Raw genomic sequence first — 56814 nt, 5'->3', positions numbered from 1 at the left:
TGCCTCCCCTGGGCGAGCCCGGGGACCCCAGGCCTTGCGCGGCCGCCAGCGCGGCCAGTATCAGCGTGCGGTTGGTCTGGGATTTGGAGCCCGGAACGGTCACGGTCGCGTGCACCGGTGCCGGTGTGGACGGGGCCTGCCATGCGCTCACCGGTCCATCATCCCGTGTCGGGCGTCTCTGCCAACATGGACCATATGTGTGGACGTTTCGCGGTCACCACCGATCCGGCGCTGCTGGCCGAGAAGATCAAGGCCATCGACGAGGCCACGGGCGCGGGCGACCGCGGGTCGGAGCCCAACTACAACGTGGCTCCGACCACTGCGATCGCAACCGTGGTGACCCGCCACGACGAGCCCGACGACCAGGCCACCCGCCGGGTGCGGCTGATGCGGTGGGGCCTGCTGCCGCCCTGGGTCAAGGCGGGTCCGGACGGCGCGCCGGATACCAAAGGCCCGCTGTTGATCAACGCGCGCGCCGACAAGGTCGCCACCTCGCCGGCCTTCCGGGCCTCGGCCAAGAGCAAGCGCTGCCTGGTGCCGATGGACGGCTACTACGAATGGCGCGCCAATCCTGACGGTGGGACGGCCAAGAAGGCGGGCAAGACACCCTTCTTCATGTACCGCCGGGACGGCGAACCGCTGTTCGCCGCCGGTCTGTGGTCGGTGTGGAAGTCTGACAAGGAGGCCAAGCCGTTGCTGAGTTGCACCATCATCACCACCGACGCCGTCGGCGAGCTGGCCGAGATTCACGACCGGATGCCGTTGATGCTCGGCGAGGGCGACTGGGATGCCTGGTTGGACCCCGATGTGCCACTGGATCCCGATTTGCTGGCCCGCCCGCCGGACGTGCGCGACATCGAGCTGCGCGAAGTGTCGAAATTGGTCAACAACATCCGCAACAACGGGCCTGAGTTGCTGGAGCCGGCCGAGCCGGAACCGGGGCAGATGACGCTGTTGTAGACAATCAGCGTTGCAGCGACTGCCCGAGCAGCCCCACGATCGTGGCCACGGACGCTTCCAGGGTGCGGATGCGCTGATTGGAGTCGTCGGCTGTGGATCTCATCTCGCTGATATTGGACCGGAGCACGTCGGCCAGCAATTGCTGGGTGTCCCCGAAGGCCTTGATCGCATCAATCATCGAGCGGTAGTCGGCCTGCGACCTCTCCACCGCCGCAACGCGCGCACTCAGGTTTGCTACGACGTTGTTGAGCTCTTCTTGCGTGGGCATGGTCGGCATCGTAGGCGTTGCCCGGCGACCTAGCATGCATATGTGACCGGCAAGTACACCCACACCTTCGAAGAGATCCAGGACCGTCCCGTTGCGGTGATCGGCGCGGGCACGTTGGGTCGCCGCATCGCGCTGATGATGGCCAGTCGCGGCGGAACGGTGCGGATCTACGCGCGACGTGCCGAACAGCGCGCCGAGGCCACCCAGTACGTAACGGAGAATCTACCGAAGTTGTTATCCGACAGGGGCTTTGGCGAGTTGGGCCATGCGGTCGGCGCCACGACTTTCGAGGAGGCGCTGCAGGGCGCCTGGCTTGCCGTCGAGTCGGTACCCGAGCGGCTCGACATCAAGATCCCGCTCTGGGGGGAAATCGACCGGGCCGCAGGGCCGGACACCATCTTCGGCACCAACTCGTCGTCGTTCCCGTCACGGCTGATGGCCGACAACATCCGCGACAAAACCCGGCTGTGCAACACGCACTTCAATATGCCGCCGCAGTTCAACGCTCTGGAACTGATGTCAGACGGCCAGACCGACCGTGGTCTGCTCGACACGCTGCGGGCCGTGCTCCCCGAATTCGGAGTGCATCCCTTCGAAGCCCGCAAGGAGTGCACCGGGTTCATCTTCAACCGGGTCTGGGCCGCTATCAAGCGCGAGTGCATCGCCGTCGTCGCCGAAGGGGTGGCGCGTCCCGAAGACGTCGACGGAATTTGGAAGGTCAACTTCGGCTTCCCGGTCGGCCCGTTCCAGATGATGGACCTCGTCGGCCTGGACGTGGTGCTCGACATCGAGAACAACTACGCCCAGGAATTTCCGCATCTGCCAGCCGGAGTACGGGACCTGCTGCAGTCCTATGTCGATGCGGGCAAGCTCGGCGTCAAGACGGGCGAGGGTTTCTTCAGCTACCGGTAGCCGAGGTGGTCGGGCCACGTGACGCAGGGTGATTCGGCTTGCTTGTCGACCTGGTGCCGCCCGCACCGCTGCGGTGCGCCTGGTTGAACCGCGGACAGTCCCCGGCATCCTCCGCTATCGTGGGCCGGACACACGGGGCTCATCGACGGTAGGGAGAAAGTCATTGTCTGCGGTGAATGCTGCCGTGATTGTGTCGCCCGAGGTGGTGGCGGCCACGGCGCAAGACGTAGCTGGTGTTGGCGCGGCGCTCGACCGGGCCTATGCGGCGGCGGCACCGGCGACCACATCGGTGGTGGCCGCGGCCGGGGACGAAGTGTCCGCCGCGATCGCCGAGCTGTTCTCCGGGCACGGGCGGGCCTTCGCAGCCCTCGGCGCGAAGGCTGCGTCGTTCCAGAACCTGTTCGTGCAGGCGCTGGCCAACGCCGGCCAGCAGTACGCGGCCGCCGAGACCGCGATCGTCCGCCACCTGCAGGCGGGCACCGCCGCACTGAACCTCCCGCCGATCTTCGGCCCGCGGCCGGTGCCCTCATCGGTGCCCGTCGATCCAGCCCAGTTCGCCGGCACCTACTACGAGCAGGGCAGCGTCAAACAGTTCTTCTCGCTCGGCCTGGTGAACACCAAGGCGACATACAGCCTCAACCCCGACGGCACGATCCGCGTCCAGAATTCGGGGAACTACTTCTTCGACAACGGCCCGCTGTCGTCGATCGTCGGGTCCGCGGTGCCGCTCAACGCCACCAACACGGCGCTGGACGTCAGCTTCCTGCCGTTCAAACTGCCATTCAGCCTCAGCGCACCGACAGGCAACTACATCATCATCGCGCGCGCGCCCGACTACAGCTGGGTACTGGTCAGCGATCCCACGGGGTTCAGCGGCTACGTCCTGACGCGCGACCAGTTCATTGCGCCCCAGCAGTACCAGCAACTCGCGGGAGATCTGGTCTCCCTCGGGGTTTGGGGACCGATCACGCCGACCCGCCAATTCGCCTGACCCGTCCCGCGGAGGTGGTGGGGGTCCCGGCCACCGTCGTTGAGCGACGAAGCCGGGCGATCGGGTTATCGCCGCAAGACAATCCCGGGGTCTAACGTCGACGTCGTGGACGAAACCGGCACCGGCGCGCAAGTGCAGCGCTACGTCGCCGAGGTCGCCACCCGGCTGCACGAACGGCTGGGTGTGGTGGCATCCGACATACGCCGCTTTCTCGACAATCAGATTTCCGACCTGCGGCGCGACCCCCGAATCACGGAGATGCTCGGGGCCAGCATCGAAGGCAATGTCGACACGATGTTGCACGCGCTGCGGTACCACATTCCGGTCGAACGTGTCGAGGCGCCCACCGCGGCACTGGAGTACGCGCGCCGCGTGGCACAGTACGGGGCGCCCATCAACGCGCTGGTGCGTGCCTACCGTCTCGGTCAGCGCCGGATCAACGAGCTGATCTTCGCTGAGCTGCGGGCGACGGACATCCCCGAACCGATGCGCGTAGCGGTGATCGAGGCGATGAGTCTCGAGATCTTCGAGTACATCGACTGGATCTCGCAGCAGGTCGTCGTCGTCTACGAGGACGAGCGTGAGCGCTGGCTGGAAAACCAGAGCAGCCTGCGCGGCGTGCGGGTGCGTGAGATTCTGGCCGCGACCAGCAACGTCGACGTCGACGCGGCAACCACGTCGATCCGCTACCCGCTGCGCTGGCATCACCTCGCGGTGATCCTCTGGTACCCGGACCAGCGCGACGACGAAGTCCCACGGCTGCAACGGTTTTTGCGCGATCTGGCCGAATCCGCAGGTGCCGATGCCGTGCCGTTGTTCGTCGCCGCCGACCGCAGCTGTGGGTGGGGCTGGTTGCCCTATCGCGCGGCGACCGAGGGTGCCGTCGAGAAGGTACGCCGGTTCGCCTCGTGCCGTTCGGACCCGCCGAGCGTGGCGATCGGGACTGTGGCGGGCGGTATCGACGGGTTCCGCCGCTCCCACCGCGCGGCCGAGCAGACACGTGGCGTCGCCGTCATCCGGGACTGCCTGTCGCCCAACGTCGTTGCGGCCAGCGACCCCGGCCTGTCGGTGGTGGCCCGGCTCAGCGGCGATGTCGCCGGCACCCGGGATTGGGTGGGCGGAGTGCTCGGAGGGCTGGCCACCGACGACGACAACGACGAGCGGCTGCGCGAAACACTACGGGTGTTCCTGTCCTGCGGCTCCAGCTACAAGGCCGCCGCTGAGCAACTCAACATGCACTTCAACACGGTGAAGTACCGAGTCGGCCGCGCCGTCGACCGGCGCGGTCGCGATATCGAGACCGACCGGCTCGAAGTCGAGCTGGCGTTGCTCGCCTGCCACTGGTACGGCGCCGCGGTGCTGCAGCCGAAGTAGGCCCGATCAGGAACCGGGCTCGGTAAGGGCATGTACCAGTGTGATGACGGCCGGCACCAGCACCGGAAGAAGCATCATTACAAGTAATCCGAGAATGGTCACGTAAGCCATGGGGTCGCCCGTTTCTTCAACTCAATTGATGCGCTGAACATTTGACAGCGCCACGCTGCGCCGGCACTGAAATTACGGCGCCCCCGCCGCCGGCGGGATGTCTCCAGACAATGAACCTAAGGCGTGTTTTTGTCTCCGGGAGACAAAGGATCTGTATATGGTCACCGCCACCATGGAAACCACTTCGACCACCATCTGGAGCAGACAGTGACCGCCCTGAGCGCCAACCTCATCGCCTCGAAAGACCGCCACCCCGACCGCATTGCGCTGCGCTGCGACGACGTGGCGCTGACCTACGCCGAACTGGACGCCGCCGCATCCAGGGTGGCGACACTGCTGGAGCGGGCCGGAATCCAGCCCGGCGACCGGGTGGGTGTCATGCTGCCCAACACACCCGCATTCGCTATGGCGTTGTACGGCATCTTCTATCGCGGGGCCGTCGCGGTGCCGATGAATCCGTTGCTGAAATCCCGCGAGGTGACCTACTACCTGTCCAACAGCGGCGCCACGGCGCTGTTCGCCACACCGCTGTTCGCCGAGGAGGCGACCGCCGGCGCCGACGAGGCGGGCGCCCAGTGCTGGTTGGTCGATGATGCCGCGCTGGCCGAGTTGACCGCAGACCTGCCCGCGCGGGAGGCCCCGGCCGAACGCGCCGACGACGACGTCGCGGTCATTCTGCACACGTCGGGAACCACCGGAAAACCCAAGGGCGCCATGCTGACTCACGGCAACCTGCGCCGCAACGTCGAGGTCAGCGTGCGCACGCTGCTGCAGATCGGGCCGGATGACGTGGTGATGGGCTGCCTGCCGCTGTTCCATGTGTTCGGCCTGACCTGCGGCCTCAATGGGTCCATCCTCGCCGGTGCGACGCTGACGCTCATCCCGCGATTCGAGCCGCGCAAGGCGCTCGAGGTGATCGAGCGGGACGCCGTCACGCTGTTCCAGGGTGTGCCGACGATGTATTCGGCGCTGCTCGGCGCCGCCGACGAGTCCGTAAAACAGTCCACCCGGACGTTACGAGTGTGCGCATCGGGTGGTGCGTCGTTGCCGGTGCAGGTGCTCGCCGACTTCGAGGAGACCTTCGGATGCGTGATCCTGGAAGGCTACGGACTGTCGGAGACCTCGCCCGTGGCGTCCTTCAATCACCCGGACCGACCACGCAAGCCCGGATCGATCGGCACCCCGGTCGAGGGCGTCGAGATGCGGGTGGTGGACCCCAGCGGCGCCGAGGTGGCTCAAGGTGAGCCCGGCGAGATCCAGATCCGCGGGCACAACGTGATGAAGGGTTACTGGAACATGCCCGACGCCACCGAAGCCGCTATCTCGCCGGACGGATGGTTCTCCACCGGGGACGTCGGACGCGTCGACGACGACGGCTACTTCTACATCGTCGACCGCACCAAGGACATGATCATCCGCGGCGGCTACAACGTGTACCCGCGCGAGATCGAGGAAGTGCTCTACGAGCACCCGGCCGTGGCCGAGGCCGCCGTCATCGGCGTGCCCCACGATGAACTCGGCGAGGACGTCGGCGCTGCCGTCGCGCTGAAGAAGAACGCGACCGTCGACGCCGACGAACTCCGCGAGTATGTCAAGGCCCGCGTGGCCGCCTACAAATATCCGCGTCGCATCTGGCTGGTCGACGCCCTTCCCAAGGGTCCGACCGGCAAGGTGCTCAAGCGCGAAATCACCGTTCCGACAACCGAAAGCACGTGACATGGCAACCCCGACCAGACCCGACGAACTCGCCGCACCGTTGGACCTGCTGCTGACCAGTGCGACCCGGCCGCTCTTGCACCGGATGATGCCCGACTCCACGTGGAGCCGGTTGGGCGCGAATCTGGCCAAGCAGCCCGGCGCGGTCGCCGGGCGCGCGGGCGCGTTGACCCGCGAGCTCGGCACTATCGTCGCGGGCCGCTCACACCGCGCCCCGGCGCGGGCTGACAAGCGCTTCACCGATCCGGCATGGCAACAGAATCCGGTACTGCACCGGGTCATGCAGGCGTACCTCGCGGCCGCCGAGACGGCCGAGGGACTCATCGCCGACGCCGGTCTGGACTGGCGTGACGCCGAGAAGATGCAGTTCGTCGTCGACAATGTGGTGGAGGGCCTGGCGCCCAGCAACAACCCGCTGATCAGCCCGCTGGGCTGGAAGGCGCTGATCGACACCGGCGGGCTCAGCGCGGTGCGCGGCGCCAAAGCCTTTGCCCGTGACATGCTGTCGCAGCCGCGGGTGCCGGCCATGGTCGAGCCGGACGCCTTCGCGGTGGGGGAGAATATCGCCGTCACCACAGGAGCCGTGGTGGCCCGGACGTCGATGTTCGAGCTGATTCAGTACGCCCCGCAGACCGCGAAGGTGCGAGCCATCCCGTTGCTGCTGGTGCCGCCGGTGATCAACAAGTACTACGTGATGGACATCGCGCCGGGGCGCAGCATGATCGAGTACTTCGTGCAGCAGGGCCAGCAGGTCTTCGTCATCTCGTGGCGCAATCCGCAAGCGCGCCATCGGGATTGGGGATTCGACGCGTACGGTGGAGCGATCGTGGCGGCGCTGGACGCGGTGCGGAAGATCGCCGGAAGCGACAACGCGCACCTGTTCGCCACCTGCTCGGGCGGCATTCTCGCCGCCATGACGGCGGCCCACCTGGCCGAGATCGGCGAGGCCGATCGCATCGCCGGCCTGGCGTTGGCGGTTACCGTGCTGGATGAGACTCGGGCCGGCTTCGCCGCCGCGGCGATGAGTGAGCGGGCGGCGCAGGCCGCGATCCGGGCCTCGGACAAGAAGGGTTACCTCGACGGGCGCGCCATGGCGGAGATGTTCGCCTGGTTGCGGCCCACCGACCTGGTATGGCGGTATGTGGTGAACAACTACGTGCAGGGCCGCAAACCGGCCCCATTCGATGTGCTGTTCTGGAACGCCGACACCACCCGGATGACCGCGGCCCTGCATCGCGACATGGTGCTGATGGGGATGCGCAACGCGTTGGTCGAACCGGGCGGCGTGAGCATGCTGGGCACTCCGGTGGATCTGGCGAAGGTCACCAATGACGCCTACGTCGTCGGCGGGGTCGCCGATCACATCTCGCCCTGGCAGGCCACCTACCGCAGCGCCCGCCTGTTGGGCGGCAAGGACAACCGCTACGTGCTGTCCACCAGCGGTCACATCGCGGCACTGGTCAACCCGCCCGGCAATCCGAAGGCGTCGTTCCGGACCGGACCGGTCGATGTGGACGATCCGCAACAGTGGCTGGACTCCGCTCACAAGTCGGCCGGCTCGTGGTGGCCGGACTACGTGGGCTGGCTTGCCGAGCGCAGCGGCCCGGAAGTTGACGCACCCAAAGCACTTGGTGGAGAGGGATTTCCGCCGCTAGGGCCGGCGCCGGGGACTTATGTGATGCAGCAGTGAGCCACTACGTCGCGGCGTGCGGTCAACGGATCCGGGTCGAAGTGCGGCCCGGAACCGGGGTGCCGCTGGTGCTGTGCAACGGCATCGGCGCCAGCCTGGAAGTGCTGGACCCGTTCGTGGAGCAGTTGCGATGTCCGGTGATCAGATTCGACGTGCCGGGCACCGGGGGATCACCGAGATCGCCGCTGCCCTATGGGTTTCCCTACCTCGCGTGGGTACTCGGCCGGGTGCTGACCAAGCTAGGCATCGGCGCGGTGGACGTCCTGGGCCTGTCCTGGGGCGGGGCACTGGCCCAGCAGTTCGCCTTCCAGAATCCCCGCCGCTGCCGGCGACTGGTCCTGGTGGCCACCGGCACCGGTGCGGTGATGGTGCCGGCCCATCCGCGGGTACTGGCGAAAATGCTGACACCACGCCGCTTTTCCGATCCCGGATACGCGGCGTCCATAGCCGGCGAACTCTACGGAGGTACGGTCCGGGCGCACGGTGAGGACGTGGCGCGACTGTTCGTGCGGCAGTTACATGCCGGGTCGAAGGTGGGTTATCTGCACCAGCTGCTCGCGGGTTCGGTGTGGACCAGCGTGTTCGCGCTGCGCGCGGTGCGCCAGGAGACGTTGATCGTGGCCGGCACGGACGATCCGATCATCCCGGTGGTCAACGCCCACATCCTCAACACGCTGCTGCCCCATTCGCGTCTGCATTTGCACGACGGCGGGCACATCGACCTGGTGCACAACGCGGCCGAGTTGGCGCCGGTCATCGAGGAATTCCTAAGCTCGCGCAACCAAGTCCCAGGTGATCGCATCCGTTAACCGGATCAGATCCTGCGGGGCCACCATCACGTCCCAGTGCCGCCTGCCCGCGCTGCACAACACCTGATCCCATTGCAACGCCGAGGTGTCCACCGCCGTCCGCAACCGCTTGCGCTGACCGAACGGGGAGATCCCACCCACCACGTAGCCGGTGGAGCGCTCGGCTGCCACGGGTTCGGCCATCGCGGCCCTGGGTACACCGAAAGCAGCCGCGGCCGCCTTCAGGGACAGCTTCGACGGCACCGGCACGACGGCCACCGCCAACTCCCGGGGCAGCGCGACGATCAGCGTCTTGAAGACCTGCCCGGGTGCGATGCCGGTACCGTCGGACAGGTCGGTCACCGCGTCGAATTGCCGAAGCTCGTGCGCTACACCGGCTTTCACCAACGCCGCGATGCCAGGGGTCGGTGCGGCGGCCACGTCAGGGCTGGACGTACCCCGGCGGGTTGACGCCGTCCACCCAGAAGTCGACGCCGAGCTTCCCGCCGGGTACGCAGTCATAGACCGACAGGTCGGTGACGCCGGACTCCAGCAGGACGTCCTCGCACAGCGCCATGTTGCCGGTGTATTCCCGCGACGGCTTGTTCAGTATGACGTAGGCGGCGTCGGAGTACACCTCGGGCTTGCGGGCCCGCGCCATCGCCTCGTCGCCGCCGAGCAGGTTCTGCACCGCGGCGGTGGCAACCAGGGTGCGCGGCCACAGGGTGTTCGACGCGATGCCCTCTTCGCGCATCTCCTCCGCAATACCCAAGGCGCACAACGTCATACCGAACTTGGCCATCATGTACGCAGTCGGCTTCAGCCACTCCTTGCCCAGCAGCACCGGGGGCGACAGCGTCAGGATGTGCGGGTTCTCCCGGCCCTTGAGATGCGGGATGCAGGCCTGTGACACGGCGTAGGTGCCGCGCACCTGGATGCCGTTCATCAGGTCGAAGCGCTTCATCGGCACATCGAGGATCGATCCCAGGTTGATGGCCGAGGCGTTGTTGACGCAGATGTCGATGCCGCCGAACTGCTCGACGGTCTTGGCAACGGCGGACTCGACCGACTCGGGGTCCCGGACGTCACCGACGATCGGCAGGGCCTGGCCGCCCGCTTCCTCCAACTCCTTGGCGGCGGTGTACACGGTGCCGGGCAGCTTCGGGTGCGGCTCGGCGGTCTTGGCGATCAGGGCGATGTTGGCGCCGTCTTGAGCGGCACGTTTGGCGATCGCCAGGCCGATACCGCGGCTGGCGCCGGAGATGAACATGGTCTTGCCGTTAAGGGACATGGCCGTCACATTAACGCCATGTTCCATCGGCCCCGACCGCGGGATCGGGGCCCGGAAATAGCTCACCCGAAATTGCCGTTGTGAGAGGCGGTGACTGCACGGCCCGGGGGTGGCCTTTAGATTGAAGGAGGGAGTTCGGTGTCAACTGCGACGAGCCTGTTGGGTGCGGAGCGGTTGGATCGCTTCCTTGCGATTCCGGCGGCGTCGATTGCGCGCTCCGGTGACGCCGCAATCGAAGGGACCGTGTTAATCAAGATGGCCGACATCGACGGCATGGCCGTACCCGAGGTTGAGCCGCCCGGGCACGCCGAAACCGACGCGGAGCTGACCGCTCGCTTCGAGCGCGACGCGATTCCGCTGCTCGACCAGCTCTACGGCGGCGCGCTGCGCATGACCCGTAACCCTGCCGACGCCGAGGACCTGTTGCAGGAGACGATGGTGAAGGCGTACGCGGGCTTCCGTTCGTTCCGCGCGGGCACCAACTTGAAGGCGTGGCTCTACCGAATCCTGACCAACACCTACATCAACAGCTACCGCAAGAAGCAGCGGCAGCCGTCGGAGTATCCGACCGAGGAGATCACCGACTGGCAGCTGGCGGCCAATGCCGAGCACACCTCCACCGGATTGCGGTCGGCCGAGGTCGAGGCGCTGGAGGCGCTGCCGGATACCGAGATCAAAGAGGCGCTGCAGGCGCTGCCGGAAGAATTCCGGATGGCCGTTTACTACGCGGACGTCGAAGGTTTTCCGTATAAAGAGATCGCCGAGATCATGGGGACGCCGATCGGCACCGTGATGTCCCGGCTGCACAGAGGCCGACGTCAGCTGCGAGAGCTGCTGGCCGACGTGGCCAAGGAACGTGGTTTCAACCGCGGTGAGCAGGCACACGAGGAGGTGTCGTCATGAGTGAGTCCTGCGGCCGGCCCAGCGAACACGACGACCACGGTGCCTTCGGTTGTGCCGAAGTGATTGCCGAGGTGTGGACGCTGCTCGATGGTGAATGCACCCCGGAGAAGAAGGAAAGCCTGCGCCGCCATCTCGAGGCTTGTCCCGGCTGTTTCCAGCACTACGGCATCGAGGAGCGGATCAAGGCGTTGATCGCCACCAAATGCAGTGGTGAGAAGGCGCCCGACAGCCTGCGGGAGCGTCTGCGGCTGGAGATCCGGCGGACCACCATCGTCCGCGGAGAATTTCAGTCCTGAGAATTAAGCGTTGGGTCGCTTGCCGTGGTTGGCCTTGCTGTGCTTCCGGTCACGCTTCTTGCGGCCACGCTTGGCCATATCGAACCCCGTTCCGTCTGAAATCGCCGATGCTGGGCGGCTCAGGAGCCGCCGGATTGCGGTCCAGTGTCTCATGCGACCGGCGACGCGCCTTCATCAGCCCGCGCGCCGCCACCCCGGGCGGCCTTATGGTTCGATATACGCAGAATCGGGCCGATACGAGTGGGGTGATGATGTCCGAGGAGGTTCGCGCCGAGATCGTGGCCAGCGTGCTCGAAGTCGTGGTCAACGAAGGCGACCAAATCGGCCAGGGCGACGTCGTGGTGCTGCTGGAATCCATGAAGATGGAGATTCCGGTTCTGGCCGAGGTCGCCGGAACCATCAGCCAGGTCAGTGTGGCCGTCGGGGACGTCATTCAGGCCGGCGACCTCATCGCCGTGATCAGCTAGCCCGTTAGGCGTCCCCTACCTGCATGTCGACTCTCGGTAATCTGCTCGCCGAGCACACCGTGCTGCCCGGCAACGCCGTCGACCACCTGCATGCGGTGGTGGGGGAGTGGCAGCTGCTGGCCGACCTGTCGTTCGCCGACTATCTGATGTGGGTGCGCCGCGACGACGGGATGCTGGTGTGCGTGGCCCAGTGCCGGCCCAACACCGCGCCTACGGTCCTGCAGACCGACGCGGTAGGCAGCGTCGTCTCGGCCGACCGGCTGCCGCTGGTAGCCGACACCTTCACCTGCAGCGTCGCGATCCAGGAAAGTGAAGCCTACGAACAACATTCGTGGCAGCTGCCGGGCCCCAACATCGCGGCGTCCCCGGTCCGCTATGGCGGGCAGGTGGTGTCGGTGCTCACCCAGCATCAGACGGAGCTGGCCGCGCAGCGCATGTCGGGCCACCTGGAAACCGCATACCGCGAGTGTGCCGTCGATCTGCTGCACATGATCGCCGAGGGCACCTTCCCCGACGTCGGCGACGTCGCCATGTCGCGCTCGACCCCGCGCGCCGGTGACGGATTCATCCGGCTCGACGTCGAGGGGGTCGTCGCCTACGCCAGCCCCAATGCGTTGTCGGCCTACCACCGGATGGGGCTGACGAGTGAATTGGAGGGCCACAACCTCATCAAGGTCACCCGGCCGCTCATCTCCGACCCGTTCGAGGCGCAGGAGGTGGCTGAACACGTGCTCAACCTGCTGGCGGGTGGGTCGAGCATGCGCATGGAGGTGGACGCCGGCGGAGCCACCGTGCTGCTGCGGACGCTGCCGTTGGTGGTCCACGGGGAGAACGTCGGTGCCGCGATACTCATCCGCGACGTCACAGAGGTGAAGCGGCGGGACCGCGCGCTGATTTCCAAGGACGCCACCATCCGCGAGATTCACCACCGGGTGAAGAACAACCTGCAGACCGTGGCGGCGTTGCTGCGGCTACAGGCCCGCCGGACCGTCAACGCCGAGGGGCGCGAGGCCCTGATCGAGTCGGTGCGCCGGGTGTCGTCGATCGCGCTGGTCCACGACGCGCTGTCGATGTCGGTGGACGAGCAGGTCAATCTGGACGAGGTGATCGACCGGATCCTGCCGATCATGAACGACGTCGCTTCGGTGGACCGGCCAATCCGGATCAACCGGGTCGGCGACCTGGGTGTGCTGGATTCCGACCGTGCGACGGCCCTGATCATGGTGATCACCGAACTGGTGCAGAACGCGATCGAGCACGCGTTCGATCCGTCGGCCGCCGGCGGGTCGGTGACCATCCGCGCGGAGCGCTCGGCGCGCTGGCTGGACGTGGTTGTACACGACGACGGGCGTGGTCTGCCAGACGGGTTCAGCTTGGAGAAGTCGGACAGCCTGGGGCTGCAGATCGTGCGGACGCTGGTGTCCGCGGAGCTCGACGGGACGTTGGGGATGCGGGAAGGCGCCGATCGCGGCACCGATGTGGTGCTGCGGGTTCCGATCGGCCGAATGGGCAGGCTACTGGTATGAGTGCACAGCAATACGGCCCCGAATTGATCGGGGCCGTAAAGCTGCTTGCTGAGTTGTCAGACTCCGCTGCGGGCCTTCGTCCGGGCGTTGCGACGCTTGAGTGCGCGCCGCTCGTCTTCGCTCATCCCGCCCCAGACGCCCGAGTCCTGGCCAGTATTCAGAGCCCATCCGAGACACTCTGTGGTCACCGGACACCGATTACAGACCAGTTTCGCGTCAGCGATCTGCGCGAGTGCCGGGCCGCTGTTCCCCACCGGGAAGAACAGCTCCGGATCCTCGTCACGGCAGACCGCCCTGTGGCGCCAATCCATTAGTTGCTACTCCTCACTAAGTGCGCAGCAATGCGCACGGGCATTTTCTTCTTGGCTGTTGAGCGTGCGCAAGAAAGGTTTCCGTACCTCTGCATATTTCTGCATGCAACCTTTTGATCGTTTCACAGGCTCAACAGATGTCAATAGTGTTACGCGGGCCCGTGGGGTATCTCACTTCATCGAACTCTTACACAAGCCCTTACTCCGTTGTACTACACTACCGGGCAAATTTCGCCCCACAGTTTTGTCGCGGAGTTGTCACATCTTCGATTTGTGCAGGTCAGGGCCTATTCGGCGGCGGTGCTACCACCGCTAAGGCGCCTGGGACGGAGCGAAACGTCATTGACTCGCGCAGCCCAAGGTACTCGCCGTCGTACTGGCATGCGGCCGGATTGGCCATCGCGGTGACGCGCACCTCGCTCACGTCGTCGTCACGGATGAGCTGCTTGGCGTTCAGCTTGGGCCGCTTGGCGAGCAGCTGACGCAGCAGTCGCACGGTCGGAATGAGCTTCATGCTGGTGAGCGCGAACAGCCCCAGCCCGGACTCGAAGCTACAACCGGGGTTGGTGACCATCGGCCGGTCGTCGCTGTAGGTCCATGGGCTGGTGTTGGAGACCCAGACGAAGTGCACCCCGGAAACCGGCGGGTGATCGGGCCTTTCCAGGATGAGGTTCGGTTCGCGGCGACTGAACCTCACCGACACGGGGGTCGCCACTCGCCAGTAGCGCATCGGCGTGATCTTGTGGCCCTTCCGCCGCTCCTCCTCGACCGCCCGGACCACCTCCGCGTCCACCCCCATGCCGGCGTTGACCAGCGCGTATATCTCGCCGCAGTCGATCAGACTGATGCGGCGCCACTGGTGGTTCAGTTCGTAGGAGTCCAGCAGCGTGATGAGCTGGTTGGTCGCCCCGGACGCGTCGCGCGGTATTCCCAGCGCCCTGGCCAGCACGTTCGCCGAACCACCGGGGATGATGCCCAGCGCCGGAACCGGTCCTGCCGGGGCGGCGCCCGGCCGGCCGAGCATGCCATTGACCACCTGGTTGACGGTTCCGTCCCCGCCGTGGACGACGATCAGGTCAAACCCCTCGGCGACGGCCTTGCGGCCGAGCTCTTCGGCGTGACCGGAATACATGGTGGGTTCGATGGTGAGATCAAGGCGGCTTTGGAGTGCGTGCGCCACCAGTTCGCGGTTGCTCGGCGTGATGGTGGTGGCAATCGGATTCACGATCAACATGGCACGCATGATGCTTGAGCTTATGCGGGCGTCTTCGCGTCGAGATTGCCGCCACGGTCGCGATGCCGCGTTCCGACACAGCCCTCAGCGCGATCTCGGGACGGCCGGCACCGCCTGACTACGCTGGCGCTGTGACCGCTCGCGCCCCGTCCACCGTCCGTCGTGCCGGCTTCATCGTCGCAGCCCAGGGAGCCGCGGGGCTGGTGGTATCGGTGATCCTGGTGGTCCGTAGCCTGGCGGGAGCCGACCAGCACGTCGTCAACGGATTGGGCACGGCGGCCTGGTTCGCGGTGATCGGGGCCGGGGTGCTCGCGGGTGGCCTCGCCCTGGTCAAGGGCAGGCGCTGGGGCCGTGGACTGGCGGTCTTCACGCAGCTACTGCTGCTGCCGGTGGCCTGGTATCTGGCGGTCGGCTCACACCGGCCGGAGTTCGGCACCCCCGTTGCGCTGGTGGCGCTGATCACGCTGGGCCTGCTGTTCAGTGGCTCGGCGGTGCGGTGGGCGGCCGGACGCGATCAGCCGGGCCCGGCCAGCGCGGCCAGCTCCGCGCCGGACACCCGGTAGGTGGTCCACTGCGACTGCGGTCGCCCGCCCACGCCGTCGTAGAGAGCGATCGCGTCGGTGTTCCAGTTGAGCACCGCCCACGACAGGCGGCTGTAGCCGTTGCGCACACATTCCTGGGCGAGTGCCGCCAGCAACCCGCGGGCCAGGCCGCGGCGGCGAAAAGGCGGCCGCACGTAGAGGTCCTCCAGGTAGATTCCGGCCACCCCGTCCCAGGTCGAGAAGTTCAGGAACCACAGCGCCATCGCGGCGATCCGGCCGTCACATTCGGCGACGTGTCCGTGCACGGTCGGCGAATCGCCGAAAAGTGCTGCGGCCATTTGTTTTTCGGTGACAGAGCACTCGTCGGCGGCCCGCTCGAACTCGGCGAGTTCATGAATCATGGCGGTGATGTCGGCGATGTCGTCCCGGGTGGCGCGGCGAATGGTTTCGGTCACTGCTGCACTCCCAGCGCATTCAGCATCGTCGCGAATTTCGTTGTGGTTTCCGCGACTTCGTCATCAGGATCGGATTCGGCAACGATGCCGCCGCCGGCGCGGGCGAGCGCCGTCCGGCGGTCGGCCGACAACTCGGCGCACCGGATCGACACTACCCAGTAGCCGTCACCGCGCGCATCGCACCAGCCCACGGCGCCGGCGTAGAAGCCGCGGTCACCCTCCAAGTCGGCGATCAGGGCGATCGCCTGCTCGGTCGGCACCCCGCCGACCGCCGGCGTCGGGTGCAGCACCAGCGCCAGATCGATTGCGCTCGTTGCTTTATCGCGCAGGCGGCCGACGATCGGGGTGCACAGGTGCCACACCGCCGCGGTGCGGCTCAGCTGCGGTTCGGGCGCGATCGTCAGCTCGTCGCACAGTGGTTCCAGCGCCGCACGCATGGAGTCGATCACGAGTCGATGCTCATGGCGGTTCTTGTCCGACCCGGCCAGCGCGGCACCATTGGCGGCGTCGATGTCGGGGTCGGCCGAACGGGGCGCCGAGCCGGCGAACGGCCTGCACATGACCTGTTCACCGGATCGCGCGACGAGCAATTCCGGGCTGGCGCCCACCAGCGCCGTTCCCGCGTGGTCGGTGCCGGCAGCGCTCAGGTCGGTCAGGAAGCCGTAGGCGGTCGGGTCGGCGTCGACCAACCGTCGCAGCACCATTCGTCCGTCCAGCGGGCCGTCGGCGGACAACCGCAACGCGCGCGCCAAAACCACCTTGCGTAACGGATTGTCCGGTGCGGCGAGTTGACCACGGGCCCTCCGCACGCGGTCACCATGCTCGCCGGCGGGCGGGACGGCGGCGTCGATGCGTACCCGCGGCAGCGGGCCGGTCGGCCAGTCGGGCAGGGCATCGACGTGCCGGACGGTTTCCGGGGTCAGCAGCGCGGCTGGTCGGCTCACGTCGAAGGGCAACGCGCCCAACACTATTGGGGCCTCACCTGAACGCAGGGCGGCCAGCGCCGACGGGATGTCGGGGTAGCTGTCGCGGGCCCGGGCGGCGAGCAGGGTCCCCCGCGGCCCGCTGAGGGCAAAAGCCGGTTCAGCGTTCACGCCGCTGCGATCGGCCGGGGATGCAGCTCAATCCGAGTTGGCCGAGCTGCCGGATGCCGTGCTCGAACCCGCAGATCGCGATGGTCGCGGTGGGCATCCCGAAGCGGCTGCCCTCAGTCAGCCCGAACTGCGCCCACCGGGTGATCACCGCACGGGAGAAGTGGCCGTGGCTGACGAAGAGCACGTCGCGCGACTCCATATTCTCCAATGCCATGGCTATGGCCCGGTCGGCGCGCTCGCTGACCTGTCTGACACTTTCCCCGCCGGGACATCCGTGCGTCCACACCAGCCAGTCGGGATCCGATTCGCGGATTTGCGGGGTGGTAAGGCCCTCGTAGTCGCCGTAATCCCATTCCGCGATCAGCGGCGTGACCTGGTCGATGATGAGTCCGGCCAAGTCGGCGGTCACCAGGCTTCGGCGTCGCGGGCTGCAGATCACGAAGGGATGGTCGAGGTCGAGCTCTCCGAGCACCACCCCGGCGTACTCGGCCTGCTCGCGGCCCGCCTCGGTCAACTCGATGTCGGTGCGGCCGGTATGCCGTCCCGTTTTCGACCACTCGGTCTCCCCGTGGCGCAGCAGTAGCAGCCGGTGCCCGGACGAAGGATGGTGTACGCCCATGCCCGCGATTCTGCCCGAGACACGCCAGAGCCCTGCCGGGAGCGCCACCCGAACCGCGCGGCGAGTTACGTGTCAGGATGGGCTTTGTGACTGACATGCGCGTACTGGCGGTGGCCAACCAGAAGGGCGGTGTGGCCAAGACGACGACGGTCGCTTCGCTCGGTGCGGCGATGGTCGACGAAGGACGACGGGTGCTGCTGGTGGACCTCGACCCCCAAGGGTGCCTGACTTTCTCGCTGGGCCAGGATCCCGACAAGCTACCCGTCTCGGTACACGAGGTGCTGCTCGGTGATGTCGAACCGAGTGCTGCCCTGGTGTCGACGTCCGAGGGAATGACGTTGCTGCCGGCCAACATCGACCTCGCGGGCGCGGAGGCGATGTTGCTGATGCGGGCCGGGCGCGAGTACGCGCTCAAGCGGGCGCTGGCCAAGCTGGCCGACGATTTCGACGTGGTGATCATCGACTGCCCGCCTTCGCTGGGGGTGCTGACCCTCAACGGCCTCACCGCCGCGGACGAGGTGATCGTGCCGTTGCAGTGCGAGACGCTGGCCCATCGGGGTGTGGGTCAGTTCTTGCGGACGGTCGCTGACGTGCAGCAGATCACCAATCCGAATCTGCGGTTGCTGGGCGCCCTGCCGACGCTCTACGACTCCCGCACCACGCATACCCGTGACGTGCTGCTCGACGTCGCCGACCGCTACGAGCTGCCCGTCCTGGCACCGCCGATCCCGCGTACCGTGCGATTCGCCGAGGCCAGTGCGTCGGGCTCGTCGGTGCTCGCCGGTCGCAAGAACAAGGGGGCGGTTGCCTACCGTGACCTGGCCAAGGCGCTGCTCAAGCACTGGAAGACGGGCAAGGCGCTGCCCACGTTCGCGGTGGAGTACTAGCTCGCGCGGGTAATTCAGCCGAGCGCAACCACGGTGTCGCCGCGCTGCTCGATCACCCGCGAACCGGAGATCGCCGGTATCACCGGTGTACTGCTCGGCTGCCGCTGCACCGGGATGTAGCGGTCGGCCTCGCCGTTGACCGGGTCGTACACCCCGATCGCGCCGGTGACCGGAACCAGCAGCTGACCGGCCATCATGACGCCCGGCCCCAGCGGCGCAGCGGTCTCACCGGCTGCGATCGTGTAGCGCGCCGTCAGAGTGCTCGCGTCGAAAACCAGCAGCGCGTCCCCGGTCCACCAGGTGATGAGGTTTCCGCTCTGGGAGACCACCGCCGACGCCGACGGCGGCGCGGCCAGTAGGGTGCTCGACACCGTGGTACCGGTTTCGTCGACCACGTCAACGCGCGGCTGTGTGCCCGGCCCGCCCGGCAGGTAGACCGCGGTGCGGTTCTGCGAGACCGCCAGCACGCGGGCACCGGTCTCCGGACGCACCCCGGACTCCTGCACCACTTGCTGCTGGGGCTCGTCGTCCTCTTTGCCGGGGCGTAACAGCACCAGCTTCAGGTCGGCCTGGTTCGCGCACGCCTCGAGCACCGCCACCGCCGATGAGCTGGCTGCGGCCGACTCCAGGCGGCAGCCGGAATGCAGACCCCGGTTGACCGGCTTCACCCGGGCATCCGTTTCGCCGTAGAACATCATCCGGACCATGTCCGAACGCCACATCTCCAGGCGGGTTTCACCGGCCGACAACACGGTGGTCCCGTCGGAGGACAGCCGCACCTTCGGATCGGCGTAGCTGCTGCGGGCCGGGCCGCGGCGCCCGGTGGATCCGTCGATGGTGCTGACCTGCCCGCAGCCCCGGTCGTCTTGGTAGACCGCGACGGCGTAGTGGTACACCCAGGTCAGCCCGCACAGGTCGGTGTCGCGGGAGTAGCTCCACTGCGTCTGGCCCGTCTCCGGGTCGCGACCTTGCACCTCGCGCCCGTCGCCCGTCGCCACCGTGCCGGCCACCACCACCGGCACCCGGGTGCCCGGGCTGGGGGCGGTCCAGAGCTGACGCAGGGTCGCGGGGACCGCCCGAGCCTGGGTGGGGGTGGGTGCGGCTTTTGCGGCGGGCCGGCTGATCGTGGCCCGGGCGTCGCTGGTCCACCAGATGAGCGACGCGGCGACCGCGACGACGACCGCGATTGCTGCGGCGGCCGCTATGTCGGTCTTGGTGCGGCGCTCCGGTCGGACCACGTAAGTGAATACGCCGTCAGTTGGCTACCGCGGCGGCATCCGCCGGCTTGCGACGACGCCGCCGACGCCGAGTGGTGCCGGCCGGTGCGCCGGTGCCGGCGGCGCTTGGCGCGGCGTTCTCGTCGGCCGCCTCGGCGGTGGCAGCGGTGTTGTTCTCGGGATGTCCGGTGGCGGGTTTCCCGCCCCGGGTGCGCTTGCGCCGGTCGGGGCGGCGAGCCGGCCGTTCTGAACCGCCGCTGGTCGCCTCCCGACGCGTGACGGGCGCCTTGGGTGGTGTGCCGACGGTGCCGCCGACCTCGGTCGGGATGGACAACTCGGAGTACAGGTGCGGCGAGTTGGAGTAGGTCTCCGAGGGATCGGGAGAGTCCAGGCCCAGCGCCTTGTCGATCATGGCCCAGCGTTCCAGCTCGTCCCAGTCGACCAGCGTTACCGCGACGCCGGTGCGGCCGGCGCGGCCGGTGCGCCCGATGCGGTGGACGTACATCTTCTCGTCCTCGGGGCATTGATAGTTGATTACGTGGGTGACGTCGTCGATGTCGATGCCGCGCGCTGCCACGTCGGTGGCGACCAGCACGTTGATCTCGCCGGAGCGGAACGCCTTGAGTGCCTTCTCGCGCGCCACCTGGCCGAGGTCGCCGTGCACCGCGCCGACCGCGAAACCGCGTTCCTGCAGCTCGTCGGCGACCTTCTGGGCGGTGCGCTTGGTGCGGGTGAAAACCATCGTCGCGCCGCGGTCCTGGGCCTGCAGGATCCGGCTGACCAGTTCGACCTTGTCCAGCGCGTGGGCGCGGTAGACGAACTGCTCGGTGGTGTCGTGGACGGCCAGCGAGTGCGGTGCCTCGGCCCGGATGTGCGTGGGCTGGACCATGAAGGTGCGGGCCAGGGTGATGATCGGGTCCGGCATGGTCGCCGAGAACAGCATCGACTGCCGGTCGGCCGGGATCTGGCGCAGGATGCGTTCGATGTCGGGGAGGAAACCGAGGTCCAGCATCTCGTCGGCTTCGTCGAGCACCAGCACCGACAACCCGCCTAGCTGCAGGTGGCCCTGTTGGCACAGGTCGAGCAGCCGGCCCGGGGTGCCCACCACGACGTCGGCGCCCTTACGCAGCGCTTCGACCTGCGGCTCGTAGGGACGACCGCCGTAGATGGCGATGACCGACAACGGCCGCTGCCCGCCGTCCTCGTCGCCGGCTTTCAGGTACTTGGCTGCGGAGGCCAGGTCACTGGTGACCTGCAGGCACAACTCACGGGTGGGGACCACGATCAGGGCCCGCGGTGCGCCGGTCAGCGGGCGTGTCGCGGTCTCGGAGGTGATGCGCTGCAGCAGCGGCACGCCGAATCCGAACGTCTTGCCCATGCCGGTGCGGGCCTGGCCGATGACGTCTTCGCCGGCGAGCGCGAGCGGGAGGGTGAGTTCCTGGATAGCGAACGGCGTCTCGATGCCCTTTTCGGCCAGTGCGCTGACGATTTCGTCGCGGACTCCGAGACTGGCAAATCCCTTGAGGGGTAGTTCAGTGGCGCTTTTGAGTGCGGTCATACGCGGGAGGTGAGCCTTTCGGTGACAGTAATCGAGGTTGAGTCGGTACTTCTTCTGTGTCGCGGTTCGCGCGCACCGTTTTCCGACTCCGATTACGTCGCCGAGGCCCGCTGCCAGGGCGGGGCGGGCCATTTGCGTGCACGCACATTTCTTTAGGCAGCAGCAGCACAGATTCAGCCACTGCCTACGTCGATGATACCTGGTCGTCCAGCAGGTACCGATCTCCTGTTGAACCTGCCGACTAAAGTGTCACCATGCCTTCGCCCTCCTCCGCCGACTTCAACGACGAGGCGGTCGATTCGCCCAGGCCACAGCTGCCGGCGGATCATCCAGGCGTCACCGAATTGTTCGCGCTGCTCGCATACGGCGAGGTCGCTGCGTTCTACCGGTTGACCGAAGAGGCGCGGATGGCTCCCAATCTGCGCGGCCGTATCTCGATGGCCGGCATTGCCGCCGCCGAGATGGGGCATTACGAACTGCTGCGCGACGCCCTGGAGCAGCGCGGTGTCGATGTGGTGGCGGCGATGTCGAAGTATGTCTCGGCTCTGGAGAACTACCACCGGCTGACCACCCCGAGCACCTGGCTGGAAGCGTTGGTGAAGACCTATGTCGGCGACGCGCTGGCGGCCGATCTCTATCTGGAGATCGCCGACAGGCTGCCCGACGAGGTGGCCGACGTGGTTCGTGCCGCGTTAGCCGAGACGGGGCACTCCCAGTTCGTCGTCGCCGAGGTGCGGGCGGCGGTGACGTCGAGCGGCAAGCAGCGCAGCCGGTTGGCGTTGTGGTCGCGTCGTCTGCTCGGCGAGGCGATCACCCAGGCGCAGTTCCTGCTGGCCGACCACGACGAACTGGTCGACCTGGTGGTCGCCGGGACGGGCGGTCTGGGCCAGCTGGGTGCCTTCTTCGATCGCCTGCAGCACACGCACGACAGCCGGATGCGTGAGCTGGGTCTGGGCTAGCGAGTGCAGGTCGCCAGCGCGGAGTTGTTGGTCGACGCCTTTACCAGCTGACCCTGCGCGTTGACGATCGAGCAGTTCAGCTGGCCGTAGATGCTGGTCGCGATCACCGACTCGGTCTGCACCCCCGGATTGAGCACGACGACCTTCGTCCACGGCAATGCGACGTTGAATTCGGTCACCGGAAAGCCCCGGGCGTCGGTATAGGCGATGTTGACCAGGTCGAACAGCGCTTTGCTGCCGGTCACGCTGTAGATGACGGTGCGTGGGTTGAGCGCGGCACCTGGGGGAGCGGCCGTCGGCGCCGGCGCCGTGGGCAACAGGGTGGGCGCTGTCGCCGTCTTGGTCGGCGCAGCGCCCGGGGTCAGGGTTGTCACCGTCTCCGGCGGCAGGGCGCCGCTGGAGGCCGGCGGGGCACTCGGGGTGGGTGCCATGCTGGGGGGCGCGCTGCTACGGGTCGTCGTCGTCGCGGTGCGCGGGACGGGAACCCCGACGGTGGCCTTGGTGGTGGCGCTGTCGCCGCTGTTGATGATCACCGCGGTAGCGACGGCGCCGATCGCCATCACCGCACCGACGAACAACGCAACCGGACGCCAACGGTGGTCGGCAGGCCACGCCCATTCTTCGGATTCCTCGTCGGGCTCGTCCCAGCTGTCGGTCTCGGGTTCGTCGTCGAAGTCGTCCGGGTACGCGTCTGCGCAGGCTTTATCGCCCGGGAACTCCTCGAGGTCTCGGACGAAGTCGTAGAGGGTGTCGCGGATGTTACTGATGGTGCTGATGTTAATGAAGCCGTCTGCCCGGAGCGGGGCGCGGCCGGTGCTTACATCGAATCGTGATGGGTTTGTTCACTTACCGCGAACTCCCGGTATGGGGGCGGGGCGCTGTGCCCGTCCGGCCCGTCCACTAGCCTGCTGCTGAGACGCCTGCGACGACAAAGCCAACGGAAGGGGCCCCCGTGGAGGTCAAGATCGGTATCACGGACAGTCCGCGCGAGCTGGTGTTCTCCAGTGCGCAGACGCCCGATGAGGTCGAGGAACTCGTCGGTGCGGCACTCCGCGACGACGCGGGTCTGTTGGGCCTGAACGACGAACGCGGCCGCCGCTTCCTGATCAACCCCGCCAAGATCGCCTATGTGGAGATCGGGGTGGCCGACGCCCGCCGGGTGGGTTTCGGAGTCGGCGCGGAGGCGCTCTCCAAAGCCAAGGGCTAAGAGCGGGCGAGGGGCACGTGCGACAAGCCGCCCCAGGCGAATTGCACGGTGCCTTCAACGGCGTCGGACTTCGAGATCGGACGGTCGGAGTCCAGCCAGTACCGCGCACAGTCCACGCTCATGCCGACCAGTCCCACCGCGATCATCCGGGCGCGATGCGGGTCCAGGCCCGAGTCTTCGGCGATGAGCGCGAAGATCGCATCGATGCACGACTCGGTGGCCGCCCGCACCTGCGCGGCGACCTCGGGCTCGGTGACGTAGTCGTTCTCGAAGATCAGCCGGTAGCCCTGGCTGTCGTGCTCGATGAAGTCGAAGAAGGCCTGAACGGCCGAGTGCAACCGGCGCCGGTTGTCGGTGGTCCGGCCCAGGGCCTGCTGGACCCCGCAGACCAGGTTCTCCACATGCCGGTTCAGGACCGCCAGATAGAGTTCCAGCTTGCTCGAAAAATGTTGGTACAAAACCGGTTTGCTCACTCCTGCGCGGTCGGCGATCTCATCCATTCCGGCCGCGTGGTACCCGCTCTCCACAAAGACGTCGCTGGCGACCACCAGCAGTTGGCCGCGCCGCTCGTCCCGGGGCAACCTGTTACCCCGTCGGTTGGAGACCGGAGCGCCTTCAATCGGCCGAACCCCATCGGCCGACCTGACGGCACGTCGCTGCACCGTCCTGGTTAGATCGCTCATCGGTCCTCAATCTGATCGCTTTGGTGCGACCATCTCGTCATCCCCCGCGGCCGCACATGTGTCTGCAATGACCTTACTACCTGCGGGCTACCTGGGGTGTTAGGTCGATGTGAAGCGGGCCGGCGGTTTTTTTCGGGCGCGCCAGGGCTGGTTGCCAGGAGTAGCTGTGCCATTCTGGGAAAATGACGTCCCAGTGGCCGCCCCGCGGTACCGGTCGCACGCCCGTGCTGCGTGACGACTCGCGTGAGCCGCTGCGCGCCCAGCGTGACCCCCTCGGCCAGAGCGCCGGGCGGGTTCGCTCGGACCGGGACCGGCCGCGCCAATGGCGCAAGCAAACGTGGCTCGGCAGGTTTGTGTCCACCTACGGCTGGCGGGCGTATGCGCTTCCGTTGCTCACGGTGCTCACCGTGATCGTCGCCTATCAGACCGTGACCGGGACCAGCACGCCGAAGCCGGCGGCCCGCTCGATCCACAAGGAGCCGCCGACCATCGGCGCGGTGGGCACGTCGATCATCGACACGCCGCCGCGGGGCCTGGTCGCCTTCGACGCGAGCCTGCCGGCCGGGACGCTGCCCGACGGCGGGCCGTTCAGCGAAGCGGGCGACAAGACCTACCGCGTCGTCCCGGGGACGACCTCGCAAATAGGTCAGGGCACGGCCAAGGTGTTCCGCTACTCCATCGAGATCGAGAACGGGCTGGACCCGAACATGTATGGCGGCGACAACGCGTTTGCGCAGATGGTCGACATGACGCTGGCCAATCCCAAGGGCTGGACGCACAATCCGCAGTTCGCCTTCATCCGGGTCGACGCAGCCAGCGGGGGTAAACCCGACTTCCGCATCTCGCTGGTGTCGCCGGTGTCGGTACGGGAGGGATGCGGCTATGAGTTCCGGCTCGAGACGTCCTGCTACAACCCGGCATTCGGGCCCGATCGACAGGCGCGGGTCTTCATCAACGAGGCGCGCTGGATCCGCGGGGCCGTTCCGTTCGAGGGTGACATCGGTTCCTACCGGCAGTATGTGATCAACCACGAAGTGGGCCACGCCATCGGGTATGTGAAACACGAACCGTGTGATCAGCAGGGAGCTTTGGCGCCGGTGATGATGCAGCAGACGTTTTCCACGGCCAACGACGACGGGGCCAAGTTCGACCCCGACCAGGTGAAGGCGGACGGCAAGACGTGCCGGTTCAATCCCTGGCCCTATCCCATCGCCTGATTGTCGGCCTTCGCCGGCGTGCTGATCGCCTAACCTCACTGATGTGACGTCACCGTTGCCACCGCTTGTAGAGCCCGCCGCCACGCTGAGCCGTGCGGAGGTCGCCCGCTACAGTCGCCACCTGATCATCCCGGACCTCGGCGTCGACGGGCAGAAGCGGCTGAAGAACGCCCGCGTGCTGGTGATCGGCGCCGGCGGCCTGGGATCTCCGACTTTGCTGTATCTGGCGGCAGCGGGTGTAGGCACCATCGGGATCGTCGACTTCGACGTCGTCGACGAGTCCAACCTGCAGCGCCAGATCATCCACGGCACGGCTGATGTCGGACGCGCCAAGGCACAGTCGGCGCGCGACTCGATCGTCACGATCAATCCGTTGATCGAGGTCAGGCTGCACGAGTTCAGGCTTGCGGTCGACAACGCGGTCGAACTGTTCAACCAGTACGACCTGATCCTGGACGGCACCGACAACTTCGCCACCCGGTACCTGGTCAACGATGCCGCGGTGCTGGCGGGCAAGCCGTACGTGTGGGGTTCCATCTACCGCTTCGAGGGCCAGGCCTCGGTGTTCTGGGAAGACGCCCCCGACGGGCTGGGGCTCAACTACCGGGATCTCTACCCGGAGCCGCCGCCGCCGGGCATGGTGCCGTCCTGCGCCGAAGGTGGCGTGCTCGGGATCATCTGCGCCTCGATCGCGTCGGTGATGGCCACCGAAGCGATCAAGCTGATCGCCGGGATCGGGGAGACCCTGCTCGGCCGGTTGCTGATCTACGACGCGCTGGAGATGAGCTACCGCACCATCAGAATCCGCAAGGACCCGTCGACGCCGAAGATCACCGAACTCATTGACTACGAACAGTTCTGCGGCGTGGTCTCCGAGAACGCCGCCGCCGCGGCGAGCGGTTCCACCATCACGCCGGCAGAACTGCGCGCCATGATGGATGCCGGCAAGAAGCTGGCGCTGATCGATGTGCGCGAGCAGGTGGAGTGGGACATTGTGCACATCGATGGCGCCCAATTGGTGCCGAAGGGGCTGATCATGTCCGGTGAAGGCCTGGCGCTGCTGCCGCAGGACCGCACCGCGGTGCTGTACTGCAAGAGCGGGGTGCGCTCTGCGGAGGCGTTGGCCGCGTTGAAGCAGGCCGGTTTCTCCGACGCCCTCCACTTGCAGGGCGGCATTCTGGCTTGGGCCAAACAGATGCAGCCCGACATGGTCGTGTACTGACCAAGTCGTGTACTGACTAAGACGCGCTTCGTCGCCCGCTGTTCGCCCATTGTCGGTCTCCTCAGCGCGCCCGTTCCGGACGCGCTTCGTCGCCCGCTGCTCGCCCATTGTCGGTCTCCTCAGCGCGCCCGTTCCGGACGCGCTTCGTCGCCCGCTGTTCGCCCATTGTCGGTCTCCTCAGCGCGCCCGTTCCGGACGCGCTTCGTCGCCCGACTAGGCTGACGGCTGTGACTGTCGAGCCGCCGCCCGAGCATGTTCTAGCGGCCTTCGGTCTGACCGGTGTCCAGCCGGCGCCACTGGGAGCCGCCTGGGAAGGCGGCTGGCGATGCGGCGAAGTCGTGCTGTCGATGGTGGCCGACAACGCCCGCGCCACCTGGTCGGCCCGGGTCCGTGAGACCTTGTTCGTCGACGGGGTGCGGCTGGCCCGGCCGGTCCGTTCCACCGACGGCCGCTACGTGGTGTCGGGATGGCGCGCCGACACATTCGTCGCCGGCACCCCTGAGGCGCGCCATGACGAGGTGGTCTCGGCCGCGGTGCGGCTGCACGAGGCCACCGGCAAGTTGGAGCGCCCCCGATTCCTCACCCAGGGGCCCACCGCGCCGTGGGCAGACGTCGACATATTCATCGCCGCGGATCGTGCCGCCTGGGAGGAGCGGCCGCTGCAGTCGGTCCCGCCCGGCGCGCGGACGGCCCCGCCGTCGGCCGATGCCCAGCGATCCGTGGAGTTGCTCGAACAACTCGCGACGCTGCGCAAGCCGACCCGCAGCCCCAATCAACTGGTGCACGGGGACCTTTACGGCACAGTGCTTTTCGCCGGCACTGCGCCCCCGGGGATCACCGACATCACCCCGTACTGGCGGCCCGCATCGTGGGCGGCCGGGGTGGTGGTCGTCGATGCGCTGTCATGGGGTGAGGCCGACGACGGTCTGATCGAACGATGGAGCGCGTTGCCGGAATGGTCACAAATGTTGTTGCGCGCATTGATGTTTCGTCTTGCGGTGCATGCGCTTCACCCGCGGTCGACCGCTGAGGCCTTCCCGGGCCTGGCTCGTACCGCGGCCATGGTCCGGATGATTCTCTAGTCCCCGAACTCGTGGCGGAGCGCGTGCAGCGCGATCCGCCCGTCGACAGACAGCACCCCTTCTGCGCGCAACAGCTCGAGCTGTCGGGTGCTCAGATGCGCGGCTGGCCGCCCGGAGGCGGTGATCACCCGATGCCAGGGCAGATCCGCGGAATCGGTGCGCATGATCCAGCCTACGATCCGGGCACTGGAAAGCTCTGCCGCAGCAGCGATGTCACCGTAGGTGGCCACTCTGCCGGGCGGGATGGCCGCGACCAGCGACCGCACCCGCTCGATCTGTTCGTCGGTCACCGCTGCCATGGTCAGCGGGGGTCGATCCGCTTGCGGACCAGTGCGGCCACGTCGTCGGGCCTGGCGTGCGGCACCATGTGATCGCATTCGTAATCCAGCAGCTCGAAATCGTCTCCCAGCCGCTCGCGCAGTCCGGCGATCAACCCGTCACCGACATACTGCGGCGAGGTCCACATCGCCCGCACCAGCGTCGTCGGCACCCGGGCCGCCGGCAGCACGGTCTCGCGCGCCAACTCACTCCAGTAGGACATCATCGCCGGCAGGCTGATCCGCCAGCCGTATCGCCCGTTGGGCAGGTGCACGAGGTGCTCCTCGACATCGGCGTCGAGCACGGCCGGATCCACATCCGCCCACACCCCGCCGCCCTTCTCCTGACGGGCCTCGGCGCGGTCGGTGTAGTCGGGCGAGGCGAACATCGCCTCGGCGATCTCGGCCATCCACCTACCGTCCAGGCCGATCGCGGGATCGAGCAACAACAACGACGCCACCAGGTCAGGCCGGGCCGCCGCCAGATGCAATGCCAGCGCGCCGCCGAACGAGTGCCCCACCACCAGCGCAGGCCGCTCTGCTGCTGCCTCGAGGACGGCGGCGAGCGCGGTGACGTTGGCGTCGATGGTCCAGGGTGCCGCCCACGTCGAGCGGCCGTGCCCGATCAGATCGGGTGCGGCGACCGCGATTTCGGGCACGTAGTCCGCAAAGTGCCGCCAGCGGCGCCCGTGGCCGGTCAATCCGTGCAACGCCAACATCTGGATCGGGCCGGGCGGGCCGTAGCGGTGCACATGAAGGGTCACGTTTCGATGATGCCAGGCCTTATCAGGCCTGGTCGCGGCAAGTTGTCGGACCCCGGTGATTGCATGCCGCTATGCCGATGCACTGTAGTTCCGAGCCGCGCGAGGCGACGCGGCCCGGGTTGCGCGGGCAGGTAACTGTGCTGGGCGGCCCCGGGACCGGTAAGAGCAGCTTGCTGGTCGAGGCTGCGACCGCCCACATCGCAGCAGGTGTCGAGCCGGAAAGTGTTCTGCTGCTGACAGGCTCGGGCCGCATCGGAACCAGGGAGCGCAGCGCGCTGACGACTGCGTTGCTGGGGGCGAGTCAATCGGCGGCCGTACGCGAACCCATGGTGCGCACGCTGCACAGCTATGCCTACGCGGTGCTGCGACGAGCCGCGGAGAGGGCCGGCGGCCCTATGCCGCGGCTGCTCACCGGCGCCGAACAGGACGCCATCATCCGCGAACTGCTGGCCGGGGACGCCGAAGACGGCAACCGGTGGCCCGAGCACCTGTTGCCCGCGCTGCGCACCGCAGGATTCGCCAACGAACTGCGAAACCTGCTGGCGCGCTGCGCAGAACGCGGCGTCGACCCCCGGCAGCTGGAGCGGCTGGGACGCCGCTGCGGCCGCCCGGAGTGGACGGCGGCCGGCCAGTTCGCCCGGCAGTACGAACAGGTGATGCTGTTGCGCGCGGCGGTCGGCACGGCGGCGCCGCAGGCGACGGCGCCCGCGCTGGCCGCAGCCGAACTGGTCGGCGCGGCGCTGGAGACCTTCGCGGTCGATCCCGAGTTGCTGGCCGCCGAACGCGCCCGTATCCGGTTGCTGCTGGTCGACGACGCACAGCAACTGGATCCGCAAGCGGCGCAACTGGTCCGGGTGCTGGCGGCCGGCACTGACACCGCCCTGATCGCCGGTGACCCCAATCAGGCGGTCTTCGGGTTCCGGGGTGGCGAGCCGGCCGGGCTGCTCGGTGTCGACGGCCCCTCGGTGACGTTGACCACGTCGCATCGTTGCGGTCCCGCCGTCGCCCGCGCGGTCAGTGGTATCGCGGCGCGACTGCCCGGTGCCGCCGCCGGCCGGAGTATCGAAGGCGCGGTCGGTCCAGCGGGCGCCGTCAGGGTGCGCCTGGCTGCCTCGGCTCATGCCGAGGCGGCGCTGATCGCCGACGCGCTGCGGCGCGCGCACCTGGTCGACGGCGTGCCGTGGTCGCAGATGGCGGTGATTGTCCGGTCGGTGCCACGGGCCGGCGCTCGCCTACCGCGCGCCCTGGCCGCCGCGGGAGTCCCGGTCGCGATACCCGCGACCGGCGGGTCGCTGTCCGAAGAACCCGCGGCCCGCGCCCTGCTCACCGTCCTGGCGGCGGCCGCCGACGGATTGGACGGCGATCGGGCGTTGGCGCTACTGTCCGGGCCGATCGGCCGCGTCGACCCGGTCTCACTGCGACAATTGCGCAGGACGCTGCAGCGGGGTCGGTCCGGCGCCTTCGGGGATCTGCTGGTTCAGACACTCGGTTCAGACGAGCCGTTGTCCGGTCCACCGGCCGCTGCGCTTCGACGGGTGCGTGCCGTGCTGGCGGCCGCCGCCCGGTGTCAGCGGGACGGTCTGGACCCGCGGTACACGCTGTGGGCGGCGTGGCACCGCACCGGCCTGCAGCGTCGCTGGCTGGCCGCCGTCGAGCGGGGAGGTCCGGCCGCTGCTCAGGCGACGCGGGATCTGGAAGTGGTGACGGCGTTGTTTGACGTCACCGACGCCTATGTCGCGCGCACCTCGGGCGCATCGCTGCGCGGACTGCTCGAGCATGTCGAGGCGCTGCAACTGCCGCCCGTCAACCGCGACTCGGGCTCGGAAGCCGAACAGGTGCAGGTACTGAGCGCGCACGCGGCCCTGGGGCACGAATGGGATCTGGTGGTCATCGCCGGGCTGCAGGATGGGTTGTGGCCCAACACGATCCCACGCGGCGGCATCCTGGCCACGCAGCGGCTGCTCGACGAGATCGACGGCATCGCGGCTGACGCGTCGGTCCGGGCGCCACTGCTGGCCGAGGAGCGCCGGTTGCTGGTCGCCGCGATTGGCCGGGCGCGGCGCGATTTGTTGGTGACCGCGGTCGACAGCGATACCGGTGGCAGCGCCGGGGAGCCGGCGCTGCCGTCGCCGTTTGTTTTCGAGATCGCGCAGTTCGCGGATGAGGAATCCGTTGTGGCGCAACCGGAGTGCTCTCCCCGTGTGCTGTCGGCCGCGGCGGTGGTGGGCCGGCTACGGTCCGCGGTGTGTGCGGCGGACGGTGTGGTCGATGAGGCCGTCCGCTCCTGTGCCGCAACGCAATTGGCCCGGCTGGCCGAGGCCGGGGTGCCCGGTGCCGATCCCGCCTCATGGCACGGGCTGATGCCGGTGAGCACCAGTGCCCCGCTGTGCGGCAGCGACGATGTCGTCACGCTGACCCCCTCCACTCTGCAGACCCTCACCGACTGCCCGTTGCGTTGGCTGGCCGAGCGGCACGGCGGAGCCAACCCGCGCGAGCTGCGCTCGGCCATCGGTTCGGTGCTGCATGCGCTGATCGCCGAACCCGGCAAGACCGAATCCCAGTTGTTGACTGAGCTGGATCGCGTGTGGCAGCACCTGCCGTTCGAGGCCGACTGGCATTCGGCCAACGAACTCGCCCGGCACCGCGGCATGATTCGCGCGTTCGTCGAGTGGCGGGCGCAGACGCGCGCCGAGCTGACCGAGGTCGGCGTCGAAGTCGGCGTCGACGGTGTTCTGCAAACCCCGCGCGGGCAGGTCCGGTTGCGCGGACGGGTCGACCGGCTGGAACGCGATGCCGCCGGCCGGCTGGTGATCGTCGACGTCAAGACCGGGAAGACGCCCGTCAGCAAGGACGACGCCCAACAGCACGCTCAGCTGGCGATGTACCAGCTGGCGGTCGCCGAAGGCATGGTCCCCGCCGGTGACGAGCCGGGCGGCGCGCGGCTGGTGTATCCCGGCAAGACCGGGGCGGCGGGTGTCACCCAGCGCGAGCAGGATCCGCTCACCCCGCAGGCCCGTGAGCATTGGCGGGAACTGGTTCGGCAGGCGGCGGAGGCGACAGCCGGCCCGCAGTTCATCGCCCGGCGTAACGATGGCTGCTCGCACTGCCCGCTGCGGCCGTCCTGCCCCGCTCACGACGGGCCGGCGTCATGAGCCCGCGTTACAGCCCTGCCGAGTTGGCGGCCGCGCTGGGTGTTTTCCCGCCCACCGCCGAGCAAGCGGCGGTAATCGCCGCACCGCCCGGCCCGTTGGTGGTCATCGCCGGTGCGGGGGCGGGGAAGACCGAGACCATGGCAGCGCGCGTGGTGTGGCTGGTCGCCAACGGCTACGCCGAACCCGGGCAGGTGCTCGGCCTGACCTTCACCCGCAAGGCCGCCGGTCAGCTGCTGCGCCGCGTGCGGTCGCGGCTGGCGCGTCTGGCGGGCGCCGGTGGCGGTGCCGCGGCAGGTCCGGGCGAAGGCACACCCACCATCAGCACCTACCACGCGTTCGCCGGATCGCTGCTGCGGGAATACGGGCTGCTGCTGCCCGTGGAACCCGACACCAGACTGCTCACCGAGACGGAGCTGTGGCAGCTGGCATTAGACGTCGTCAACGACTACCCGGGTGCACTGAACACCGACAAGACGCCGGCCGCGGTCACCGCCCTGCTGCTGCGGCTGTGGGGCCAGCTCACCGAACACCTCGTCAGCACCGACGAGCTCCGCGACACCCACGTGGAACTGGAACGGCTGGTGCACGCCTTGCCGGCCGGTCCGTATCAGCGCGACAGGGGGCCGAGCCAATGGCTGCTGCGCATGCTGGGCACTCAGACTCAACGCGCCGAGTTGGTGCCGGTGCTGGACGCTCTCTCCGAACGCATGCGCGCCGCCAAAGTGATGGACTTCGGCATGCAGATGGCGTCCGCGGCGCGACTGGCCGCCACGTTCCCGCAGGTGGGGCAGGACCTGCGCGGCCGTTTCCGGGTGGTCCTGCTCGATGAGTACCAGGACACCGGACATTCACAGCGCGTCGCGTTGTCGTCGCTGTTCGGCGGCGGTGTCGACGATGAGCTGGCGCTGACGGCCGTCGGTGACCCGATCCAGTCGATCTATGGTTGGCGCGGTGCCTCGGCGACCAACCTGCCGCGCTTCACCACTGATTTTCCGCTGTCCGACGGGTCCGCGGCGCCCACCTTGGAGCTGCGGACCAGCTGGCGCAATCCACCCCGGACGCTGCACCTGGCCAACGCCATCTCCGCCGAGGCGCGACGGCGCTCGGTAGTGGTGCGTCCGCTGCGCGCACGCCCGGATGCCCCGCCGGGCACCGTCCGTTGCGCGCTGCTGCCGGACGTGGCCGTCGAGCGCGACTGGATCGCCGATCACCTGCACGAGTGCTACCGCCGGGCGCGGGACAACGGCGTCGCACCGCCCACCGCCGCTGTGCTGGTGCGGCGCAATGCCGACGCCGCTCCCATCGGCGAGGCACTGCGCAGCCGCGGAATTCCCGTCGAGGTCGTCGGCGTGGCCGGCCTGTTGTCCGTACCCGAGGTCGCCGACGTGGTGGCCATGTTGCGCCTGGTCGCCGACCCCACGGCCGGTGCCGCCGCAATGCGCGTGTTGAGCGGACCGCGCTGGCGTCTGGGTGGCCGTGACATCGCCGCGCTGTGGCGACGGGCACAGCAGCTGTCCGGTGCGCCGCAACCAAGCGAACCTTTATCGGCGGAATCGATCGCGATCGCGGCCGGCCCGGACGCCGACACCGCGTGTCTGGCCGACGCCATCTCCGATCCCGGGCCGGCCGGCGGGTATTCGGCGGCCGGTTACCGACGCATCGGGGTCCTTGCTGCCGAACTGGCCGCGCTGCGCAGTCATCTCGGCTATTCCCTGCCCGACCTGGTGGCCGAAGTGCGCCGCGTTCTCGGCGTCGACTGCGAAGTCCGTGCCACCGCCGCCGGGGAATGGTCGGGCACCGAGCACCTCGACGCCTTCGCCGACGAGGTGGCCGGGTACGCCGAGCGCGCCGGCGCAGCGGCCAAGGCGTCGGTGACCGGCCTGCTCGCCTACCTGGACGTCGCCGCGGAGGTGGAGAAGGGGCTGACGCCCGCGCAGCCGGTCGCCGCACGGGACCGGGTTCAGGTGCTCACCGTGCATGCCGCCAAGGGCCTGGAATGGCAGGTGGTGGCGGTGCCGCACCTGTCCGGCGGGATATTCCCGTCGAACGCATCGCGAAGCAGTTGGCTCACCGATGCCGGGGAACTGCCACCGCTGCTGCGCGGCGATCGCGCCACGGCGGGCGCGCTCGGGATCCCGGTCCTGGACACTTCGACCGTCACCAACCGAAAGCAGTTGTCGGACAAGATCTCCGAACATCGTGCCCAGCTCGATCAGCGACGGGTCGATGAGGAACGCCGACTGCTCTACGTCGCCGTCACCCGGGCGCAGGACACGCTGCTGGTGTCCGGACACCATTGGGGGGCCACCGGCATCAAACCGCGCGGGCCCTCGGATTTCCTGTGCGAACTCAAGGACATCATCGAACGGTCCGAGCAGGCCGGGGACCCGTGCGGACTCGTGGAGCAGTGGGCCCCGGCGCCGGCCGGCGGGGAACGAAACCCGTTGCAAGAAGACATCGTCGAAGCGATCTGGCCCACCGATCCGCTGTCGCGGCGCCGTGCCGACGTCGAACGTGGGGCCGCGCTGGTCGTCGCGGCGATGTCGACGGAAATCGCGCCGACCCGCGACACCGAGGGCTGGGTCGCCGACGTCGACGCGTTGCTAGCCGAGCGGGCACGCATGGCCCGTCCCCGTGCGCGCGCGTTGCCGAGCCAGCTCTCGGTGAGCGGCCTGGTGGAGCTGGCGCGCGATCCCGACGCCGCGGCTCAACGGCTGATTCATCGACTGCCGAGCCGACCCGACCCACACGCGCTGTTGGGCAACGCGTTTCACTCCTGGGTGCAGCAGTTCTACGGCGCGGAGTGGTTGTTCGAACTCGGTGACCTGCCCGGCGCCGCCGACTCCGACGTCGGCGACCCGCAGGAGCTGGCCGCCCTGCAGCAGGCGTTCGCCGCATCACCGTGGGCGGCCCGTACGCCGATCGCCGTCGAGGTGCCGTTCGAGATGCTGATCGGGGACACCGCGGTGCGCGGGCGCATCGACGCCGTGTTCGCCGACGCGGACGGCGGCGTCACCGTCGTGGACTGGAAGACCGGTGACCCGCCCCGCGGCCACGAGGCCAAGCGCCACGCCGCTGTGCAACTGGCGGTGTACCGGCTGGCGTGGGCGGCGCTGCAGGGATGCCCGGAATCGTCGGTGCGAACCGCCTTCTACTACGTGCGCAGCCAGACCACCGTCGTGCCCCGGGACCTGCCCGACGCCGGTGCGTTGGGCGTGCTGCTGGCCGACTCCGGTCGCCCCGCCACCGCTTGACCGTGGTTACATGACTCCCGTGGCGAAAGGTAGCTGGCGGCGGCTGCGGCGTCTCGACGAGAGATTGACCGTCCAGCCCAGTTACGCGCTTGTCGGCGTGCTGCGCATCCCCCAGGGTCACGCCAGTCCCGCGCGCATCATCACCCGCCGAATTTCCATCGCCCTGGTGGCGCTGCTGGTCGGCGCCGTCACCGTCTACGTCGACCGTGACGGCTACCACGACGCGCGCGGGGACAGCCTGACGTTCCTGGACTGCCTTTACTACTCGGCGGTGACGTTGTCCACCACCGGCTACGGCGACATCACGCCGGTCTCGGAATTCGCGCGAGCGACAAATGTTCTGATCATTACGCCCCTGCGCATCGCATTCCTGATCTTGCTGGTCGGCACGACGCTCGAGGTCGTCACCGAAACATCGCGGCAGGCACTGAAGATCCAGCGTTGGAGGAAGAAAGTGCGCAACCACACCGTCGTCATCGGCTACGGGACCAAGGGCAAGACGGCGGTGGCCGCCATGCTCAGCGACGAGGTGACCCCCAGCGAGATCGTCGTCGTCGACACCGATCGGTCAGCGCTGGAGCGGGCTGCCTCAGCCGGCCTGGTCACCGTGCACGGCGACGCCACGAAATCGGATGTGCTGCGGCTGGCCGGCGCCCAGCACGCGGCCTCCATCATCGTCGCGGCCAACCGCGACGACACCGCGGTGCTGGTCACGCTGACCGCGCGGGAGATCTCGCCCAAGGCCAAGATCGTCGCATCCATCCGCGAGGCCGAAAATCAGCATCTGCTGCAGCAATCCGGCGCCAACTCGGTGGTGGTGTCCTCCGAGACCGCCGGCCGGCTGCTCGGCCTGGCCACCACGACCCCCAGCGTCGTGCAGATGATCGAGGACCTGCTGACCCCGGATCAGGGTCTGGCCATCGCCGAACGCGAGGTCGAGCAGTCCGAGGTGGGTGGGTCGGCTCGGCACCTGCGCGACATCGTGCTCGGCGTGGTGCGCGGCGGAGAGTTGCTCCGCATCGGTGCCCCGGAGGTGGACGCGATCGAGGCCGGCGACCGGCTGCTCTACGTCCGCCACCTGGCGGACGAACGATAGGGCCGGGCGTGGACTTCCGGCTGCGCGAAATTCCGCTGCTGTCGCGGGTCGGCGCCGATCGGGCCGACCAACTGCGCACCGACATCGATGCGGCCGCGACCGGATGGGCCGACGCCGCATTACTGCGCGTTGATTCCCGCAACCAGGTGCTGGCGGCCGGCGGCAAAGTGGTGCTGGGCCCGGCGGCCGTGCTGGGCGACAAGCCTCCGCCGGATGCGGTGTTTCTGGGGCGTATCGAGGGCGGCCGTCACGTCTGGGCGATCCGGGGCGCATTGCAGCCACCCGAAGACGCAGAAGTCGAGGTGCTGGACCTGCGCCGGCTGGGACGCATCATCGACGACACCAGCAGTCAGCTGGTGTCGTCGGCGCTGGCGTTACTCAACTGGCATGACAGCGCCCGATTCAGCCCGGTGGACGGAACCCCGACTAAACCGGCGCGCGCCGGCTGGGCGCGGGTCGACCCACTCACCGGCCGCGAGGAGTTTCCGCGCATCGACCCCGCGGTGATCTGCCTGGTCCACGACGGGGGCGACCGTGCGGTGCTGGCCCGCCACACGGTGTGGCCGCAGCGAATGTTCTCGCTGCTGGCCGGGTTCGTGGAGGCGGGCGAGTCGTTCGAAGTGTGCGTCGTGCGCGAGATCCGCGAGGAAATCGGCCTGACCGTTCGCGATGTGCGCTACCTCGGCAGTCAGCCCTGGCCGTTTCCGCGCTCGCTGATGGTCGGTTTCCACGCCCTGGCCGATCCGGCGGAACCATTCTCGTTCAACGACGGCGAGATCGCCGAGGCGGCCTGGTTCACGCGCGCGGAGATTCGCGCTGCGCTCGAGGCCGGCGACTGGTCCAGCGCCTCGGAGTCGAAACTGCTGTTGCCCGGCTCGATTTCGATCGCCCGGGTGATCATCGAATCCTGGGCCGCCGCGGACTGAGCGACGCGCTACTTGATGCGGTCGCAGATGTTGTCCAGGATCGTTGCGGCGATCCGCTCCGCCGGTTCGATGCCCAACACGCCGACCGACATCAACACCGACTTCCGGACCCGGTACTGGTGGCTCCAGCCGTTGTCGACGATCCGCAGCGTGGTGGCGTCGGGCTTTTCCAGCCTGAAGGTGTAGGCCGGGTCGCGCAACGCGATGCAGGCGTTCAGGGATGCCTCGAGCTGGTCGAGCGCGGAGCGCGCCGCCTGCGCGTCCGGGTAGATCGCGACGGCCTGGCTGACCGAGTCGACCTTCGACCGGCCGCCCGGGTCGATGTCGTCGGTCACCCCGCTGTAACCGGCGCTGCGGAACTCGGTCCAGCCGCCGGCGAACGTGAGATCGCTGGTACCGGCGGCTCGGCACGGTCCCGGCGCATTGACGTCACCGGCCGGAGGATGCCGCAGGTCCGCGTGCGCCCGTGCGGTGAGTTCCTCGTAATTCGCGATGCGCCGGACGTCTTCGATGCTGACGATCAGCGCGTCAGCTCCGGCGGCGGCGGTGCTGCTGCTCGGCGCGGCAGGGGTGTTCTGCTGGGAGCACCCGGTGAGGGTGGCGACGGCGCAGAACACAACGTAGACCGCCCGCCGGACCAGCGCCGATGCCATGGTCCTCATGGTAAAGGCGAGCGGACCCGGGAGTTGCATCAATCACGCTCCCGTGTCGGTGCCGGAGGTCAGCCGGCGAGCTTCGCCTTGACCTCACTGGCGCTCGGATTGGTCATCGTCGACCCGTCGGCGAACTTCACCGTCGGAACTGTCCGATTGCCCCCGTTCACCGAGCTGACGAAATCCGCGGCAGCAGCGTCGCGTTCGATATCGACCTCGTCGTAGGCGATGCCTTGGGCCTTGAGGGCCGTCTTGAGCCGCAAGCAGTAGCCACACCAGGTGGTGGAGTAGATGGTCAGCGCCGCATTGGTCATGACTGGTTAACGTAGCCGGGCGATGGGGCATTCCGGGCCCGGCCCGCCGAAAAGCGCGACACGCCCGGTTTGTCGGCCGGCACTGCCAAGATGGACGCCATGCCGTTGATGGCTGATCCCTTGATCGCAGGGCTGGACGACGAGCAACGCGAAGCCGTGCTCGCTGCGCGCGGCCCGGTCTGCGTGCTGGCCGGAGCCGGCACCGGCAAGACGCGCACCATCACGCACCGCATCGCCCAGCTCGTCGCGGGCGGCCACGTCGCCGCGGGACAGGTGCTGGCGGTGACCTTCACCCAGCGCGCGGCCGGGGAGATGCGCTCCCGGCTGCGCGCCCTGGAGGCGGCGGCGCCGGGCGGCTCGTCCGTCGGCGGGGTACAGGCGCTCACCTTCCACGCCGCCGCGCACCGCCAGCTGCGCTACTTCTGGCCTCGGGTAGTCGGTAACACTCGCTGGGAACTGCTCGACACCAAGTTCGCCGTGGTGGCCCGTGCCGCCAGCCGGTGCCGGCTCAACGTCAGCACCGATGACGTGCGCGACCTTGCCGGAGAGATCGAGTGGGCGAAAGCCTCCCTGATCACCCCGGAGCGGTACGCGGGCGCGGTGGCAGGCGCGGGGCGGGACACCCCGCTGGACGCGGAGAAGGTAGTGGCTGTTTATACCGCCTACGAGGCCTTGAAAGTCCGCGATGAGGACGTCACCCTGCTCGATTTCGACGACCTGTTGCTGCACACCGCCGCGGCGATCGAGAACGACGCCGCGGTCGCCGCCGAGTTCCGGGACCGCTATCGCTGCTTCGTCGTCGACGAGTATCAGGACGTCACACCGTTGCAGCAGCGGGTGCTCTCGGCCTGGTTGGGCGATCGCGACGACCTGACCGTCGTCGGCGACGCGAATCAGACCATCTACTCGTTCACCGGCGCCTCACCGCGGTTCCTGCTGGACTTCTCGCGGCGGTTCCCCGAGGCCACGGTGGTGCGGCTGGAACGGGACTACCGGTCCACCCCGCAGGTCGTCTCGCTGGCCAACCAGGTCATCGCCGCGGCCCGGGGCCGCGTCGCGGGCAGCAAGTTGCAGTTGATCGGCCAGCGTGAGCCGGGCCCGGCGCCGTCGTTCCGGGAGCATCCCGACGAGCACACCGAGGCCGCCGCGGTCGCGACCGCCATCGCCCAGCTGATCGAATCAGGCACCGCGCCATCCGAAATCGCGATCCTGTACCGGGTCAACGCGCAGTCCGAGGTCTACGAGGAGGCGTTGACCGAGGCCGGCATCGCCTACCAGATCCGCGGCGGGGAGGGGTTTTTCAACCGGCAGGAGATCAAGCAGGCCTTGCTCGCCCTGCAACGCGCGGCGGAACGAGGCGCCGAGGGCCCACTGACGGACGTCGTTCGCGACGTCCTCGAACCACTCGGGCTCACCGCGGAACCGCCGGCGGGTACCAAGGCCCGCGATCGCTGGGAAGCCCTTTCCGCCTTGACCGAACTGGTCGACGACGAAGTGGCGCAGCGTCCCGGGCTGGAGCTGCCGGGGTTGGTGGCCGAGCTGCGCTTGCGGGCCGATGCCCGGCACCCGCCGGTGGTGCAGGGCGTCACCCTGGCTTCCCTGCATGCCGCCAAGGGTCTCGAGTGGGACGCGGTGTTCCTGGTCGGTCTCGCCGACGGCACGCTGCCCATCTCCCACGCCCTTGCGCACGGCCCCGACAGCGAGCCCGTCGAGGAGGAGCGCCGCCTGCTCTACGTCGGGATCACCAGGGCCAGAATGCATTTGGCCCTCAGTTGGGCGCTGGCAAGGTCGCAGGGCGGGCGGCAGAGCCGCAAACCGTCGCGGTTCCTCAACGGCATCGCACCCCAGACCCGTGTCGATGCCACCCCCGGCAAGTCGCGGCGCGGCAAGGGACCGGCCCGCTGCCGGGTCTGCAACAAGGACCTCGCCACGCCGGCGGCCATCATGCTGCGGCGGTGCGAAACCTGCGCCGGTGACGTCGACGAGGAACTGCTGCTGCAGCTCAAAGACTGGCGCCTGCACGCAGCCAAAGAACAGAACGTGCCGGCCTACATCGTCTTCAGCGACAACACCCTGATCGCCATTGCGGAGCTGCGGCCCACCGACGAAGCGTCGCTGATCGCCATTCCCGGGATCGGGGCGCGCAAACTCGAACAGTACGGAGCCGATGTGCTCGAACTCGTCCGTCAAGCCCGCTGAGCCGCATATCCGCAGGTCAGAAAATCGGTTGCCGCCGACGCTGGTACCGTTTAATCTCGAAACCGCATTTTGTCGGCTGCCATGTGCACGGAAGGAGGGTGGCTCGCAATGATCAACATGACCTTGTTCGGCGTACGCGCGGCTACCCGTGTGCCCAGCCTGGGCACCGCGCATGCCGCCGCTACGCCGGCGGCCGCGGGTAAGCACCGCGTCGCCGCCGCGACTGAAGCGTCCGTGAGGCTCAACGTAGAAACGTAAAGCCACATTTCGCCACATGGCCACGGACCGAAGTCGATCCGTGGCCATAGTTGTCTTTCCAGACAACGTCCCTGGTCCGGATCAGCGCAAACGACAGCCAACCGACCAGGAAGCAGGTGAAGAGGACATGTCGGCACCGACAGTCCCCAGACGGACGCAGCCGGCCCTGCCGTGTCATGCCGGTGATCCCGACCTCTGGTTTGCCGAAACCCCGGCGGACCTCGAACGTGCCAAGACGCTGTGCGCCCACTGCCCGGTGCGGCGCCAGTGCCTGGCCGCGGCTCTGGAACGCGAGGAGCCGTGGGGTGTATGGGGCGGCGAGATATTCGAGCGGGGCTCGGTTATCGGCCGCAAGCGTCCGCGCGGGCGTCCCCGCAAGGAAGCCGCCTAGATGCCCGCCTGAATGCCCGGATGCCGTGGTTTATACGACCACGGCATCCGGCTCGGCGAAGCCGGGGATCAGCTGCTCGGACAGGGACTTGATCGGCACGTGCGCATCCAGCTGGCACAGGATCGCAGCCACCGATGCGATCACGCGCATCGGGATTGCCAGCTTCGGTGGCAGGTCCATCTGCCGCGCCGTCTTGATCTGCGCCACCGAGCGGTCGAACTGGCTCACCGTCATCCGCTGCAGCCACTTGCGGGTGTAGTGGAATTCGTCGACTTCGATGGGTTCGACGTACTGGCGCAGCATTTCGTCGATATCGCGGACCGACACCTGCTGGCCCTTCTGGATGAACCCGACCTTCTCCATGGTCGGCAGCAGCAGATCGTAGTTCTTGTCGCGGGCCAACCGAATCGTCATGCCGAGCTCGATCGGGTAGCCCCCGGGCAACGGCGCCACCGCGCCGAAGTCGATCACGCCCATCCGGCCGTCGGGCATCAGCATGAAGTTGCCCGGGTGGGCGTCGCCGTGCAGCATCTCCAGCCGCCGCGGGGCGTCGAAGGTGAGTTCGAGCAGCCGAACGCCGATCAGGTCGCGCTGTTCAGGCGTGCCGTGCCGGATGATCTCGGCCATCGGAATGCCGTCGATCCACTCCTGGATCACCACCTTCGGCGCGCTGGCCACCACATGCGGTACCACGAAGTGCGGGTCGTCCTGGTAGGCCTTGGCGAACTTGCGCTGGTTGTCGGCCTCCAACCGGTAGTCCAGCTCCATCTCGGTGCGCTGGATCAGTTCGTCTACCACACCCTCGACGTCGGCGCCGGGGGAGAGCTGCTTGAACACCCCGACCATGCGCTGCATCGTCTTGAGGTCCGCCCGCAGTGCCTCGTCGGCCCCGGGGTACTGGATCTTGACGGCCACCTCGCGACCGTCGGACCAGATGGCCTTGTGTACCTGGCCGATGCTGGCCGAAGCGACAGGGGTGTCGTCGAACGAACTGAACCGTTGTCGCCACTTGGTACCCAGTTGGGCATCCAGCACGCGATGCACCTTGGCGGCGGGCAGCGGCGGAGCATCCTTCTGCAGCTTGGTCAGCGCTTCGCGGTAGGGCTCGCCGAACTGTTCGGGAATGGCGGCTTCCATCACCGACAGCGCCTGGCCGACCTTCATCGCGCCGCCCTTGAGCTCGCCCAGAACCGTGAACAGCTGGTTGGCCGCCTTCTCCATCAGCTCGGCGTTGACCTCGTCCTTGGACTTTCCGGTGAGTCGCTTACCGAAGCCGAGAGCAGCCCGGCCGGCCATGCCGACCGGCAGGCTGGCGAGCTTTGCATTGCGGGCCGCGCGGCCACGCTTGATCTCTGACACGTATCCATCATCCACGACGGCCAGCGCATCGTCTGCATCGAATCGAGTCGTTGTTCTATCGCGGTCTGTAGTCTCTTCGGGTCGCGCATCCGCGTGACGCATCGACCCCACGTCCGGAGGGTGGACCGCAACAGCCATGGCAGCCAAACAAGCGCAGCACGACGCCGCCGACGCCTTGTACCGCGCGATCATCGAGACGCTGGACAAGCATCGCAACGAACGCACCCTGACCGAGGACGTGCTGGACACCCTCGGCCGGGCGTACGCGTCCATCTCGTCGAATGTTCCGGAGCAGGGCCGTCTCGGATAAGTCGGCTCAACAGCCACACAGCGGATGCCTGGTCCACTGGCGGGCCAGGATGGTGCTGGCCTGCAGGTCGAACTCCAACGTGGCGTTCAGCGCCGCCGGGGGGTCAGGGCGCTGCCCGCGCACTGCCGCGATCACCTGGTTTACCTGGCTCAATGCCAAGGCCGCGGTCGCCAGCATGGTGGCCCGGTCGGCGACCCCGACGGTGTCGCGCAGTTGGGCGGCGATGGCCGGCCACGCCGCGTCGCGGTCGCGACGGTGTAAGTCGGCGCAGCCCAAACAGCTGGTCACCCCGGGCAGAACGAGTGGTCCCACCAGGCCGGTTCCGTCGCGAACCCGCACCGGGAGGTGCGGGACGCCCGCATTGTGCAGGTCACGAACGACGCGCGGATCGGCCACCAGGAAGTCGGTCAACACCACCAGATCCGCCGTGGCGGTGGTCACCATGGCATGTGGCCGGCTGCTGTGCCCGGTCCGGACGCCTGAAGAGCGCAAAGCCTGCACCAGCAGGTCCGACAGCGGCCCCCGGCCGTGCACCCGGATGGATGCCGAGCGCCCGGTGCAACCGCCGTCCCGGCGGGTAGCCACTCCGGCCTCGACCAGCCGGTTGACCAGGTGCGTCAGGTCGCCGTGGCCCAGCTCGCCGGCCTGGTGCTGCAGCTCGGTCAGCGACACCGGCGATCGCATCGATCGCAGCAGGGCGGCCAGCCGCGGTGCGGTGAGCCCGCCCGGCGGGCGGACCAGGACAGCTCGGCGCGGGTGCCAACCCACCTGGACGACCCCGTCTGGCCGCAGCAGTACCGGCATCGCCGGATTGAGCGAGAACAACGGTGCTGCGGCCGCGGCCATGACGTGTCACGGTGCCACGCCCGGCGCGCCGGACGTGATCAGTTATCCACAGCCCCGGGATCGTCCCGGGCGTCGTCCTCGAGTTGGGCTTCCAGGTCCGACAGGGCCTTGTCGATCCCGCTGGTGTCGCCGCCGATCACCCGGTCGATGAATGCCGCAGGGTCGTCGAGGTCGTCGGCGCCGGGCAGCAGGTCCGGGTGCTGCCACACGGCGTCGCGCGCGTCCATCCCCGCAGCCTCCGTCAGCCGCTGCCACAGCGCCGCCGCCTCGCGGAGTTTGCGCGGCCGCAGCTCCAACCCGACCAGCGTCGCGAAAGTCTGCTCGGCGGGCCCACCGCTGGCCCGGCGACGGCGCAGCGTCTCGCTGAGCGCGGCCTCACCGGGCAACCGCTCGCCGAGTGCGGCGGTCACCACTGTCTGAACCCAGCCTTCGATCAGGGCGAGCAGCGTCTCGAGCCGTTCGAGGGCCTGCGTTTGAGCGGGTGTTGCCTTCGGCTCGAACACCCCCTGACTCAACAGCTGCTCCATTGCGGCCGGATCGGCCAGCGAAGCGGGATTGAAGTCCCTGGCCAATTCCTCGATGCCGGTCATGTCGATCTTCATGCCCGCCGCGTAAGCCTCGACGGCCCCCAGCAACTGGCTGGGCAGCCAGGGCACATGGCTGAACAGGCGGTGGTGCGCCGCTTCCCGGGCGCCGAGGAAGGTCATGATCTCGCTGCGGGGCTGCTCGAGACCCGCGGCGAACGCTTCCACCGCATCCGGCATGATCGCGGCGACACCTTTGGGGCCGAGCGGCAGACCGATGTCCGTGGACGTCAGCACCTCTTTGGAAAGCCGGCCCAGCGCCTGGCCGAGCTGCGAACCGAACGCAATGCCGCCCATCTGCGACATCATCTGCAGCAGCGGGCCGGCCATGCTCTTGGCCTCCTCGGGCAACGCCTGCGCCCAGACTGACGAGATCTGCTGAGCCATCGGGTCGCACAGCCGTTTCCAGGTTTGCAGCGTGTTCTCGACCCAATCGGTCGGGCTCCAGCCCACCGCCCTGGTGGTGCCTTCCGGCAGGGCCGTTGCGCCGTTGAGCCAGGTCTCGGCCAGGTGCACCGCGTCCGAGATCGCCGAGTTGGTGGTGGCCGGGATCGGCGCCACGAATCCGATCGAACTCGACGCGACCTGGCGGGCCAGGTCGTAGTTCACCGGTCCGGCGTCCTTGCCCGAGCTCATGGCACTGCCGACACCGCCGAACATCTCACCCAGGCGCGTGAACAGCTGCCCGAGGTTGGCCATGTCGAACTCGGCGCCGAACCCGAAGGGGTTGGCCCCGGAGTCGGGGTCGTTTTTCTCGCGCTTCTCACGCTCGGGGTCGTCTCCGCCGGAGAAGCCGAAAGGCAGGTCAGCCATGAGGTCAACCGTACTCACCGCACTGGCGGAACGCGCGAGGCACGGTCACGCTCTCAGCTGAAAGGACCGCGACGAAGCCGGTTAGGGTAAGCGGCGTGAACAGGCGGATTTTGACCTTGATGGTCGCGCTCGTCCCCATCGTGGTGTTCGGGGTGCTGCTCGCGATGGTGACGGTGCCGTTTGTCTCACTGGGCCCGGGCCCCACCTTCGACACACTCGGTGAGGTGGACGGCAAACAGGTTGTGCAGATCGAGGGCACCCAAACCCACCCCACCACGGGTCATCTCAACATGACCACGGTCTCCCAACGCGACGACCTGAGCCTGGGTGAGGCATTGACGCTGTGGATCTCGGGCCAGGAGCAGCTGGTGCCGCGCGACCTGATCTACCCGCCGGGCAAATCCCGCGACGAGGTCGACAAGGAAAACAACGCCGACTTCAAGACCTCCGAAGACAGCGCTGAGTACGCCGCCCTGGGTTACCTGAAATACCCGGCGGCGGTCACCGTCGCCTCGGTTACCGACGCCGGACCCTCGGCCGGCAAGCTGAAGGCCGGCGACGCCATCGACGCGGTCGACCGCACCCCGGTGGCCAACGTCGAACAGTTCACCGCGTTGCTGAAGAACACCAAGCCAGGCCAGGTCGTGACCATCGACTACCGCCGCAAGAACGAGCCGGCCGGCATCGCACAGATCACCCTGGGTACCAACAAAGACCGGGATTACGGGTTCATGGGCGTCGCGGTCCTGGACGCACCGTGGGCGCCCTTCACCGTCGAATTCAATCTGGCCAACATCGGCGGACCGTCGGCGGGGCTGATGTTCAGTCTCGCCCTCGTGGACAAGCTCACCACCGGCGACCTGGCCGGTTCGACGTTCGTCGCCGGCACCGGCACGATCAACGTCGAGGGCAAGGTGGGTCCCATCGGCGGTATCACCCACAAGATGGCCGCGGCCCGCGCGGCCGGCGCAACGGTGTTCCTGGTACCGGCGAAGAACTGCTACGAGGCGGTGTCCGACATTCCGTCCGGGCTGAAGCTGGTGAAGGTGGAGACGCTCGGTTCGGCGGTGGACGCCCTGCATGCGATCACGTCGGGAGCGGCGACTCCGAGCTGCTAGCCCGGCGACGATGCACCTCGCGGTGTGAGGTGAGGAGGAGCTGGGCAGTCTGGTCTAGTCCGGCCGTTTGCGTACAGTTGTGGCCATCGGGAAAACGAATTAGGGAGCGTAGCCAGTGGGAATGCGGCCCGCCGCAAGGATGCCGAAGCTGACTCGGCGCAGCCGGATTCTGATTCTGATCGCGCTGGGCGTGATCGTGCTGTTGTTGGCCGGTCCGCGCCTGATCGACGCCTACGTCGACTGGCTGTGGTTCGGTGAACTCGGCTACCGCTCGGTGTTCACCACCGTGCTGATCACCCGGCTCGTGGTGTTTCTGATCGCGGCTCTGCTGGTCGGGGGGATCGTTTTCGGCGGGATGGCGCTGGCCTACCGAACCCGCCCGGTGTTCGTCCCGAGCAATGACAACGACCCGGTGGCTCGGTATCGGGCGGTGGTGATGAGCCGGCTGCGGTTGGTGGGCATCGGCGTCCCGACGGCCATCGGCCTGCTGGCCGGCATGGTGGCTCAGAGCTACTGGGTGCGCATCCAGTTGTTCCTGCACGGCGGCGACTTCGGCATCGCCGATCCGCAGTTCGGCAAAGACCTGGGTTTCTACGCCTTCGAGTTGCCGTTCTACCGGCTGGTGCTCAGCTACATGTTCGTCGCGGTGTTCTTGGCCCTGGTGGCGAACCTGGTGTCGCACTATCTGTTCGGCGGGATCCGGTTGTCGGGGCGGGCCGGGGCATTGAGCCGCTCGGCACGTATCCAGCTGATCAGTCTGGTCGGGATGCTGGTGCTACTCAAGGCCGTTGCCTACTGGCTGGACCGCTACGAGCTGTTGTCGCACACCCGCGGTGGCAAGCCGTTCACCGGAGCCGGGTACACCGACATCAACGCGGTGCTGCCGGCCAAGCTGATCCTGATGGCGATCGCGCTGATCTGCGCGGCGGCGGTGTTCTCCGCGATCACGCTTCGGGACTTGCGGATTCCGGCGATCGGTCTGGTGCTACTGCTGCTGTCCTCGCTGATCGTGGGGGCGGGCTGGCCGATGATCGTCGAGCAGATCAGTGTCAAACCCAATGCGGCACAGAAGGAAAGCGAATACATCAGCCGGAGTATCGCCGCGACCCGACAAGCCTACGGACTGACGCCGGACGTGGTGACCTATCGCAACTACACCGGCGACGGTCAGGCGACCGCGCAGCAGGTGGCCTCCGACCGCGCGACCACCGCCAACATCCGGTTGCTCGACCCCACCATCGTCAGCCCGGCGTTCACCCAGTTCCAGCAGGGCAAGAACTTCTACTACTTCCCCGACCAGCTGTCCATCGACCGCTACCAGGACCGCGGCGGCAACCTGCGCGACTACGTGGTCGCCGCCCGGGAGCTCAACCCGGACCGGCTGATCGACAACCAGCGCGACTGGATCAACCGGCACACCGTCTACACACACGGCAACGGTTTCATCGCGTCGCCGGCCAACACGGTGCGCGGCATCGCGAACGATCCCAACCAGAACGGCGGCTATCCCCAGTTCCTGGTCAACGTCGTCGGCGCCAACGGCAGTATCGTCTCCGACGGACCGGCACAACTGGACCAGCCGCGGGTCTACTTCGGACCGGTGATCGCAAACGCCGCCGCCGATTACGCGATCGTCGGCAAGACTGGCGCCGACCGCGAATACGACTACGAGACCAGCGCCGAGACCAAGAACTACACCTACACCGGCGGCGGTGGCGTTGCGATCGGCAGCTGGATCTCCCGCAGCGTGTTCGCCGCGAAGTTCGCCGAGCGGAACTTCTTGTTCTCCAACGTGATCGGCTCCAACAGCAGGATTCTGTTCAATCGCGACCCGGCGCAGCGGGTGGAAGCGGTGGCCCCTTGGCTGACCACGGACAGCGCCGTGTACCCGGCGATCGTGAACAAGCGGATGGTGTGGATCATCGACGGCTACACCACGCTGGACAACTATCCGTACTCCGAGCTCACGTCGTTGTCGTCGGCGACGGCGGACTCGACCGAGGTGGCGTTCAACCGGCTGGCGCCGGACAAGCGGGTCTCCTATATCCGCAATTCGGTGAAGGCCACCGTGGACGCCTACGACGGCACCGTGACGCTGTATCAGCAGGACGAGAACGATCCGGTGCTCAAGGCATGGATGCGGGTGTTCCCGGGCACGGTGAAGCCCAAGGGCGACATCAGCCCCGAACTCGCCGAGCACCTGCGCTATCCCGAGGACCTGTTCAAGGTGCAGCGCATGCTGCTGGCCAAGTATCACGTGAACGACCCGGTGACGTTCTTCTCCACCTCGGACTTCTGGGACGTTCCGCTGGACCCGAACCCGACCGCCAGCAGCTACCAACCGCCGTATTACATCGTCGCGAAAAACATTGCCAAGAACGATAATTCGGCCTCCTACCAACTGACCAGCGCGATGAACAGATTCAAGCGCGACTACCTGGCCGCCTATATCAGTGCCAGTTCGGACCCCGCGACCTACGGCAAGATCACGGTGCTGACCATTCCCGGTCAGGTCAACGGGCCGAAGCTGGCCAATAACGCGATCACCACCGATCCGGCGGTGTCCCAGGATCTCGGGGTGATCGGGCGGGACAACCAGAACCGGATCCGCTGGGGAAATCTGCTCACTCTTCCGGTGGGCCAGGGCGGCTTGCTGTACGTCGAGCCCGTCTACGCCTCGCCGGGGGCCAGCGACGCGGCATCGTCGTATCCGCGGTTGATCCGGGTGGCGATGATGTACAACGACAAGATCGGGTACGGGCCCACGGTCGGTGATGCGCTGACGGCGCTGTTCGGACCCGGCGCCGGTGCGGCCGCGACCGGCATTCAGCCCACCGACGCCGGGGTGCCGGCCGCGCCGCCGGCCACTCCGCCGCAGCCCGCGGCCGGGCCCGGGACGCCGCCTCCCACGGCGGCGGTGCCGGCACCTCCTGAGGCTTCCGCTGCTCTCTCGCCGGCCAAAGCCGCTGCGCTGCAAGAGATTCAAGCGGCCATAGGCGCCGCCAGGGATGCGCAGAAGAAGGGTGACTTCGCCGGCTACGGCTCGGCGCTGCAGCGGCTGGACGAAGCGATCACCAAGTTCAACAACACCAGGTAGCTTCGCGGGCTCACTGCCCCTTGACGTTCATGACCTGCCGCAGCGAGGTCACCACCTCGACAAGAGGTTCGGCATCGACCATGACCTGGTCGATGTCCTTGTAGGCCTGCGGGATCTCGTCGATCCACTCCCTGCCGTGGCGGTACTCGATCCCCAGCATCGCCTGGGCAAGGTCCTGTTCGGTGAACAGCTCCTTGGCCTTCGTCCTGCTGAACCGGCGGCCGGCCCCGTGCGGTGCCGACCACAGGCCGTCGGCGTTGCCCCGCCCCCGCACGATGTAGGAGCGGGTGCCCATCGAGCCGGGGATGATGCCCAGCTTGCCTTCGGTGGCGTCGATTGCGCCCTTGCGGGTGAGCCACACGCTTTCGCCGTCGATCGTGGTCGGCACCGTGTAGTTGTGGTGGGTGTTGATGCGTTCGGTCTCCACCCGCTGCGGCTGCGCACCGATCCACGAGGCGAAAACGTGGATGAACCGGTCCATCATCTCGGCACGGTTGAGGAAGGCGAAGCGCTGCGCCCACTCCAAATCCCTTATGTAACGATCAAATTCGGCCGTTCCTTGCCGCAGGTATGCCAGATCGCGGTTCGGGAGCTTGATCGACGGGTCGGCTGAGCACAGGTCAAGGGCGATCTTGATGTGCCGCTGGGCGATCTTGTTGCCGACGCCGCGGGAACCGCTGTGCAGGAACAGCCAGACGTTGTCTTCGGTGTCCAGACACAGTTCGATGAAGTGGTTGCCGCCGCCGAGAGATCCCAACTGCTGCATCCACTTCGGGCTGTGCGACAGGTCGACGCCGAGCTCCTTCTGCAGCGCCAGTAGCTCGTCGTGCTTCTTGGCGGTGAAGGAAAACCGTTGCAGGGATTTGTTGTAGTTGCCGGGCGACAGCGGAATCGCGTCTTCGACCCGCTGGCGAAGCGCCGTCAGTCGGGAGCGGTAGTCGCCGCCGAACCGAGCCGCCAGGTCCTGCTCGGTGAACCGGGTCTTGGCCGCGACCATGCCGCACCCGATGTCGACGCCGACCGCCGCGGGGATCACGGCGCCCCGGGTCGGGATGACGGTGCCGACGGCCGAGCCCTTGCCCAGGTGCGCGTCGGGCATCAGCGAGACGTGCGGGTGGACGAACGGCATGGACGCGGTGACCTTTGCCTGCTCGACGGTGTTGCCCGCGATGTCGGTGGCGAAGTTGAGCAGCTTGGGCCCGAGTTGTTCGGGCATCGTGGTCTCCTAGCGTGCGGCGGTCGTTGGGACCGTATTCCCGCGGACGTGGGCGGTGCAACGGGTTTTTCCGCACTTGCCGGGACATCGGCACTGGTGGGGACGCGATTTGGATTGATCCACACGCGTTGGGTAACCTTGCGTTTACCGACGCGGGGTGGAGCAGCTCGGTAGCTCGCTGGGCTCATAACCCAGAGGTCGCAGGTTCGAATCCTGTCCCCGCTACTAGCGGAAGCGGCCCCCAGGCGCAAGCCTGGGGGCCATTTTCTATGGCTTTGGGAACATTAGCGTCGGTAACGAGTGCATCGATGCCTAGATTGCGAGCGTGCGCCCGGCGGTAGCAAGGCTGTGGAGATCCGGTAGGGAAGTGTGGGTCGTGGCGCGTCGCGTTGTTAAGAAAGACGTCGTGAACCGAATCGCCGTGCGGTCCCCCAAAGCCTCGGCGAAGCTGGAGAACCGGACGGTCCCGGCCGGCTACGTACGGCCAGCGTCGGTGGAGAAGTTTCTCGCTGCCATCGTGTCCTGCAGTTGTCGGGCGTCAGCGTAACGGTCGTGAGGCCCACAGCCACATGCGCAGGGCTCGATAAGCACGGCCACCGCCATCGTCCTCAGCCACCGTCGAGCGGCCACCTCGTTACTGTTACAGGTCGTCGCCTCCCCGGTCCTGTGGTTCGGCGGACGGCGCTGATTGGTTGTTCCAAGTCCCCGGCACCATAGGAATGCGTGGTTCGCCGCCGAACGCATCGGGGTCCAGTGTTGCCAGGCCCGCCGCATGGGAAGTCGAATGGGGCACGATTCCAGCGAAACCCAGGGATGTCGCGCCGAGATCCGAAGCCGTTGCGCCGATTTCGGGTTCCAAATCCATGTACTCGTACCCGCGACCCAGCATGGTGACCTTCGCCCGCCGAGGCCGCGGCGCTCCGGTCGGCTCTTGCGTTCCTGTGCCTCTTCGACGATGTGCACGATGCGGGTCAGCGAGCTGTCGTTGGCCCGGGCAGTCACCTCGACCTCGACTGCCCCGTCGCCGTTGATCGCGCCGGCGTATACAACGCTGCCCGGCCCGGCCTCTACCAGAACCGACTCCCCCGTGATCGCCGACAAGTCCAAGCTGGTGCGAGCGGATTTGATCAGCCCGTCGGTCGCGGCCCGCTCACCTGGGCGAAGGACCATCACGTCAGTCAGAGCCAAATCGTCTGGCGCTACGGTGATTTCGCGACCATCGCGCAGTACTGACATCTGTCGATGAATGATTCGGCGTAGCTGTTGTTCCATGGAGTACCCGGAGGAATGTAGAAAAACCCGACCCAACGCTGAATTGGCGGATCCCGGGTTTGCTCTCTGTACGCTCCCTGATTATTATCTACGCATGAATGCAGATAAATAAGTTCCCGGGACGCGGCTGCCCGGGGATCGGGGGGATCTGATGGTTGAGGTTTTCCGCATGCTGGCCGATTCCGTTCGCATTCAGCTGTTGTGGGTGCTGGTGTGGCACCAGATGTCGGTAAACGACTTAGCCACCGAGGTCGGAAAACCCGCCCCGTCGGTATCGCAGCATATGCCGGAGTTGCGGATGTCGCGGCTGATCTGCACCCGCCGCGAAGGCACCACAGTCTGCTACAGCCTGGACAACGACCACGTGCGCCAGTTAGTGACCGTGCGGTGTGTAACGCCGAGCACGCCGGGCCGGGAATCCCGTCCCATCACCGCGCCGATGCCCCGCTGACGCGAGGCAACGCGGCTGATCACGGCCACCTACCTAATCCGCACGAAAACAAGAGGGATCAGCAATGTCGTTATTCAGCTCCCGCGACTACAGGCGTCTGTTCGCGGCGCAGGTGGTCGCGCTGTTCGGGACTGGCCTGACGACGGTGGCGTTGGGGCTGCTGGCCTACCACCTGGCCGGGGCCGACGCGGCCGCCGTGCTCGGCACGGCGTTAGCGATCAAGATGATCACCTACGTGACGGTTGCTCCGATCGCCGCGGCACATGCCGATCGTGTTCCGCGGCGGCTGATGCTCGTGTTTCTCGATCTGACCCGGGCCACGGTGGTGGTGGCGTTGCCGTTCATCGACCAGGCGTGGCAGATTTACGTGCTTATCGCGCTTCTGCAGTCGGCGTCAGCGGCGTTCACGCCGACCTTTCAGGCGGTCATCCCCGATGTGGTCTGCGACGAATCCGACTACATCAAGGCGCTGTCGGCCTCCCAGCTCGCCTCCACGATGGAGGGTTTGCTCAGCCCGGTGCTGGCCGCGCTGGCGCTAACGGTTATGAGTTTCCACTGGCTGTTCGTGGGCACCGTGATCGGGTTCCTGCTGTCAGCGGGCCTAGTGGTCAGCACCCGCATCCCCGACGCCACGCCCAACCCAAGAGTTAGCGCCTGGGAGCGGGCTGTGGCCGGGATCCGGATCTTCGCCGCCACCCCGCGTCTGCGTGGCGTGCTGGCCCTGGATCTCGCGGTGGCCGGATGCGGGTCGATCGTCATGGTCAACACCGTCAACTACGTCCGCGACGCCCTGGGCCGCACCCAGGCAGACGTCGCCTGGCTACTCGCCGCCTCAGGCCTCGGCACGATGGTGGTCGCGCTGGTGCTCCCGCTAGTGCTACGCCGAGTATCCCAGCGGACCGTGATGTTGACCGGCGGTGCGATGCTGCTCATCGGTGCCGCAAGCGCAATCATCCTGTCAACGTCTAGCGGTGAACAGCGATGGCATGCCGCCCTTGCGATTTGGCTGTTCATCGGAGCCGGTATGAGCCTGGTACTCACCCCCGTGGGCCAGGTATTGCGCCGCTCATCGGCCCACGCCGATCAGCCCGCAGTGTTCGCCGCCCACTTCTCGCTATCCCACCTATGCTGGCTGCTGACTTACCCCGTCGCAGGCTGGGGAGCCACGCTAGCCGGCTGCACCGCAACCTGGTCCACCCTGGGGTTTGTCGCCACCGCAGGGGCGGTCATCGCCCTGCTGATCTGGCCGCGCCGCGACCCCGTGGCGCTCACTCACACCCATGACATCGCCACTACCGACCGTGTGCATCTCAACGACGCCACTGTCGTCCACGACGGCATCATGGAACATATACACACCTTCACCATTGACCGAGATCACAATCGCTGGCCACAACTGACCAGCTGATAACTTTCAGGCGGTCGCGGAGGGTCGTCAGTCACGTGAGCCCAAGATGTTCGATGTGATAGACGGCCTCGTCGAGAGCATCGCGACGTCACGCAGATGACGAAAAATTATCGCCGATACCTGGCTGTCGTAAGCCGCGTAGATGACGTTGCGGGCACCGATGACCAATCCCATTGCGCGCAATAGGCAACTGGCGAGAGACCGCGGAATGTTCCATTTCCACGGCCGCCGAGAGATCGTTGAGGCAGCATGCGCCATGGCGCAAGCGGGTCGGGACCCGCAGCGGGCTACCTTGGAGCCTCACGCTGACGGTTGTACCCCACGGGGGTAACCCGGACCCGTTGACACAGGTACCCCATGGGGGTACCTTTCTCGGGTATGAACGAGAACCGCGACACCGGCTGCACCTGCGGTCAGACGGGGTGGACAGATAAAGCCTGAATTGCCCTCAACCTCCCGCGGAGTTCGGCTGATCCTATTTGAATTCCTGACCGGTCCTTGCGAACTAGATCACTGAAAGCTGCTATGTCGCTGCGCATCTCGACTATCGTCGGTAATCAGCGGCGAATAAGAAGTAGGGACTCACGACCGCATTGTCGCCGCTCCGGGCACCGGTGTGCATCACGGTTGCTGAGGCACGGCCTCACGGAGTGGCGCCCCGTTTTCAACTGACAGGCGCTGCCCGCCGGGCAGCGCAGGATGACTCGGCAGCCGAGCGTGACTGTACGCAATCGGTAACGGGTCAATTTGAGGAAGGAAGTGTTGAAAATGGTGCAGGGACTTCTGGCGAAGACGGTGCCTACGGTGGTGACCGGCGTGGTGGGGGCTGCGGCGTATGGGGCGTTGGCGAAAGCGCCCTGGCGGAAGGTGACGGTCGGTGCCACTGCGTGGGGCCTGCGTGCGGCGCGCGCCACCGAGCGCAAGACCAAAGAGGGCGCCGAGCGGGCCCGGTTGGCGGTGGCCGATGTGCTGGCCGAGGCGGCAGATCGGATCGGAGAGCGAGTGCCGCCGCCGACACCGGTAAAGTCGGTACCTACCTTGGCCCCGGAGTCCGGCGATGCTTGCCACTAAGACTCCGGTTACCGCTGATGCCGGCCTCGAACTGACTATTGTCTCCCAAGGTGGCGGGCGGATGCGGGTGCGCGCCAGCGGGTTTGACTTCGACGCGGTCCGGGCTGTCGCGATCGAGGATGCGGTCGCCAAGGTGGCTGGTGTGCACGCGGTGTATGCCTATCCGCGATCGGCGTCAGTGGTGATCTGGTATTTGCCCGATGACTGCGACACCGCTGCGGTTTTGGCGGCGATCGAGGAGGCCTGGAACACTCCTGCGGAGCTGGTGGCCGAGCGCGCTCCGCACTCGGCTGGTGCCGACAAATCCGGTGTCGTGCAAAGGATCACCGACGGAATCTTCAGGTTGCTCGGCCTCTCGCCCGACAGCGACACCACCCGGCCGCCCAGCGAGGGTAGTTGCCATCAGCCGGCGGCGTCCTGTCACGGGGCGCCGGTTGCAGATGCCAAGGGTGAGCAGCGCAAATGGTTGAGGCGGGTGTGGCTGGCCGTGCCGTTGGGGCTGATGTCGATGGCGGCGCCGATGCTGTTGAGCGCCTCGTGGGCGGGGTGGCTGGCCTTTGCCGCGACAGTGCCCGTGCAGTTCGTCGCGGGTTGGCCGTTCCTCAAGGGGGCCGTGCAGCAAGCTCGGGCAGGGTCAGCGGGCATGGACACGCTGATCACGCTGGGCACGCTGACCGCGTTCGCCTACTCGACGTATCAGCTCTTCGTTGGGGGGCCGCTGTTCTTTGACACCGCGGCGTTGATTATCGGGTTCGTAGTGCTGGGCCGCTATTTCGAGGCCCGCGCCACCGGCAAGACCCGCGAGGCGATCAGCAAGCTGCTGGAGATGGGCACCAAGGAAGCCTGTCTGCTGGTGGAGGGCCAGGAAGTTCTCGTGCCGGTGGAACAGGTGCAGGTCGGGGACTTGCTGTTGGTGCGGCCCGGGGAGAAGATCCCCGTCGATGGCGAGATCATCGAGGGTCGCGCCGCTGTCGATGAGTCCATGCTGACTGGGGAGTCGGTCCCGGTCGAGAAGGCGGTGGGCGATCGGGTTGCTGGGGCCACCGTCAATGTCGATGGGCTGCTGACCGTGCGCGCCACCGCCGTGGGGGCCGACACCGCGCTGGCCCAGATTGTGCGACTCGTCGAGCAGGCCCAGGGGGGCAAGGCCCCGGTACAACGGCTGGCCGATCGGGTCTCGGCGGTGTTCGTGCCCGCCGTCCTTGGGGTGGCCGCTCTGACGTTTGCCGGCTGGGCGCTGCTGGCCGCCAACCCGATCGCCGGCATGACCGCGGCGGTCGCGGTGCTGATCATCGCCTGCCCGTGTGCGCTGGGCCTGGCCACCCCCACCGCGATCATCGCCGGCACCGGTCGCGGTGCGGAGATGGGGATCCTGGTCAAAGGCGGCGAGGTCCTGGAGGCGTCGAAAAAGATCGACACCGTGGTGTTCGACAAAACCGGCACGCTCACCCGCGGCCAGATGCAACTCACCGACGTCATCCCCGATAAGCGACAGAAGGCAGATCTGGTGCTACAGATTGCCGCCGCAGTCGAGTCCGGCTCCGAACACCCCATCGGCGCGGCCATCGTCGCTGGTGCCCGCGACCGCGATCTCGAGATCCCAACGGCCACAGCGTTTAACAACCTGGCCGGCCACGGCGTCCGTGCCCAGGTCGATGGCCAAGACGTGCTGGTCGGGCGACGCAAGCTCGTCGAGGAAAACGACGTGCGTCTCCCTGAATATCTCGCTGCGGCAGCCACCAAACTCGAAGAGCAGGGCCGCACCGCGGTCTTCGTCGGCCGTCACGACAGAGTAGTAGGCGTGCTCGCGGTGGCTGACACGATCAAAGACGACGCCCAAGCAGTGGTCCGCCAGCTGCATGACATGGGGCTGCAGGTCGCCATGATCACCGGTGACAACGCCCGCACCGCTGACGCCATAGCCAGACAGGTCGGTATCGACCGCGTGCTGGCCGAGGTCTTGCCCGCGGACAAGGTCAACGAGATCCGTCGGCTCCAAGACGAGGGCCGCATGGTCGCCATGGTCGGCGATGGCGTCAACGACGCCCCCGCGCTGGTGCAAGCCGATCTGGGCATTGCGATCGGCACCGGAACCGACGTGGCCATCGAGGCCTCCGACATCACGCTGATGTCCGAGCGGCTCGACGGCGTGGTGCGTTCGATGCAGCTTTCGCGCCAAACCCTGCGCACGATCCACCAAAACCTCGGCTGGGCCTTCGGCTACAACACCGCCGCCATCCCGCTTGCCGCTTTCGGCCTGCTGAACCCCGTCGTAGCGGGCGCGGCGATGGGGTTGTCGTCGGTCAGTGTGGTGACCAACTCGCTGCGGCTACGGCGCTTCGGCCGCGACACATGACAGACATTC

52 protein-coding genes, 1 tRNA gene and 3 pseudogenes (1 of these 56 running past the window's edge) are annotated in these 56814 nt (G+C 67.4%); 32 read left to right on the top strand and 24 right to left on the bottom strand.

Going from position 1 to position 56814, the window contains the following annotated elements:
* On the bottom strand, window positions 1-151 hold the 5' end (the start) of the coding sequence (gene aroA / locus AC5Y7D_RS19190) for a 3-phosphoshikimate 1-carboxyvinyltransferase (RefSeq protein ID WP_499926722.1). 1160 nt of this gene lie to the left of the window's left edge; only the first 151 of its 1311 coding nucleotides appear in the window; it begins with the start codon at window positions 149-151; the stop codon falls past the left edge of the window.
* 44 nt (window positions 152-195) lie between these two features.
* Here aroA and AC5Y7D_RS19185 point away from each other — a divergent pair, with 44 nt between their 5' ends.
* The gene (locus AC5Y7D_RS19185; RefSeq protein ID WP_499926720.1) at window positions 196-960 is read left to right on the top strand and encodes an SOS response-associated peptidase; all 765 of its coding nucleotides are present in this window, start codon (window positions 196-198) and stop codon (window positions 958-960) included.
* Window positions 961-964: 4 nt separating this feature from the next.
* Here AC5Y7D_RS19185 and AC5Y7D_RS19180 read toward each other — a convergent pair whose 3' ends face one another.
* Complete coding sequence (locus AC5Y7D_RS19180; protein WP_499926718.1) at window positions 965-1228, bottom strand: hypothetical protein; 264 nt, start codon at window positions 1226-1228, stop codon at window positions 965-967.
* 42 nt (window positions 1229-1270) lie between these two features.
* On the opposite strand from AC5Y7D_RS19180, the gene AC5Y7D_RS19175 reads away from it, so the two are divergent.
* The 6 genes from AC5Y7D_RS19175 to phaZ all read left to right on the top strand — a co-directional run bounded on the left by AC5Y7D_RS19175 (window position 1271) and on the right by phaZ (window position 8831).
* Complete coding sequence (locus tag AC5Y7D_RS19175) at window positions 1271-2140, top strand: 3-hydroxyacyl-CoA dehydrogenase family protein (RefSeq protein WP_499926716.1); 870 nt, start codon at window positions 1271-1273, stop codon at window positions 2138-2140.
* A gap of 172 nt (window positions 2141-2312) precedes the next feature.
* A complete protein-coding gene (locus AC5Y7D_RS19170; protein ID WP_499926777.1) occupies window positions 2313-3131 on the top strand; it encodes a PE domain-containing protein in 819 nt (272 codons plus the stop codon).
* A gap of 105 nt (window positions 3132-3236) precedes the next feature.
* Entirely contained in the window at window positions 3237-4505 is a 1269-nt protein-coding gene (locus tag AC5Y7D_RS19165) for a PucR family transcriptional regulator (protein ID WP_499926714.1), read from the top strand.
* Window positions 4506-4823: 318 nt separating this feature from the next.
* Window positions 4824-6332, top strand: coding sequence for a long-chain-fatty-acid--CoA ligase (locus AC5Y7D_RS19160; protein ID WP_499926712.1), 1509 nt, complete (start codon window positions 4824-4826; stop codon window positions 6330-6332).
* Window position 6333: 1 nt separating this feature from the next.
* Window positions 6334-8022 (top strand): PHA/PHB synthase family protein, encoded by a 1689-nt coding sequence (locus AC5Y7D_RS19155; RefSeq protein ID WP_499926710.1) that lies wholly within the window; start codon window positions 6334-6336, stop codon window positions 8020-8022.
* Window positions 8019-8831, top strand: a complete 813-nt coding sequence (gene phaZ / locus AC5Y7D_RS19150) for a poly(3-hydroxyalkanoate) depolymerase (RefSeq protein WP_499926709.1) — start codon at window positions 8019-8021, stop codon at window positions 8829-8831. Before AC5Y7D_RS19155 ends, phaZ begins: the two co-directional genes overlap by 4 nt.
* On the opposite strand, the gene AC5Y7D_RS19145 is transcribed toward phaZ, so the two are convergent.
* Entirely contained in the window at window positions 8790-9251 is a 462-nt protein-coding gene (locus AC5Y7D_RS19145; RefSeq protein WP_499926706.1) for a YbaK/EbsC family protein, read from the bottom strand. The genes phaZ and AC5Y7D_RS19145 overlap by 42 nt on opposite strands.
* Before the next feature lies 1 nt (window position 9252).
* Complete coding sequence (locus AC5Y7D_RS19140; RefSeq protein WP_499926705.1) at window positions 9253-10101, bottom strand: SDR family oxidoreductase; 849 nt, start codon at window positions 10099-10101, stop codon at window positions 9253-9255.
* A 255-nt stretch (window positions 10102-10356) separates the two neighbouring features.
* Here AC5Y7D_RS19140 and AC5Y7D_RS19135 point away from each other — a divergent pair, with 255 nt between their 5' ends.
* Entirely contained in the window at window positions 10357-11004 is a 648-nt protein-coding gene (locus tag AC5Y7D_RS19135; protein ID WP_499926775.1) for a sigma-70 family RNA polymerase sigma factor, read from the top strand.
* A complete protein-coding gene (gene rsrA, locus AC5Y7D_RS19130; RefSeq protein ID WP_499926703.1) occupies window positions 11001-11300 on the top strand; it encodes a mycothiol system anti-sigma-R factor in 300 nt (99 codons plus the stop codon). The genes AC5Y7D_RS19135 and rsrA overlap by 4 nt, the downstream gene beginning before the upstream one ends.
* Window positions 11301-11303: 3 nt before the next feature.
* Here the strand turns inward: rsrA and AC5Y7D_RS19125 are convergent, their stop codons facing one another.
* The gene (locus AC5Y7D_RS19125) at window positions 11304-11378 is read right to left on the bottom strand and encodes a 50S ribosomal protein bL37 (RefSeq protein WP_011728008.1); all 75 of its coding nucleotides are present in this window, start codon (window positions 11376-11378) and stop codon (window positions 11304-11306) included.
* Window positions 11379-11551: 173 nt separating this feature from the next.
* Here AC5Y7D_RS19125 and AC5Y7D_RS19120 point away from each other — a divergent pair, with 173 nt between their 5' ends.
* Together AC5Y7D_RS19120 and AC5Y7D_RS19115 are read left to right on the top strand one after the other, a co-directional pair.
* Entirely contained in the window at window positions 11552-11767 is a 216-nt protein-coding gene (locus tag AC5Y7D_RS19120; protein WP_205876787.1) for a biotin/lipoyl-binding carrier protein, read from the top strand.
* A 23-nt stretch (window positions 11768-11790) separates the two neighbouring features.
* The gene (locus AC5Y7D_RS19115) at window positions 11791-13293 is read left to right on the top strand and encodes a sensor histidine kinase (protein ID WP_499926701.1); all 1503 of its coding nucleotides are present in this window, start codon (window positions 11791-11793) and stop codon (window positions 13291-13293) included.
* A gap of 56 nt (window positions 13294-13349) precedes the next feature.
* Here the strand turns inward: AC5Y7D_RS19115 and whiB1 are convergent, their stop codons facing one another.
* Window positions 13350-13604, bottom strand: coding sequence for a transcriptional regulator WhiB1 (gene whiB1, locus AC5Y7D_RS19110; RefSeq protein WP_036353357.1), 255 nt, complete (start codon window positions 13602-13604; stop codon window positions 13350-13352).
* 280 nt (window positions 13605-13884) lie between these two features.
* Entirely contained in the window at window positions 13885-14847 is a 963-nt protein-coding gene (locus AC5Y7D_RS19105; RefSeq protein WP_499926699.1) for a diacylglycerol/lipid kinase family protein, read from the bottom strand.
* Window positions 14848-14969: 122 nt separating this feature from the next.
* Between AC5Y7D_RS19105 and AC5Y7D_RS19100 the strand changes: the two genes are divergently transcribed.
* Window positions 14970-15401: a hypothetical protein gene (locus AC5Y7D_RS19100; RefSeq protein WP_499926697.1), complete on the top strand. Its 432-nt coding sequence runs from the start codon at window positions 14970-14972 to the stop codon at window positions 15399-15401.
* Here AC5Y7D_RS19100 and AC5Y7D_RS19095 read toward each other — a convergent pair.
* The 3 genes and pseudogenes from AC5Y7D_RS19095 to AC5Y7D_RS19085 form a co-directional block, all read right to left on the bottom strand.
* Window positions 15353-15835 (bottom strand): GNAT family N-acetyltransferase, encoded by a 483-nt coding sequence (locus AC5Y7D_RS19095; RefSeq protein WP_499926695.1) that lies wholly within the window; start codon window positions 15833-15835, stop codon window positions 15353-15355. The two genes, AC5Y7D_RS19100 and AC5Y7D_RS19095, sit on opposite strands and share 49 nt — an antisense overlap.
* Entirely contained in the window at window positions 15832-16929 is a 1098-nt protein-coding gene (locus tag AC5Y7D_RS19090) for an isochorismate synthase (RefSeq protein ID WP_499926693.1), read from the bottom strand. Before AC5Y7D_RS19090 ends, AC5Y7D_RS19095 begins: the two co-directional genes overlap by 4 nt.
* Window positions 16926-17548 (bottom strand): annotated as a pseudogene (locus AC5Y7D_RS19085) (acid phosphatase). Before AC5Y7D_RS19085 ends, AC5Y7D_RS19090 begins: the two are co-directional and overlap by 4 nt.
* Before the next feature lie 86 nt (window positions 17549-17634).
* On the opposite strand from AC5Y7D_RS19085, the gene AC5Y7D_RS19080 reads away from it, so the two are divergent.
* Window positions 17635-18435 carry a ParA family protein gene (locus AC5Y7D_RS19080; RefSeq protein ID WP_499926691.1) on the top strand — a complete coding sequence of 267 codons (801 nt, stop codon included), beginning with the start codon at window positions 17635-17637 and terminating at the stop codon, window positions 18433-18435.
* A gap of 14 nt (window positions 18436-18449) precedes the next feature.
* Here AC5Y7D_RS19080 and AC5Y7D_RS19075 read toward each other — a convergent pair whose 3' ends face one another.
* Together AC5Y7D_RS19075 and AC5Y7D_RS19070 are read right to left on the bottom strand one after the other, a co-directional pair.
* Window positions 18450-19673 (bottom strand): Rv3212 family protein, encoded by a 1224-nt coding sequence (locus AC5Y7D_RS19075; RefSeq protein WP_499926690.1) that lies wholly within the window; start codon window positions 19671-19673, stop codon window positions 18450-18452.
* 16 nt (window positions 19674-19689) lie between these two features.
* Window positions 19690-21210 (bottom strand): DEAD/DEAH box helicase, encoded by a 1521-nt coding sequence (locus AC5Y7D_RS19070; RefSeq protein WP_499926688.1) that lies wholly within the window; start codon window positions 21208-21210, stop codon window positions 19690-19692.
* 254 nt (window positions 21211-21464) lie between these two features.
* Between AC5Y7D_RS19070 and AC5Y7D_RS19065 the strand changes: the two genes are divergently transcribed.
* Complete coding sequence (locus AC5Y7D_RS19065; RefSeq protein WP_499926686.1) at window positions 21465-22169, top strand: ferritin-like fold-containing protein; 705 nt, start codon at window positions 21465-21467, stop codon at window positions 22167-22169.
* Here AC5Y7D_RS19065 and AC5Y7D_RS19060 read toward each other — a convergent pair.
* A complete protein-coding gene (locus AC5Y7D_RS19060; RefSeq protein WP_499926772.1) occupies window positions 22166-22951 on the bottom strand; it encodes an MmpS family transport accessory protein in 786 nt (261 codons plus the stop codon). The two genes, AC5Y7D_RS19065 and AC5Y7D_RS19060, sit on opposite strands and share 4 nt — an antisense overlap.
* A gap of 170 nt (window positions 22952-23121) precedes the next feature.
* On the opposite strand from AC5Y7D_RS19060, the gene AC5Y7D_RS19055 reads away from it, so the two are divergent.
* Complete coding sequence (locus AC5Y7D_RS19055; protein WP_499926684.1) at window positions 23122-23376, top strand: DUF3107 domain-containing protein; 255 nt, start codon at window positions 23122-23124, stop codon at window positions 23374-23376.
* Here the strand turns inward: AC5Y7D_RS19055 and fasR are convergent.
* On the bottom strand, window positions 23373-24059 hold the full coding sequence (gene fasR / locus AC5Y7D_RS19050; RefSeq protein ID WP_499926682.1) for an HTH-type transcriptional activator FasR: 687 nt from the start codon (window positions 24057-24059) through the stop codon (window positions 23373-23375). The two genes, AC5Y7D_RS19055 and fasR, sit on opposite strands and share 4 nt — an antisense overlap.
* Before the next feature lie 182 nt (window positions 24060-24241).
* Here fasR and AC5Y7D_RS19045 point away from each other — a divergent pair, with 182 nt between their 5' ends.
* The 3 genes from AC5Y7D_RS19045 to AC5Y7D_RS19035 all read left to right on the top strand — a co-directional run bounded on the left by AC5Y7D_RS19045 (window position 24242) and on the right by AC5Y7D_RS19035 (window position 27580).
* Window positions 24242-25276: a DUF3152 domain-containing protein gene (locus tag AC5Y7D_RS19045; protein WP_499926680.1), complete on the top strand. Its 1035-nt coding sequence runs from the start codon at window positions 24242-24244 to the stop codon at window positions 25274-25276.
* Window positions 25277-25319: 43 nt separating this feature from the next.
* The gene (moeZ, locus tag AC5Y7D_RS19040) at window positions 25320-26498 is read left to right on the top strand and encodes an adenylyltransferase/sulfurtransferase MoeZ (RefSeq protein WP_499926678.1); all 1179 of its coding nucleotides are present in this window, start codon (window positions 25320-25322) and stop codon (window positions 26496-26498) included.
* 227 nt (window positions 26499-26725) lie between these two features.
* Complete coding sequence (locus AC5Y7D_RS19035) at window positions 26726-27580, top strand: TIGR02569 family protein (protein WP_499926676.1); 855 nt, start codon at window positions 26726-26728, stop codon at window positions 27578-27580.
* Here the strand turns inward: AC5Y7D_RS19035 and AC5Y7D_RS19030 are convergent.
* Both AC5Y7D_RS19030 and AC5Y7D_RS19025 read right to left on the bottom strand, forming a co-directional pair.
* On the bottom strand, window positions 27577-27879 hold the full coding sequence (locus tag AC5Y7D_RS19030; protein WP_499926674.1) for an MGMT family protein: 303 nt from the start codon (window positions 27877-27879) through the stop codon (window positions 27577-27579). The two genes, AC5Y7D_RS19035 and AC5Y7D_RS19030, sit on opposite strands and share 4 nt — an antisense overlap.
* A gap of 2 nt (window positions 27880-27881) precedes the next feature.
* Entirely contained in the window at window positions 27882-28616 is a 735-nt protein-coding gene (locus AC5Y7D_RS19025) for an alpha/beta fold hydrolase (protein ID WP_499926771.1), read from the bottom strand.
* Between the two features lie 116 nt (window positions 28617-28732).
* Here AC5Y7D_RS19025 and AC5Y7D_RS19020 point away from each other — a divergent pair, with 116 nt between their 5' ends.
* Genes AC5Y7D_RS19020 through nudC form a run of 4 tightly spaced genes read left to right on the top strand, consistent with a single transcriptional unit; the run spans window position 28733 to window position 37089 of the window.
* A complete protein-coding gene (locus tag AC5Y7D_RS19020; RefSeq protein ID WP_499926672.1) occupies window positions 28733-31813 on the top strand; it encodes an ATP-dependent helicase in 3081 nt (1026 codons plus the stop codon).
* Entirely contained in the window at window positions 31810-35067 is a 3258-nt protein-coding gene (locus AC5Y7D_RS19015) for an ATP-dependent helicase (protein ID WP_499926670.1), read from the top strand. The genes AC5Y7D_RS19020 and AC5Y7D_RS19015 overlap by 4 nt, the downstream gene beginning before the upstream one ends.
* A gap of 10 nt (window positions 35068-35077) precedes the next feature.
* Window positions 35078-36163, top strand: a complete 1086-nt coding sequence (locus tag AC5Y7D_RS19010; RefSeq protein WP_499926668.1) for a potassium channel family protein — start codon at window positions 35078-35080, stop codon at window positions 36161-36163.
* A complete protein-coding gene (nudC, locus tag AC5Y7D_RS19005; RefSeq protein WP_499926769.1) occupies window positions 36160-37089 on the top strand; it encodes an NAD(+) diphosphatase in 930 nt (309 codons plus the stop codon). Before AC5Y7D_RS19010 ends, nudC begins: the two co-directional genes overlap by 4 nt.
* A gap of 8 nt (window positions 37090-37097) precedes the next feature.
* On the opposite strand, the gene AC5Y7D_RS19000 is transcribed toward nudC, so the two are convergent.
* Complete coding sequence (locus AC5Y7D_RS19000; RefSeq protein ID WP_499926666.1) at window positions 37098-37742, bottom strand: sensor domain-containing protein; 645 nt, start codon at window positions 37740-37742, stop codon at window positions 37098-37100.
* Window positions 37743-37810: 68 nt separating this feature from the next.
* Window positions 37811-38056: a mycoredoxin Mrx1 gene (gene mrx1, locus AC5Y7D_RS18995; RefSeq protein ID WP_499926664.1), complete on the bottom strand. Its 246-nt coding sequence runs from the start codon at window positions 38054-38056 to the stop codon at window positions 37811-37813.
* Window positions 38057-38155: 99 nt separating this feature from the next.
* On the opposite strand from mrx1, the gene AC5Y7D_RS18990 reads away from it, so the two are divergent.
* Together AC5Y7D_RS18990 and AC5Y7D_RS18985 are read left to right on the top strand one after the other, a co-directional pair.
* Window positions 38156-40255, top strand: a complete 2100-nt coding sequence (locus tag AC5Y7D_RS18990; RefSeq protein WP_499926662.1) for an ATP-dependent DNA helicase UvrD2 — start codon at window positions 38156-38158, stop codon at window positions 40253-40255.
* 385 nt (window positions 40256-40640) lie between these two features.
* Window positions 40641-40904 (top strand): WhiB family transcriptional regulator, encoded by a 264-nt coding sequence (locus AC5Y7D_RS18985; protein WP_499926661.1) that lies wholly within the window; start codon window positions 40641-40643, stop codon window positions 40902-40904.
* Between the two features lie 30 nt (window positions 40905-40934).
* Here the strand turns inward: AC5Y7D_RS18985 and AC5Y7D_RS18980 are convergent, their stop codons facing one another.
* The gene (locus tag AC5Y7D_RS18980) at window positions 40935-42278 is read right to left on the bottom strand and encodes a macrolide-binding ATPase MABP-1 (protein ID WP_499926659.1); all 1344 of its coding nucleotides are present in this window, start codon (window positions 42276-42278) and stop codon (window positions 40935-40937) included.
* Between the two features lie 121 nt (window positions 42279-42399).
* Between AC5Y7D_RS18980 and AC5Y7D_RS18975 the strand changes: the two genes are divergently transcribed.
* Entirely contained in the window at window positions 42400-42573 is a 174-nt protein-coding gene (locus AC5Y7D_RS18975) for a hypothetical protein (RefSeq protein ID WP_499926657.1), read from the top strand.
* A 6-nt stretch (window positions 42574-42579) separates the two neighbouring features.
* Here the strand turns inward: AC5Y7D_RS18975 and AC5Y7D_RS18970 are convergent, their stop codons facing one another.
* Together AC5Y7D_RS18970 and AC5Y7D_RS18965 are read right to left on the bottom strand one after the other, a co-directional pair.
* A complete protein-coding gene (locus AC5Y7D_RS18970; protein WP_499926656.1) occupies window positions 42580-43419 on the bottom strand; it encodes a cyclodehydratase in 840 nt (279 codons plus the stop codon).
* Window positions 43420-43457: 38 nt separating this feature from the next.
* A complete protein-coding gene (locus tag AC5Y7D_RS18965; protein WP_499926654.1) occupies window positions 43458-44834 on the bottom strand; it encodes a zinc-dependent metalloprotease in 1377 nt (458 codons plus the stop codon).
* A gap of 77 nt (window positions 44835-44911) precedes the next feature.
* Here AC5Y7D_RS18965 and AC5Y7D_RS18960 point away from each other — a divergent pair, with 77 nt between their 5' ends.
* Window positions 44912-45934: a YlbL family protein gene (locus AC5Y7D_RS18960; RefSeq protein ID WP_499926652.1), complete on the top strand. Its 1023-nt coding sequence runs from the start codon at window positions 44912-44914 to the stop codon at window positions 45932-45934.
* A 115-nt stretch (window positions 45935-46049) separates the two neighbouring features.
* Window positions 46050-49031 (top strand): UPF0182 family protein, encoded by a 2982-nt coding sequence (locus tag AC5Y7D_RS18955; protein ID WP_499926650.1) that lies wholly within the window; start codon window positions 46050-46052, stop codon window positions 49029-49031.
* Window positions 49032-49041: 10 nt separating this feature from the next.
* Here the strand turns inward: AC5Y7D_RS18955 and AC5Y7D_RS18950 are convergent, their stop codons facing one another.
* Window positions 49042-50247, bottom strand: coding sequence for an RtcB family protein (locus AC5Y7D_RS18950; RefSeq protein WP_499926648.1), 1206 nt, complete (start codon window positions 50245-50247; stop codon window positions 49042-49044).
* A 151-nt stretch (window positions 50248-50398) separates the two neighbouring features.
* Here AC5Y7D_RS18950 and AC5Y7D_RS18945 point away from each other — a divergent pair.
* Window positions 50399-50472, top strand: a tRNA-Met gene (locus AC5Y7D_RS18945).
* Between the two features lie 415 nt (window positions 50473-50887).
* Here AC5Y7D_RS18945 and AC5Y7D_RS18940 read toward each other — a convergent pair.
* Entirely contained in the window at window positions 50888-51112 is a 225-nt protein-coding gene (locus tag AC5Y7D_RS18940; protein WP_499926768.1) for a PPW family C-terminal domain-containing PPE protein, read from the bottom strand.
* 50 nt (window positions 51113-51162) lie between these two features.
* A pseudogene (locus AC5Y7D_RS18935) lies at window positions 51163-51480 on the bottom strand (P-type ATPase actuator domain-containing protein); the annotation flags it as partial.
* 190 nt (window positions 51481-51670) lie between these two features.
* On the opposite strand from AC5Y7D_RS18935, the pseudogene AC5Y7D_RS18930 reads away from it, so the two are divergent.
* The 4 genes and pseudogenes from AC5Y7D_RS18930 to AC5Y7D_RS18915 all read left to right on the top strand — a co-directional run.
* A pseudogene (locus AC5Y7D_RS18930) lies at window positions 51671-51969 on the top strand (ArsR/SmtB family transcription factor); the annotation flags it as partial.
* Between the two features lie 65 nt (window positions 51970-52034).
* The gene (locus AC5Y7D_RS18925) at window positions 52035-53378 is read left to right on the top strand and encodes an MFS transporter (RefSeq protein WP_499926646.1); all 1344 of its coding nucleotides are present in this window, start codon (window positions 52035-52037) and stop codon (window positions 53376-53378) included.
* Between the two features lie 768 nt (window positions 53379-54146).
* Window positions 54147-54449, top strand: a complete 303-nt coding sequence (locus AC5Y7D_RS18920; RefSeq protein ID WP_499926644.1) for a DUF1490 family protein — start codon at window positions 54147-54149, stop codon at window positions 54447-54449.
* A 61-nt stretch (window positions 54450-54510) separates the two neighbouring features.
* Complete coding sequence (locus AC5Y7D_RS18915; RefSeq protein ID WP_499926766.1) at window positions 54511-56805, top strand: copper-translocating P-type ATPase; 2295 nt, start codon at window positions 54511-54513, stop codon at window positions 56803-56805.
* Window positions 56806-56814 lie beyond the last annotated feature (9 nt).

The sequence above is a fragment of the Mycobacterium sp. NGS49 genome (assembly GCF_059812565.1).
Note: the sequence above shows the minus strand (reverse complement) of the source record. Positions and strands in the feature narration are given on the sequence as shown.

Bases quoted from the DNA above. Each gene is read 5' to 3' on its own strand.
- AC5Y7D_RS19185 (WP_499926720.1), top strand. From the start codon at position 196: ATGTGTGGACGTTTCGCGGTCACCACCGATCCGGCGCTGCTGGCCGAG.
- AC5Y7D_RS19180 (WP_499926718.1), bottom strand. From the start codon at position 1,228: ATGCCCACGCAAGAAGAGCTCAACAACGTCGTAGCAAACCTGAGTGCG.
- AC5Y7D_RS19155 (WP_499926710.1), top strand. From the start codon at position 6,334: ATGGCAACCCCGACCAGACCCGACGAACTCGCCGCACCGTTGGACCTG.
- AC5Y7D_RS19140 (WP_499926705.1), bottom strand. From the start codon at position 10,101: ATGTCCCTTAACGGCAAGACCATGTTCATCTCCGGCGCCAGCCGCGGT.
- AC5Y7D_RS19135 (WP_499926775.1), top strand. From the start codon at position 10,357: ATGGCCGACATCGACGGCATGGCCGTACCCGAGGTTGAGCCGCCCGGG.
- rsrA (WP_499926703.1), top strand. From the start codon at position 11,001: ATGAGTGAGTCCTGCGGCCGGCCCAGCGAACACGACGACCACGGTGCC.
- AC5Y7D_RS19120 (WP_205876787.1), top strand. From the start codon at position 11,552: ATGTCCGAGGAGGTTCGCGCCGAGATCGTGGCCAGCGTGCTCGAAGTC.
- AC5Y7D_RS19115 (WP_499926701.1), top strand. From the start codon at position 11,791: ATGTCGACTCTCGGTAATCTGCTCGCCGAGCACACCGTGCTGCCCGGC.
- whiB1 (WP_036353357.1), bottom strand. From the start codon at position 13,604: ATGGATTGGCGCCACAGGGCGGTCTGCCGTGACGAGGATCCGGAGCTG.
- AC5Y7D_RS19105 (WP_499926699.1), bottom strand. From the start codon at position 14,847: ATGCGTGCCATGTTGATCGTGAATCCGATTGCCACCACCATCACGCCG.
- AC5Y7D_RS19070 (WP_499926688.1), bottom strand. From the start codon at position 21,210: ATGACCGCACTCAAAAGCGCCACTGAACTACCCCTCAAGGGATTTGCC.
- AC5Y7D_RS19065 (WP_499926686.1), top strand. From the start codon at position 21,465: ATGCCTTCGCCCTCCTCCGCCGACTTCAACGACGAGGCGGTCGATTCG.
- fasR (WP_499926682.1), bottom strand. From the start codon at position 24,059: ATGAGCGATCTAACCAGGACGGTGCAGCGACGTGCCGTCAGGTCGGCC.
- AC5Y7D_RS19045 (WP_499926680.1), top strand. From the start codon at position 24,242: ATGACGTCCCAGTGGCCGCCCCGCGGTACCGGTCGCACGCCCGTGCTG.
- AC5Y7D_RS19030 (WP_499926674.1), bottom strand. From the start codon at position 27,879: ATGGCAGCGGTGACCGACGAACAGATCGAGCGGGTGCGGTCGCTGGTC.
- AC5Y7D_RS19025 (WP_499926771.1), bottom strand. From the start codon at position 28,616: ATGTTGGCGTTGCACGGATTGACCGGCCACGGGCGCCGCTGGCGGCAC.
- AC5Y7D_RS19020 (WP_499926672.1), top strand. From the start codon at position 28,733: ATGCCGATGCACTGTAGTTCCGAGCCGCGCGAGGCGACGCGGCCCGGG.
- AC5Y7D_RS19015 (WP_499926670.1), top strand. From the start codon at position 31,810: ATGAGCCCGCGTTACAGCCCTGCCGAGTTGGCGGCCGCGCTGGGTGTT.
- AC5Y7D_RS19010 (WP_499926668.1), top strand. From the start codon at position 35,078: ATGACTCCCGTGGCGAAAGGTAGCTGGCGGCGGCTGCGGCGTCTCGAC.
- AC5Y7D_RS19000 (WP_499926666.1), bottom strand. From the start codon at position 37,742: ATGGCATCGGCGCTGGTCCGGCGGGCGGTCTACGTTGTGTTCTGCGCC.
- mrx1 (WP_499926664.1), bottom strand. From the start codon at position 38,056: ATGACCAATGCGGCGCTGACCATCTACTCCACCACCTGGTGTGGCTAC.
- AC5Y7D_RS18990 (WP_499926662.1), top strand. From the start codon at position 38,156: ATGCCGTTGATGGCTGATCCCTTGATCGCAGGGCTGGACGACGAGCAA.
- AC5Y7D_RS18985 (WP_499926661.1), top strand. From the start codon at position 40,641: ATGTCGGCACCGACAGTCCCCAGACGGACGCAGCCGGCCCTGCCGTGT.
- AC5Y7D_RS18975 (WP_499926657.1), top strand. From the start codon at position 42,400: ATGGCAGCCAAACAAGCGCAGCACGACGCCGCCGACGCCTTGTACCGC.
- AC5Y7D_RS18970 (WP_499926656.1), bottom strand. From the start codon at position 43,419: ATGGCCGCGGCCGCAGCACCGTTGTTCTCGCTCAATCCGGCGATGCCG.
- AC5Y7D_RS18950 (WP_499926648.1), bottom strand. From the start codon at position 50,247: ATGCCCGAACAACTCGGGCCCAAGCTGCTCAACTTCGCCACCGACATC.
- AC5Y7D_RS18940 (WP_499926768.1), bottom strand. From the start codon at position 51,112: ATGGATTTGGAACCCGAAATCGGCGCAACGGCTTCGGATCTCGGCGCG.
- AC5Y7D_RS18925 (WP_499926646.1), top strand. From the start codon at position 52,035: ATGTCGTTATTCAGCTCCCGCGACTACAGGCGTCTGTTCGCGGCGCAG.
- AC5Y7D_RS18920 (WP_499926644.1), top strand. From the start codon at position 54,147: ATGGTGCAGGGACTTCTGGCGAAGACGGTGCCTACGGTGGTGACCGGC.
- AC5Y7D_RS18915 (WP_499926766.1), top strand. From the start codon at position 54,511: ATGCGGGTGCGCGCCAGCGGGTTTGACTTCGACGCGGTCCGGGCTGTC.